The 56,514-nt window shown below is 71.4% G+C and carries 53 protein-coding genes (2 of these 53 cut by a window edge); 31 read left to right on the forward strand and 22 right to left on the reverse strand.

The genetic code is table 11. The annotated features are described in order from the left end of the window. From ACZ7L0_RS10730 to ACZ7L0_RS10745, 4 genes are all read right to left on the reverse strand, one after another. Positions 1-395 carry the 5' portion of a carbohydrate ABC transporter permease gene (locus ACZ7L0_RS10730; protein ID WP_471242073.1) on the reverse strand. 553 nt of this gene lie to the left of the window's left edge, so 395 of the gene's 948 nt are visible here — the first part of the coding sequence; its start codon is at positions 393-395; its stop codon lies off the left edge, out of view. Next, complete coding sequence (locus ACZ7L0_RS10735; RefSeq protein WP_471242074.1) at positions 392-1,762, reverse strand: ABC transporter substrate-binding protein; 1,371 nt, start codon at positions 1,760-1,762, stop codon at positions 392-394. Before ACZ7L0_RS10735 ends, ACZ7L0_RS10730 begins: the two co-directional genes overlap by 4 nt. 80 nt (positions 1,763-1,842) lie before the next feature. Then, positions 1,843-2,625 carry a DeoR/GlpR family DNA-binding transcription regulator gene (locus tag ACZ7L0_RS10740; RefSeq protein WP_471242075.1) on the reverse strand — a complete coding sequence of 261 codons (783 nt, stop codon included), beginning with the start codon at positions 2,623-2,625 and terminating at the stop codon, positions 1,843-1,845. Positions 2,626-2,966: 341 nt separating this feature from the next. After that, positions 2,967-3,776, reverse strand: coding sequence for an NAD-dependent epimerase/dehydratase family protein (locus ACZ7L0_RS10745; RefSeq protein WP_471242076.1), 810 nt, complete (start codon positions 3,774-3,776; stop codon positions 2,967-2,969). A gap of 255 nt (positions 3,777-4,031) precedes the next feature. Between ACZ7L0_RS10745 and ACZ7L0_RS10750 the strand changes: the two genes are divergently transcribed. From ACZ7L0_RS10750 to ACZ7L0_RS10840, 19 genes are all read left to right on the forward strand, one after another. Beyond that, entirely contained in the window at positions 4,032-4,973 is a 942-nt protein-coding gene (locus tag ACZ7L0_RS10750; protein ID WP_471242077.1) for a 5-dehydro-4-deoxyglucarate dehydratase, read from the forward strand. Then, positions 4,970-6,133, forward strand: coding sequence for a hypothetical protein (locus ACZ7L0_RS10755; RefSeq protein ID WP_471242078.1), 1,164 nt, complete (start codon positions 4,970-4,972; stop codon positions 6,131-6,133). The genes ACZ7L0_RS10750 and ACZ7L0_RS10755 overlap by 4 nt, the downstream gene beginning before the upstream one ends. A 136-nt stretch (positions 6,134-6,269) precedes the next feature. Next, on the forward strand, positions 6,270-6,863 hold the full coding sequence (locus ACZ7L0_RS10760) for a TIGR03086 family metal-binding protein (RefSeq protein ID WP_471242079.1): 594 nt from the start codon (positions 6,270-6,272) through the stop codon (positions 6,861-6,863). A gap of 40 nt (positions 6,864-6,903) precedes the next feature. Continuing rightward, positions 6,904-7,656, forward strand: coding sequence for an MBL fold metallo-hydrolase (locus ACZ7L0_RS10765; protein ID WP_471242080.1), 753 nt, complete (start codon positions 6,904-6,906; stop codon positions 7,654-7,656). A gap of 131 nt (positions 7,657-7,787) precedes the next feature. Next, entirely contained in the window at positions 7,788-8,444 is a 657-nt protein-coding gene (locus ACZ7L0_RS10770; protein ID WP_471242081.1) for a GntR family transcriptional regulator, read from the forward strand. Beyond that, the gene (locus ACZ7L0_RS10775; RefSeq protein ID WP_471242082.1) at positions 8,441-9,349 is read left to right on the forward strand and encodes a dihydrodipicolinate synthase family protein; all 909 of its coding nucleotides are present in this window, start codon (positions 8,441-8,443) and stop codon (positions 9,347-9,349) included. The genes ACZ7L0_RS10770 and ACZ7L0_RS10775 overlap by 4 nt, the downstream gene beginning before the upstream one ends. After that, positions 9,346-11,067 (forward strand): L-arabinonate dehydratase, encoded by a 1,722-nt coding sequence (gene araD, locus ACZ7L0_RS10780; protein ID WP_471242083.1) that lies wholly within the window; start codon positions 9,346-9,348, stop codon positions 11,065-11,067. Before ACZ7L0_RS10775 ends, araD begins: the two co-directional genes overlap by 4 nt. A 93-nt stretch (positions 11,068-11,160) precedes the next feature. Continuing rightward, complete coding sequence (locus ACZ7L0_RS10785; RefSeq protein ID WP_471242084.1) at positions 11,161-12,096, forward strand: carbohydrate ABC transporter permease; 936 nt, start codon at positions 11,161-11,163, stop codon at positions 12,094-12,096. Continuing rightward, complete coding sequence (locus ACZ7L0_RS10790) at positions 12,093-12,977, forward strand: carbohydrate ABC transporter permease (protein WP_471242085.1); 885 nt, start codon at positions 12,093-12,095, stop codon at positions 12,975-12,977. The genes ACZ7L0_RS10785 and ACZ7L0_RS10790 overlap by 4 nt, the downstream gene beginning before the upstream one ends. Next, positions 12,974-14,182: a Gfo/Idh/MocA family protein gene (locus ACZ7L0_RS10795; RefSeq protein WP_471242086.1), complete on the forward strand. Its 1,209-nt coding sequence runs from the start codon at positions 12,974-12,976 to the stop codon at positions 14,180-14,182. Before ACZ7L0_RS10790 ends, ACZ7L0_RS10795 begins: the two co-directional genes overlap by 4 nt. Continuing rightward, a complete protein-coding gene (locus tag ACZ7L0_RS10800; protein WP_471242087.1) occupies positions 14,182-15,027 on the forward strand; it encodes a DUF6807 domain-containing protein in 846 nt (281 codons plus the stop codon). The genes ACZ7L0_RS10795 and ACZ7L0_RS10800 overlap by 1 nt, the downstream gene beginning before the upstream one ends. Further along, a complete protein-coding gene (locus ACZ7L0_RS10805; RefSeq protein ID WP_471242088.1) occupies positions 15,024-16,523 on the forward strand; it encodes a glycoside hydrolase family 43 protein in 1,500 nt (499 codons plus the stop codon). Before ACZ7L0_RS10800 ends, ACZ7L0_RS10805 begins: the two co-directional genes overlap by 4 nt. A gap of 102 nt (positions 16,524-16,625) precedes the next feature. Then, positions 16,626-17,960, forward strand: a complete 1,335-nt coding sequence (locus tag ACZ7L0_RS10810; protein WP_471242089.1) for an ABC transporter substrate-binding protein — start codon at positions 16,626-16,628, stop codon at positions 17,958-17,960. A gap of 67 nt (positions 17,961-18,027) precedes the next feature. Further along, the gene (locus ACZ7L0_RS10815; RefSeq protein WP_471242090.1) at positions 18,028-18,825 is read left to right on the forward strand and encodes a rhamnogalacturonan acetylesterase; all 798 of its coding nucleotides are present in this window, start codon (positions 18,028-18,030) and stop codon (positions 18,823-18,825) included. A gap of 17 nt (positions 18,826-18,842) precedes the next feature. Continuing rightward, the gene (locus tag ACZ7L0_RS10820) at positions 18,843-20,156 is read left to right on the forward strand and encodes a pectate lyase family protein (protein ID WP_471242091.1); all 1,314 of its coding nucleotides are present in this window, start codon (positions 18,843-18,845) and stop codon (positions 20,154-20,156) included. A 76-nt stretch (positions 20,157-20,232) separates the two neighbouring features. After that, on the forward strand, positions 20,233-21,363 hold the full coding sequence (locus ACZ7L0_RS10825; RefSeq protein ID WP_471242092.1) for a pectinesterase family protein: 1,131 nt from the start codon (positions 20,233-20,235) through the stop codon (positions 21,361-21,363). A gap of 5 nt (positions 21,364-21,368) precedes the next feature. Continuing rightward, the gene (locus tag ACZ7L0_RS10830; RefSeq protein ID WP_471242093.1) at positions 21,369-22,400 is read left to right on the forward strand and encodes a pectinesterase family protein; all 1,032 of its coding nucleotides are present in this window, start codon (positions 21,369-21,371) and stop codon (positions 22,398-22,400) included. 24 nt (positions 22,401-22,424) lie between these two features. After that, positions 22,425-23,537: a right-handed parallel beta-helix repeat-containing protein gene (locus ACZ7L0_RS10835; RefSeq protein WP_471242094.1), complete on the forward strand. Its 1,113-nt coding sequence runs from the start codon at positions 22,425-22,427 to the stop codon at positions 23,535-23,537. A 171-nt stretch (positions 23,538-23,708) separates the two neighbouring features. Then, positions 23,709-24,506: an HAD family acid phosphatase gene (locus tag ACZ7L0_RS10840; protein ID WP_471242095.1), complete on the forward strand. Its 798-nt coding sequence runs from the start codon at positions 23,709-23,711 to the stop codon at positions 24,504-24,506. Here ACZ7L0_RS10840 and ACZ7L0_RS10845 read toward each other — a convergent pair. Continuing rightward, the gene (locus tag ACZ7L0_RS10845) at positions 24,503-26,710 is read right to left on the reverse strand and encodes a glycoside hydrolase family 43 protein (protein WP_471242096.1); all 2,208 of its coding nucleotides are present in this window, start codon (positions 26,708-26,710) and stop codon (positions 24,503-24,505) included. The genes ACZ7L0_RS10840 and ACZ7L0_RS10845 overlap by 4 nt on opposite strands. Before the next feature lie 199 nt (positions 26,711-26,909). On the opposite strand from ACZ7L0_RS10845, the gene ACZ7L0_RS10850 reads away from it, so the two are divergent. After that, entirely contained in the window at positions 26,910-28,064 is a 1,155-nt protein-coding gene (locus ACZ7L0_RS10850; protein ID WP_471242097.1) for a right-handed parallel beta-helix repeat-containing protein, read from the forward strand. Positions 28,065-28,335: 271 nt separating this feature from the next. Here the strand turns inward: ACZ7L0_RS10850 and ACZ7L0_RS10855 are convergent, their stop codons facing one another. Next, complete coding sequence (locus ACZ7L0_RS10855) at positions 28,336-29,190, reverse strand: hypothetical protein (protein ID WP_471242098.1); 855 nt, start codon at positions 29,188-29,190, stop codon at positions 28,336-28,338. Then, positions 29,187-29,753 carry a SigE family RNA polymerase sigma factor gene (locus ACZ7L0_RS10860; RefSeq protein WP_471242099.1) on the reverse strand — a complete coding sequence of 189 codons (567 nt, stop codon included), beginning with the start codon at positions 29,751-29,753 and terminating at the stop codon, positions 29,187-29,189. Before ACZ7L0_RS10860 ends, ACZ7L0_RS10855 begins: the two co-directional genes overlap by 4 nt. A 233-nt stretch (positions 29,754-29,986) precedes the next feature. Here ACZ7L0_RS10860 and ACZ7L0_RS10865 point away from each other — a divergent pair, with 233 nt between their 5' ends. Beyond that, on the forward strand, positions 29,987-31,438 hold the full coding sequence (locus tag ACZ7L0_RS10865; RefSeq protein ID WP_471242100.1) for an NCS2 family permease: 1,452 nt from the start codon (positions 29,987-29,989) through the stop codon (positions 31,436-31,438). A 52-nt stretch (positions 31,439-31,490) separates the two neighbouring features. Here the strand turns inward: ACZ7L0_RS10865 and ACZ7L0_RS10870 are convergent, their stop codons facing one another. Both ACZ7L0_RS10870 and ACZ7L0_RS10875 read right to left on the reverse strand, forming a co-directional pair. Then, positions 31,491-32,948, reverse strand: coding sequence for a penicillin-binding transpeptidase domain-containing protein (locus tag ACZ7L0_RS10870; RefSeq protein ID WP_471242101.1), 1,458 nt, complete (start codon positions 32,946-32,948; stop codon positions 31,491-31,493). Positions 32,949-33,022: 74 nt separating this feature from the next. Next, the gene (locus ACZ7L0_RS10875) at positions 33,023-33,796 is read right to left on the reverse strand and encodes an IclR family transcriptional regulator (RefSeq protein ID WP_471242102.1); all 774 of its coding nucleotides are present in this window, start codon (positions 33,794-33,796) and stop codon (positions 33,023-33,025) included. 171 nt (positions 33,797-33,967) lie between these two features. Here ACZ7L0_RS10875 and ACZ7L0_RS10880 point away from each other — a divergent pair, with 171 nt between their 5' ends. The 5 genes from ACZ7L0_RS10880 to ACZ7L0_RS10900 all read left to right on the forward strand — a co-directional run bounded on the left by ACZ7L0_RS10880 (position 33,968) and on the right by ACZ7L0_RS10900 (position 38,670). Then, entirely contained in the window at positions 33,968-35,497 is a 1,530-nt protein-coding gene (locus ACZ7L0_RS10880; RefSeq protein WP_471242103.1) for an aldehyde dehydrogenase (NADP(+)), read from the forward strand. A gap of 37 nt (positions 35,498-35,534) precedes the next feature. Continuing rightward, positions 35,535-36,143 (forward strand): DUF1349 domain-containing protein, encoded by a 609-nt coding sequence (locus ACZ7L0_RS10885; protein WP_471242104.1) that lies wholly within the window; start codon positions 35,535-35,537, stop codon positions 36,141-36,143. A gap of 46 nt (positions 36,144-36,189) precedes the next feature. Then, positions 36,190-36,708 carry a GNAT family N-acetyltransferase gene (locus ACZ7L0_RS10890; protein ID WP_471242105.1) on the forward strand — a complete coding sequence of 173 codons (519 nt, stop codon included), beginning with the start codon at positions 36,190-36,192 and terminating at the stop codon, positions 36,706-36,708. Positions 36,709-36,783: 75 nt separating this feature from the next. Beyond that, complete coding sequence (locus ACZ7L0_RS10895; RefSeq protein WP_471242106.1) at positions 36,784-37,512, forward strand: DsbA family oxidoreductase; 729 nt, start codon at positions 36,784-36,786, stop codon at positions 37,510-37,512. Positions 37,513-37,608: 96 nt separating this feature from the next. Next, on the forward strand, positions 37,609-38,670 hold the full coding sequence (locus tag ACZ7L0_RS10900; protein WP_471242107.1) for an aminotransferase class V-fold PLP-dependent enzyme: 1,062 nt from the start codon (positions 37,609-37,611) through the stop codon (positions 38,668-38,670). An 88-nt stretch (positions 38,671-38,758) separates the two neighbouring features. Here the strand turns inward: ACZ7L0_RS10900 and thpD are convergent, their stop codons facing one another. The 5 genes from thpD to ACZ7L0_RS10925 all read right to left on the reverse strand — a co-directional run bounded on the left by thpD (position 38,759) and on the right by ACZ7L0_RS10925 (position 43,404). Next, on the reverse strand, positions 38,759-39,664 hold the full coding sequence (gene thpD, locus ACZ7L0_RS10905) for an ectoine hydroxylase (RefSeq protein WP_471242108.1): 906 nt from the start codon (positions 39,662-39,664) through the stop codon (positions 38,759-38,761). 6 nt (positions 39,665-39,670) lie between these two features. Beyond that, entirely contained in the window at positions 39,671-40,075 is a 405-nt protein-coding gene (locus ACZ7L0_RS10910) for an ectoine synthase (RefSeq protein WP_471242109.1), read from the reverse strand. A gap of 63 nt (positions 40,076-40,138) precedes the next feature. Continuing rightward, positions 40,139-41,410: a diaminobutyrate--2-oxoglutarate transaminase gene (gene ectB / locus ACZ7L0_RS10915; RefSeq protein ID WP_471242110.1), complete on the reverse strand. Its 1,272-nt coding sequence runs from the start codon at positions 41,408-41,410 to the stop codon at positions 40,139-40,141. A 66-nt stretch (positions 41,411-41,476) separates the two neighbouring features. Beyond that, positions 41,477-41,983, reverse strand: coding sequence for a diaminobutyrate acetyltransferase (gene ectA, locus ACZ7L0_RS10920; RefSeq protein ID WP_471242111.1), 507 nt, complete (start codon positions 41,981-41,983; stop codon positions 41,477-41,479). Positions 41,984-42,303: 320 nt separating this feature from the next. Continuing rightward, on the reverse strand, positions 42,304-43,404 hold the full coding sequence (locus ACZ7L0_RS10925; RefSeq protein ID WP_471242112.1) for a pyridoxal-phosphate-dependent aminotransferase family protein: 1,101 nt from the start codon (positions 43,402-43,404) through the stop codon (positions 42,304-42,306). Positions 43,405-43,579: 175 nt separating this feature from the next. On the opposite strand from ACZ7L0_RS10925, the gene ACZ7L0_RS10930 reads away from it, so the two are divergent. The 4 genes from ACZ7L0_RS10930 to ACZ7L0_RS10945 are packed head-to-tail and all read left to right on the forward strand — an operon-like array spanning position 43,580 to position 47,182. After that, positions 43,580-44,443 carry a transporter substrate-binding domain-containing protein gene (locus ACZ7L0_RS10930; RefSeq protein WP_471242113.1) on the forward strand — a complete coding sequence of 288 codons (864 nt, stop codon included), beginning with the start codon at positions 43,580-43,582 and terminating at the stop codon, positions 44,441-44,443. Between the two features lie 4 nt (positions 44,444-44,447). Further along, positions 44,448-45,281 carry an amino acid ABC transporter permease gene (locus tag ACZ7L0_RS10935; protein ID WP_471242114.1) on the forward strand — a complete coding sequence of 278 codons (834 nt, stop codon included), beginning with the start codon at positions 44,448-44,450 and terminating at the stop codon, positions 45,279-45,281. Next, positions 45,278-46,072, forward strand: a complete 795-nt coding sequence (locus tag ACZ7L0_RS10940; RefSeq protein WP_471242115.1) for an amino acid ABC transporter ATP-binding protein — start codon at positions 45,278-45,280, stop codon at positions 46,070-46,072. The genes ACZ7L0_RS10935 and ACZ7L0_RS10940 overlap by 4 nt, the downstream gene beginning before the upstream one ends. 18 nt (positions 46,073-46,090) lie before the next feature. Then, positions 46,091-47,182 (forward strand): amidohydrolase family protein, encoded by a 1,092-nt coding sequence (locus ACZ7L0_RS10945; RefSeq protein WP_471242116.1) that lies wholly within the window; start codon positions 46,091-46,093, stop codon positions 47,180-47,182. A gap of 187 nt (positions 47,183-47,369) precedes the next feature. Here the strand turns inward: ACZ7L0_RS10945 and cobC are convergent, their stop codons facing one another. The 6 genes from cobC to cobM are packed head-to-tail and all read right to left on the reverse strand — an operon-like array spanning position 47,370 to position 53,669. Continuing rightward, positions 47,370-48,434 carry an Rv2231c family pyridoxal phosphate-dependent protein CobC gene (cobC, locus tag ACZ7L0_RS10950; protein ID WP_471242117.1) on the reverse strand — a complete coding sequence of 355 codons (1,065 nt, stop codon included), beginning with the start codon at positions 48,432-48,434 and terminating at the stop codon, positions 47,370-47,372. Next, entirely contained in the window at positions 48,424-49,359 is a 936-nt protein-coding gene (locus ACZ7L0_RS10955) for a sirohydrochlorin chelatase (RefSeq protein ID WP_471242118.1), read from the reverse strand. Before ACZ7L0_RS10955 ends, cobC begins: the two co-directional genes overlap by 11 nt. Next, positions 49,356-49,943 (reverse strand): precorrin-8X methylmutase, encoded by a 588-nt coding sequence (locus ACZ7L0_RS10960; RefSeq protein WP_471242119.1) that lies wholly within the window; start codon positions 49,941-49,943, stop codon positions 49,356-49,358. Before ACZ7L0_RS10960 ends, ACZ7L0_RS10955 begins: the two co-directional genes overlap by 4 nt. Further along, on the reverse strand, positions 49,940-51,622 hold the full coding sequence (gene cobJ / locus ACZ7L0_RS10965; RefSeq protein WP_471242120.1) for a precorrin-3B C(17)-methyltransferase: 1,683 nt from the start codon (positions 51,620-51,622) through the stop codon (positions 49,940-49,942). The genes ACZ7L0_RS10960 and cobJ overlap by 4 nt, the downstream gene beginning before the upstream one ends. After that, positions 51,619-52,854 carry a precorrin-6y C5,15-methyltransferase (decarboxylating) subunit CbiE gene (cbiE, locus tag ACZ7L0_RS10970; protein ID WP_471242121.1) on the reverse strand — a complete coding sequence of 412 codons (1,236 nt, stop codon included), beginning with the start codon at positions 52,852-52,854 and terminating at the stop codon, positions 51,619-51,621. Before cbiE ends, cobJ begins: the two co-directional genes overlap by 4 nt. Next, a complete protein-coding gene (gene cobM / locus ACZ7L0_RS10975; RefSeq protein WP_471242122.1) occupies positions 52,851-53,669 on the reverse strand; it encodes a precorrin-4 C(11)-methyltransferase in 819 nt (272 codons plus the stop codon). Before cobM ends, cbiE begins: the two co-directional genes overlap by 4 nt. 101 nt (positions 53,670-53,770) lie before the next feature. Here cobM and ACZ7L0_RS10980 point away from each other — a divergent pair, with 101 nt between their 5' ends. Continuing rightward, positions 53,771-54,502 (forward strand): ZIP family metal transporter, encoded by a 732-nt coding sequence (locus ACZ7L0_RS10980; protein ID WP_471242123.1) that lies wholly within the window; start codon positions 53,771-53,773, stop codon positions 54,500-54,502. A gap of 14 nt (positions 54,503-54,516) precedes the next feature. Here the strand turns inward: ACZ7L0_RS10980 and cobI are convergent, their stop codons facing one another. Beyond that, positions 54,517-55,266 carry a precorrin-2 C(20)-methyltransferase gene (cobI, locus tag ACZ7L0_RS10985; protein WP_471242124.1) on the reverse strand — a complete coding sequence of 250 codons (750 nt, stop codon included), beginning with the start codon at positions 55,264-55,266 and terminating at the stop codon, positions 54,517-54,519. Further along, positions 55,263-56,514 carry the 3' portion of a cobyrinate a,c-diamide synthase gene (locus ACZ7L0_RS10990; protein WP_471242125.1) on the reverse strand. The gene runs 146 nt beyond the window's last position, so the window shows 1,252 of its 1,398 coding nt (coding positions 147-1,398); the start codon falls outside the window, past its right edge — the gene reads right to left on this strand; its stop codon occupies positions 55,263-55,265. The genes cobI and ACZ7L0_RS10990 overlap by 4 nt, the downstream gene beginning before the upstream one ends.

Genomic DNA, 56,514 nt, shown 5'->3' on the forward strand with positions numbered 1-56,514 from the left:
AGGAAGGGCGCGATCAGCATCGTGCGGACGGCGGCCCGGCCGCGGAAGCGGCGGTCCAGCAAAAGCGCCAGCATCAGTCCGAGCACCAGGCTGACCAGCACCACCGTGACGGTCAGCAGGACGGTCGTCCACACCGACCTGCGCAGCTCCGGTGTGCTCAGGACCTCGGAGTAGTTGGCGAAACCGGCGAAGTGGCGGTCGTCCGGGTACAGCGCGTTCCAGTCGAAGAACGAGATGACCAGGGTCGCCACGAAGGGCAGCTGCGTCACGACGACCATGAAGATCAGCGCGGGCAGCAGGGGGGCGCGGGTGGCCCACGCGCGCACGCGGTTCGGTGGCCGGGTGGCCGGCCGCGCGGTGGCGGCGACCCGGGCGGGGGGAGTCGTGACGGTCATGATCCCTCGTACTTCTTGGCCACGGTCTCGGCGAACCGCTGCGACTTCCGCAGAGCGCTGTCCACGGACTGCCGTCCGGCGATGGCGGAGCTGATCTCCTGGGAGACCTTGGTGCCCAGGTCGGTGAACTCGGGGATGCCGACGAACTGGATGCCGGGCGCGGGCCGGGGCTGCACGCCCGGGTCGTCGGGCTTGGCGCTCGCGATGGCGTCCCGGGTGACGTCCGCGAAGGCCGCCGCCTCCTTGCGGTACTCCGGGATCTCGTAGGTCGACGCACGCTTGCCGGCCGGCACGTTGGCCCAGCCGATCTTCCCGCCGACGAGCTTCTCGTAGTCCTTGCCGGAGGCCCACGAGATGAACTTCCAGGCGTTCTCGGCGTTCTTGGACGCCTTCTGGACGCCCCACGCCCAGGTGTAGAGCCAGCCGGAACTCGCGGTCTTCTCGACCGGCGCCGGGACGTAGCCGATCTTGCCCTTGACCGGGGAGCCGTCGGCCTCCAGGGAGCCGGCACCGGCCGTGGCGTCGTACCACATGGCCGTCTTGCCCTGGGTCATGTTGTTCAGGCACTCGGCGTAGCCGGACTGCGCGGCGCCCGCCTCGCCGTGCTCCCGGACGAGGTCCACGTAGAACCGCGTGGCCTCCTCGAACTCCTTGGAGTCCAGCCGCGCCTTCCAGTCCTTGTCGAACCAGGTGCCGCCGAAGGTGTTGACGACCGTGGTGAGCGGGGCCATCACCTCGCCCCAGCCGGGCAGGCCGCGCAGGCAGATGCCCTTCATGCCGGACTCGGCGCCGTCCACCTTGCCGGCGAGGTCGGCGACCTGCTTCCAGGTGGGCTTGGCGGGCATGCTCAGACCCTTCTTCTCGAGGACGTCCTTGCGGTACATCAGGAAGGAGGACTCGCCGTAGAAGGGCTCGCCGTAGAGCTTGCCGTCCTTGGCGGTGAGGGCCTGCGTCATCGGGCGGAGGATGTCGGCCTGGTCGAAGGCGGTGTCGCCCTTGACGTACGAGTCCAGGGGGTGCAGCCACCCGTTCTTGGCGTAGATCGGGATCTCGTAGTTGCTGAGCGTGGCGACGTCGTACTGGCCCGCCTGGTTGGCGAAGTCCTGGCTGATCTTGTCTCTGACGTCGTTCTCCGGGAGGACGGTGAAGTTCACCTTGATCCCGGTGTCCTTGGTGAAGTGGCCGGCGGTGAGCTTCTGCAGCTCCACCATCTGCGGGTTGTTGACCATCAGGACGTTGATGGAGTCGCCTCCGGCGGATCCGGACCCGCCGGCGCCCGAACAGGAGGTGAGCAGCGGGGTGATCAGCGTCCCTGCGGCGGCCACGGCGATCAGGGTGCGGGGCGCCCGTCGGCTCTGGGTTCGCATGTGTTGCTCCTGGATTTATGCGGATAAAGGGGACTGTTGTGGGTGTGCGGTGCCCTCAGGAGGGCGGGCCGGCCCGGGCGTCAGACGCGGATGACCTCTGGCCCCAGGAGGGAGTAGCGGTGGGCCTCGGCCGTGGGGAGCAGTGTGCTCGTGACGATGGCTTCCAGGGCGCCGACCTCGGCGAACCGGCAGAAGCTGACCGCCCCGAACTTGGTGTGGACGCCCGCGAACACGGTGCGCCGCGCGGACCGGATCGCCTGCGCCTTCACCTCGCTGACGGCCGGATCGGGGGTGGTGAGGCCGTGTTCGCGGGAGATGCCGTTGGCGCCGATGAACGCCAGGTCGATGACGAATCCGGCGAGCATCTTCGTGGTCCAGTGGTCGACCGTCGCCAGCGTGCCGGAACGGACCCTGCCGCCGAGCAGCAGGACGGAGACGTTCTCCGCCTCGGCGAGCGTGCCCGCGACCGGCAGGGACGCGGTGACCACGGTCAGCGGCCGGTCCCTCGGCAGTGCCTCGGCGATGAGCTGCGGGGTGAAGCCCTCGTCGACGAAGACCGTCTCGGCGTCGATGAGCAGCTCGGCCGCCGCGGTGGCGATCCGGCGCTTCTCGGGGACGTGACTGGTGGCGCGGAAGGAGAGCGTCGTCTCGAAGCCGGCGCTCTCCACGGGGTAGGCGCCGCCATGGGTCCGGCGGAGCAGGCCGTGGTCCTCCAGGACCCGCAGGTCCCGCCGTACGGTCTCCTTGGCCACGCCCAGGTCGGTGGCGAGCGCGGTGACGTCGACCGAGCCGGTGGCGCGCGCGATCAGCACGATCTCACGCTGGCGTTCTTCGGCGGTCCTCGCCGTCTTCGCCGTCGTCATCGCCGACACCCGCTTCCGTGCTGTGCTTCCGATGCGTTCGCCTCCGGAGCGTTCGAGCGCGTTCGAGAGCGTTCGAGCCGGAGCTGCCCGTTCGGGCCCCGGGGGGAGGCATGGGGGAAGTTTTACAGCGAGGTTTCGGCACCGACCAGGTCTGTTGCGGGATCGATGCTGACCGTTTGTGCCCGTTCGGCTTGGCCGGTGACCGTCTCGGACCTGCGGGTCCGTGCGCCGGGGGGTGAGAGCGGGCAGCGTGGATGCCCGAATGCGGGAGCGGGCGGGCCCGTTCGGTGCCCGCCCGCTCCCGCGAAGCCTGTTTTCCGCCGTGTCGGCGGGATCGGTGATCAGTACGGCCAGAGCGGCGGGTCGCTCACGAAGTGGCCGCCGAGGTGGGTGTGGGCCGGGTTCTCCGGGTCCAGCTCGCCCTGCTCGGCGATGAGCTTCCCGGCGTACGGCTCGGAGTCGTCCCGCGGTTCGTACCCGAGCGCACGCGCGCTCCCCAGGTCCCACCACAGGCGGGTGTTGGCGGAGGAGCCGTAGACGACGGTGTGGCCGACGTCCTCGGCGGTCAGGGCCGCGTGGAAGAGGCGGGCGCCGTCGGCCGGGCTCATCCACACCGAGAGCATGCGGACGCTGGTGGGCTCCGGGAAGCAGGAGCCGATGCGCACCGAGACGGTCTCCAGGCCGTGCTTGTCCCAGTAGAACTGCGCGAGATCCTCGCCGAAGGACTTCGACAGGCCGTAGAAGGTGTCCGGGCGGCGCGGGGTGTCGATCGGGATGAGCGGGTCGCCCTCCCGGGGAGCCGGGGCGAAGCCCACCGCGTGGTTGGAGGAGGCGAAGACGATACGCGGCACGCCCTCCCGGTGGGCCGCCTCGTAGAGGTGGTAGGTGCCCTCGATGTTCGCCCTGAGGATTCTCTCGAAGGGCGCCTCCAGGGAGATGCCCGCGAGGTGGACGATCGCGTCGACGCCCCGGACCGCCTCGCGCAGCGCCTCCTTGTCGGCGAGGTCCGCGGTGATCGCCTCCGGTGCGTCCTCGATCGGGCGCACGTCGAACAGGCGCAGGTCGTAGCCGTACTCCGGGAGCAGGCCCCGCATCAGGGTGCCCAGTCCGCCTGCGGCGCCGGTGAGCAGAACGGTGCGGGGAGCGGGCATCCTGGGTCTCCTTGGCTCGGGCGGTGCGGCCATCTCTGTCCACGTCCGGATCGACGTCCGGATTCATGTCCGGCATTCACATGCGTGGACACGTTAGGAAGATCGGGCGCGCCTGGTCAAGTGTGCCGTGGGGTGCGGAAATCCGCTCGCGTGTTGCGCATTCGCGTGCTTGACCCGCCTTGAGTGGGGCCTTTAGCGTGGTCGCGTTCAGAAATATAGACGCCGATCAGAAGTATGCACCGACAGGGAGAGCCCGTGACGCCAGCCCCGCTCGCCGCTCGTCTCAGCGACCCCCGGGGGCCGCTGTTCTTCCCCGTCACCGCGTACGGCCCGGACGGCTCCGTCGACCTCGACGTCTACCGCGCCCATGTGCGCCGGGGCGTCGAGGCCGGGGCCGCCGCCGTGTTCGCCTGCTGCGGCACCGGCGAGTTCCACGCCCTGCTGCCCGAGGAGTTCGAGGCCTGCGTACGGGCGGCGGTCGAGGCGACCGAGGGGCGCGTACCGGTCGTCGCGGGCGCCGGGTACGGCACCGCGCTCGCCGTGCGGTACGCCGGGCTGGCGCGGGCGGCCGGGGCGGACGGCCTGCTCGCCATGCCGCCGTACCTCGTCGTCCCCGGCCAGCAGGGCCTGCTGCGGCACTACCGGGAGGTGGCCGCCGCCACGGAGCTGCCCGTGATCGTCTACCAGCGCGACAACGCGGTCTTCACCCCCGCGACGGTGGTCGAGCTGGCACGCACCGAGGGGATCATCGGCTTCAAGGACGGCCTCGGCGACCTGGACCTGATGCAGCGGATCGTCAGCGCCGTGCGCACCGAGGCCCCCGGCGACCTCCTCTACTTCAACGGCCTGCCCACCGCCGAACAGACCCAGCTCGCCTACCGCGGCATCGGCATCAGCCTGTACTCCTCCGCCGTGTTCTGCTTCGCGCCCGAGATCGCCCTCGCCTTCCACCTGGCCCTGGAGACGGGCGACGAGGCCACCGCCCACCGCCTGCTGGACAACTTCTACCGCCCCTTCGTCGAACTGCGCGCCCAGGGCCGCGGCTACGCCGTCGCCCTCGTCAAGGCGGGCGTACGGCTGCGCGGGCTGGACGTGGGGGAGGTCCGGCCCCCGCTGCACGAGCCGACCGAGGATCATGTCAAGCAGCTCGCTCAGCTGATCGAGCGTGGGTACGCGCTGCTCGAGGAGCACGCGTGAAGGCGTCGGCGTTCGTCTACCCCTGGGACGTCAACGGGGACCCGGAGGCCCCCGCGCGGATCGCCGCGCTCGGCGTGGCGCAGGTGACCCTCGCCGCCGCCTACCACTCCACGCGCGCGCTGACCCCCCGCCACCCCCGCCACCGCATCGTCACCGCCGAGCACGCGGCCGTGCTCTACCCGCCGGGCGACCGCTGGACGGGCCGCACCCCGCACCCGTACCGGGCCGGGGACTGGGCCCCCGGCGACGCCTACGGCGAGGCCGCCGACGCCCTCGCGGCGGCCGGACTGGAGGTGCACACCTGGGTCGTCCTCGCGCACAACTCCCGCCTCGGCGCCGAGCACCCCGGCACCTCGGTCGTCAACGCCTACGGCGACCGCTACCCGTGGGCGCCCTGCATCGCGCAGCCCGCCACGCGCGCGTACCTGGTCGACCTGGCCGCCGAGGCCGCCGTACGGCCCGGAGCACGCGGCACGGAACTGGAGTCCCTCGGCTGGTACGGCCTCCAGCACCTGCACGCCCACGACAAGACCTCCGGCGTCGGCCTCGGGGACGCCGGACAGTACCTCATGGCGCTGTGCTTCTGCCCGGACTGCCGCGCGGGCTACGCGCGGGAAGGCCTGGACGCCGACGCGCTGGCGGCCTCCGTACGGGCCGCGCTGGAGCCCCTGTGGCAGGGCGCGGGCGACGACGGGGGCTGGGCGGGCGTGGAGAAGCTCCTCGGCGAGGAGACGGCCGCCGCCACGCGCGCGTGGCGCGACCGCACCGCCCGCACGCTCCAGGAGGAGGCGGTCGCCGCCGTCCGCGCCGCAGCGCCCGAGGGCTTCCAGGTACTGCTGCACGCGGACCCGGTGCCGTACCACTGCGGCGCCAACGCGGGCGTGGACCCCGCGCACGTCCTGTCCGTCGCGGACGGTGTGGTCGTCCCGTGCGCGGGCGGTACGGGGCTGCTGACGCCGTTCGTCGAACAGGGCCGCGAGGGTGCCGTGATCGCCGCCAACTTCACCGTGGTCTCCGGCATGGGCGGCAGCCCGGACATCCTCGCGGCGGACGCGGAGCGGGCGCGGGAGCGGGGCGCGACGGAGATCCGGCTGTATCACGCCGGGCTGGCGTCGGACGGGGACCTGGCGGCGGTGCGCGAGGCGCTGTCCGCGCGCTGAGCGGGTGCGGCGGTCGTGGTGAGGAGCGCCGGGCCGAACGGGACCAGCGGCGGCCGCGAAGCGCGGCACCGATGAGTTTCCCGGTTCCGGCCGGTCCACCCTCCGTACCGGTACCGCACTCACCGAGGAGCACGCCATGACCGACACCATCCTCGACCTCGGCCCGCAGACCCGGGTCGTGGCACGGCTCGCCGAGGGCGTGAGGGACGAGCAGCTCTCGGCACCGACCCCCTGCCCGGACTGCGCCGTGCACCGCATGCTGGGCCACCTCCTCGGCCTCGCCGCCGCCTTCCGCGACGCCGGCCGCAAGGACCTGGGCGTCACCACCGACACCAGCCCGGACGCCGCCGCCCCGGACATCGGCCCCGGCTGGCGCGAGGAGCTGCCCAAGGTCCTGGACGAACTGGCCGAGGCCTGGCGCGACCCGGACGCCTGGACCGGGATGACCCGCGCGGGCGGCGTGGACCTGCCCGGCGCGGTCGCGGGCGCCGTCGCCGCCGACGAGCTGGTCATCCACGGCTGGGACCTGGCCCGCGCCACCGGCCTGCCCTACACCCCCGATCCGGCCGCGCTGGAGTCGTCGTACGGCTTCCTCCTCGCCGCGGCCGAGGACACCGACCGCGGCGGCGGCCTCTTCGGCCCGGTCGTCCCCGTCCCGGCCGGCGCACCGCTGCTGGACCGGGCGGTGGGGCTGAGCGGGCGGGATCCGGGATGGACGCCTATGGGATGAAAGTGAGTAAGGACGGCACTGCGGCACGTACTCTCCTGGCGTGCCCCTCACCCTCACCGTCCTCGGCACCGCCTCCCCGCACCCGGGGCCCGGCCGCCCCTGCTCCGGGTACCTGCTGCGCGGCGGGGGCGCCGAGGTGTGGGTGGACGCCGGTACCGGGACCTTCGCGGAGTTGCAGCGGCACACGGACCCGGCACGGCTCACGGCGATCTGGATCTCGCACCTGCACGCGGACCACAGCGCCGACCTGCTCGCCGCCGCATACGCCTTCGCGTTCGGCGGGCTCACCCCGCCCGCACCGATCCCGGTGTACGCGCCCATGGACTGCGCCCGGCGGCTGGCGGGCTTCCTCGGCCGGTCGGACCTCAGCTTCCTGAGCGGGATCCTGGACTTCCGCCCCCTGTACGACGGCCACACCGTCCAGCACTGGAACCTCCGCCTCACCAGCCGCGCCGTCGCCCACGACACCGAGGCGTACGGCCTGCGCGCCGAGTCCCAGGGGAGTGTCCTCGCGTACTCCGGGGACAGCGGCCCCTGCGCCGCGCTCGGTGAACTCGCCGTCAACGCCGACCTGTTCCTGTGCGAGGCCGACATCGACGAGCATCGCGAAGGCGAACAGGTCCATCTGACGCCGGAGGACGCCGGGCGGGTCGCCCGTGCGGCGGGGGTGCGGGAGCTGCTCATCACCCACGTCGGGCCGACCCTCACCCGCGAGTCGGCGACCGCACGCGCCGCCGTGGCCGCCGTGCGCCCCACCGACACGGCCCGCGAGGGCGACACCAGGACCTTCTGATCCTCCCGCCCCGGCAGCCTCAACTTCCTTTGCCGGAAGCATTGACGAAACACATGCCCGCTCCTACGTTCGTCGCGTCGTACTTCGTACGTCATATATGAGACGCGATATGTGAGATCCGAGAGGCGCGCATGACCTCTGTGCCCACACCGATCCCCTCCCGCACGCAGTTCGTGCTGGAGGGGATCAAACACCGCATCCTCACCGGGCAGCTGACGCCGGGTCAGGCGCTGGTCGAGACCGAGCTCGCCGCGCAGTTCGGGGTGTCCAAGACCCCGGTGCGCGAGGCGCTGAAGACGCTGGCCGGGACCGGGCTGGTGGTGATGAGCCAGTACAAGGGTGTCACGGTGCGCATGGTGGACGCGGACATGGCGCGCGAGGTCTACGACGTACGGCTGCTGCTCGAACCCGAGGCACTGAAGCGGGCGGTGCGGCGCGGAGCCTCGCTGGACGCGGCGCGCGACGCCCTGACCCGGGCCGACGCCGCCACCGACACCGCCGAACGCTCCCTGGCCAACCGGGAGTTTCACCGCGCGCTGTACCTGCCGTGCGGCAACCCGCTGCTCGGCCGGATGCTGGACGAGGTCCGCGACCAGGCCGCCCTCGTCTCCGCCGTCGCCTGGGCCGCCGACCCCTCCTGGGAGCGGGAGGCGGACGAGCACCGGGAGATCCTCCGGCTCGCCCTGGAGGGCGACGCGGACGGCGCGGCCACGGCCCTGCACGCGCACATCGCCTCGTTCGTGCGGCGCGCGTTCCCCCACGCCCAGCCAGAGGAAGGTCAGGAATGAGCGCGACGTTCGAGACCCAGCGGGCCGCCCTGGCCGACGTGGTGGCGATCCCGGTGACCCCGTTCGCCGCGGACGGCGGCGTCGACCAGGACGCCCACCGGGCCCTGCTGCGTCGCCTCCTCGACGGCGGCGTCACCACCCTCACCCCCAACGGCAACACCGGCGAGTTCTACGCCCTCAGCCCCGAAGAGCGCCGCCTCGTCACGGAGCTGACCCTGGAGGAGGCCGGGGAGCGCGCCGTCGTCCTGGTGGGCGTCGGGCACGACGTGCCGACCGCCGTCGCCTCCGCCCGGCACGCCCGCGAGCGCGGCGCCCACATGGTGATGGTCCACCAGCCCGTCCACCCGTACGTCTCGCAGTCCGGCTGGGTCGACTACCACCGCGCCATCGCCGGGGCCGTCCCCGAGCTGGGCGTCGTCCCGTACATCCGCAACGCCCAGCTCACCGGCGCCCGCCTGGCCGAACTCGCCGACGACTGCCCGAACGTGATCGGCGTGAAGTACGCGGTCCCGGACGCGGCCCGGTTCGCCGCCTTCGCCCGGGACGCGGGCCTGGACCGCTTCGTGTGGGTGGCGGGTCTGGCCGAGCCGTACGCCCCCTCGTACTTCTCCGCGGGCGCCACCGGCTTCACCTCGGGGCTGGTGAACGTCGCCCCGGCCGTTTCGCTGAACATGATCGAAGCGCTTCGATCCGGTGACTACCCGGCCGCCATGAAGGTCTGGGAGCAGATCCGCCGCTTCGAGGAGCTGCGCGCCGCGAACGGCTCCGCCAACAACGTCACCGTCGTCAAGGAGGCCCTCGCCTCCCTCGGCCTGTGCCGCCGCGACGTCCGCCCGCCCAGCAGGCCGCTGCCCGAGGACGAACGCGCCGAGGTCGCCGCCATCGCCGCCGGGTGGTCCGTATGAAGTCGCCGGAGCAGCTCAGAAGCCACCAGTGGTACGGCACCGACGGACTGCGCTCCTTCAGTCACCGGGCCCGCACCCGCCAGCTCGGCTACCTCCCCGAGGAGCACCTGGGCAAGCCGGTCATCGCGATCCTCAACACCTGGTCCGACATCAATCCCTGCCATGTGCATCTGAGGGATCGGGCGCAGGCCGTGAAGCGGGGGGTGTGGCAGGCGGGCGGCTTCCCCCTGGAGTTCCCGGTCTCCACCCTCAGCGAGACCTTCCAGAAGCCGACCCCCATGCTCTACCGCAACATGCTCTCCATGGAGACCGAGGAGCTGCTGCGGTCCTACCCGGTCGACGGCGCCGTCCTGATGGGCGGCTGCGACAAGTCCACGCCCGCCCTGCTCATGGGTGCCGCGAGCGTCGACCTGCCGACCGTCTTCGTGCCCGCCGGGCCCATGCTGCCGGGCCACTGGCGGGGCGAGGTCCTCGGCTCCGGCACCGACATGTGGAAGTACTGGGACGACAAGCGGGCCGGCCTCATCGGCGACTGCGAGATGGCCGAGCTGGAGAGCGGCCTCGCCCGCTCGCCCGGCCACTGCATGACCATGGGCACCGCCTCCACGCTGACCGCCGCCGCGGAGGCGCTCGGCGTGACCGTCCCGGGCGCGTCCAGCATCCCCGCCGTGGACTCCGGGCACGACCGGATGGCCGCCGCGTCCGGACTGCGCATCGTCGAACTGGTCCACAAGGACCGGAAGTTGTCGCACATCCTCACCCGGGAGGCCTTCGAGGACGCGGTCACCACCGTCCTCGGCCTCGGCGGCTCGACCAACGCCGTGATCCATCTGATCGCCATGGCCGGACGCGCCGGGATCCGCCTCACCCTCGACGACTTCGACCGCGTCGCCCGCACGGTCCCGGTCCTGGCCAACGTCCGCCCCGGCGGCCGGACGTACCTCATGGAGGACTTCCACTTCGCCGGCGGCCTGCCCGGATTCCTCTCCCGGATCACCGACCTGCTCCACCTCGACCGGCCGACCGTCTCCCACGATCGCCTGCGCGACCAACTGGCCACCGCGCAGGTGCACGACGACGACGTCATCCGCCCCCGGGACAACCCGGTCGCCGCCGAGGGCGGGGTCGCGGTGCTGCGCGGCAACCTCTGCCCGGACGGCGCGGTCATCAAGCACATCGCCGCCGAGCCCCGCCTGCTCAAGCACACCGGGCCCGCGGTCGTCTTCGACGACTACAAGACCATGCAGCGCACCATCAACGACCCCGGCCTGGGCATCACCGCCGACAGCGTCCTCGTGCTGCGTAACGCCGGCCCCAAGGGCGGGCCGGGCATGCCCGAGTACGGGATGCTGCCCATCCCGGACCACCTGCTCAAGCAGGGCGTACGCGACATGGTGCGGATCTCCGACGCCCGGATGAGCGGCACCAGCTACGGCGCGTGCGTGCTGCACGTGGCGCCCGAGTCGTACGTGGGCGGACCGCTGGCCCTCGTACGCACCGGGGACCCGATCACCCTGGACGTCGAGGCGCGCACGCTCCACCTCGACGTGGACGAGGCGGAGCTGGAGCGCAGGCGGGCGCGGTGGACGCCGCCGCCCGCCCGGTACGAGCGCGGCTACGGCGCGCTCTACAACGACCAGATCACCCAGGCCGACACCGGCTGTGACTTCGAGTTCCTGGCCCGCCCGGGCAAGGTCGCGGACCCGTACGCGGGCTGACCCCACGCAGGCCGTCGAAGCCCCGGCCCCTGCCCATGGAGAAAGCGCTTCACCCGCACGAGACCGCACGACGCACCAGAACGGAGAACAGTCATGGCCCAAGCCGCAGCCGTGGCGAAACCGCCCGCGCCACCCCGGCGGCGCCGTGCCTCCGCGACGCCGCGCAGGCTCCCGTACCTGCTGATCGCCCCGGCGGCCCTGCTCATGCTGGGCTTCATCGCCTACCCGGTCATCAGCGTCTTCTACTACAGCCTGCAGAACTACAACCCCACCAAACCGTGGCGGAACGGCTACGCGGGCTTCGACAACTTCGTCCACGCCTTCACCGACGACCCGCAGTTCTGGGACACGCTCACCTTCAGCGCCAAGTGGGTGGTCGTCGAGGTCGGACTCCAGCTGCTCTTCGGTCTGGCCCTCGCACTGATCGTCAACCAGACCTTCGTCGGACGGGCGGTGGGCCGCGCGCTGGTCTTCTCCCCGTGGGCCGTCTCCGGCGTGCTGACCTCCGCGATCTGGGTGCTGCTCTACAACTCCCAGACCGGCGTCACCCGTTACCTCGCCGACGTCGGCATCGGCTCCTACGGCACCAGCTGGCTGTCGGACACCTCGACCGTGTTCCCGGCGGCGGTGGTCGCCGACCTGTGGCGCGGTGTCCCCTTCTTCGCCATCCTCATCCTCGCCGACCTCCAGTCCGTCTCCAAGGACCTGTACGAGGCCGCCGAGGTCGACGGGGCGAGCCGGCTCAAGCAGTTCTGGCACATCACGCTGCCCCACCTGAAGGACGCCATCGTCCTGTCCACGCTGCTGCGCGCGGTCTGGGAGTTCAACAACGTCGACCTGCTCTACACCCTGACCGGCGGCGGCCCGGCCGGTGAGACCACGACCCTGCCGCTCTACATCGCCAACACCAGCGTCGACGCCCACAACTTCGGCTACGCGTCCGCCCTGACCACGGTGGCGTTCGTGATCCTGCTCTTCTGCTCGATCGTCTATCTGCGGCTGAGCAAGTTCGGAGGCGACCAGAAGTGATCACCGAGATCGCCCCCGCGCCCGAGCGCGCGGCGCCCGAACCGGCCCGGCCGCGCGGAAAGCGCCGCTCCTGGGACGAGGTCCCACGCCGGCAGATCTACGTCCCCCTGTCGATCTACCTCGTCTTCACCCTCATCCCCTTCTACTGGATCCTGCTCTTCGCCCTCCGCCCGGCCGGCTCGACCTCGCTGGTGCCCTGGCCGGTCACCTTCGACCACTTCCAGAAGGTGTGGACCGAGCGGAGCTTCGGCACGTACTTCACCAACAGCGTGTACGTCGGTGTCGCCACCCTCTTCCTGACCACCGTGGTCGCGCTGGCCGGCGGCTACGCCCTCGCGCGGTTCGACTTCCGCGTCAAGCGCGCGTTCATGCTGGCCCTGCTGTGCTCCCAGTTCGTACCGGGCGCGCTGCTGCTGGTGCCGCTGTTCCAGATCTTCGCCAAGCTGCAGATGATCAACTCGCTGGGCAGTGTCGTCCTCGCCGAGACCGTCTTCCAGCTGCCGCTGTCGATGATCCTGATCAGCGGCTTCATCCGGAACGTGCCGTACTCGCTGGAGGAGGCCGCCTGGGTGGACGGCTGCAACCGGTTCGCCGCGTTCCGCATCGTCGTGCTGCCGCTGCTGCGGCCCGGGCTGATCGCCGTCGGCTCCTTCGCCTTCGTGCACGCCTGGAACCACTTCCTGTTCGCCCTGATGTTCCTGTCCGACCAGAGCAAGCAGACCATCCCGGTGGGCCTCAACACCCTGATGAGCTCGGACAGCGTCGACCTGGGCGCCCTGGCCGCGGGCGGCATCATCGCGGCCGTACCGGTCGTGATCGTGTTCGCCTTCATCCAGAAGTGGCTGATCACCGGCTTCAGCGCGGGGGCGGTGAAGGGATGAGGCCCCCTCACACCACCCCGGCGGACGTCGGGCGCGGGGAGGATCCGACGAGCACGGCCGTTCCCGTCGTCCTGGCCGGCGCGCGCGGCCACGGCCACTGGCACCTCGACAACATCCGCCGCCTGCGAAGCGAAGGGCTGGTCCGGCTCGCGGGGATCTGCGAGCTCACCCCGCTGGCCGAGGACGAGATCCCCGAAGGGCTGGGCACGCCCGAGCAGTCCGCCGACTTCGGCGCGCTCCTCGACTCCACCGGCGCCCGGATCGCGGTGATCTGCACGCCGATCCCGACCCACACCGACCTGGCGCTGACGGCCGCCCGCAGGGGCGTGCACCTGCTGCTGGAGAAGCCGCCCGCCCCGTCGTACGCGGAGTTCCGCCGGATGGCCGACGGGGTCGCCGAGGCGGGCGTGGCCTGCCAGATCGGCTTCCAGTCGCTGGGCTCGCACGCCGTGCCCGCGATCCGCCGGATGATCGCCGACGGTGCGATCGGGGAGGTGATGGGCGTCGGAGGCGGCGGGGCCTGGGCACGCGACGAGGCGTACTACCGGCGGGCCCCCTGGGCGGGCAGAAGGCGCCTGAACGGCGTCGACGTGGTCGACGGGGTGCTCACCAACCCCCTCGCCCACGCCGTCGCCACCGGCCTCGCCCTGCTCGGCGCCACCCACGCCGAGGACGTCACCGGCATCGAGACCGAGCTGCTGCGGGCGAACGACATCGAGTCCGACGACACCTCCTGCGTCCGCGTCGGCACCGCGCACGGCCCGGTGACCGTCGCCGCGACCCTGTGCGCCGAGGAGCCCGGCGAGCCCTACGTCCTGGTGCACGGCTCCAGCGGCCGGATCACCTACTGGTACAAGCAGGACCGCGTGCTGCTGCAGCGCGCGGGACACGGCCCGCAGGAGACCGGGTACGGGCGTACGGACCTGCTGGAGAACCTCGTCCGGCACCTCACCACCGGGGCCGGCGTGCTGGTGCCCCCGGACGCCACGGGCGCCTTCATGAAGGTCGTCGAGGCGATCCGGCTGGCCGACGACCCCCGTCCGCTGCCCCCCGACGCCTGGCACCTGCTCCCCGGTGCGAACCGCCGGGTGGTGCACGGCATCGACGCACTCGTCGCGGCCTCGGCCGACACCCTCGCCCTCTACTCCGAGCTGGGTGCCCCCTGGGCGCTCACGACCCCGGTCCCGAAAGAGGTGAGCGGCTGATGACGAACCCCGACTCCCCGGTCCTGCGCGTCGCGGGCCGCCCGGTCGCCCGCTATGTCACCCGGCCCGAACTCCCCTCCCGGCTCTCCCCGCGCCCCTACCTGCACCCCGTCACCACCCTGGCCGGCACCGCGGTCACCGAGCTCAGCCCCGCCGACCACACCCACCACCTCGGCGTCGGTGTCGCCGTCCCCGACGTCGAGGGGCACAACTTCTGGGGCGGGCGCACCTTCCTGCGCGACCGGGGCCCGACCGAGCTGGACAACCACGGCAGCCAGCGCCACGCCTCCTTCCAGCTCCGCGACCCCGACGGCTTCGTGGAGGAACTGCGCTGGGTCGCCGCGGGCGCGGAACTACTCCGCGAGCGCCGTACCGTCGCCGCCACCGAACTCACCGGCACCGCCTGGGCGCTGGACTTCACCTTCTCCCTCACCAATGTCACCCGGGGCCCGCTGTCGATCGGCAGCCCCGCCACCAACGGGCGCCCCGGCGCGGCCTACGGCGGCTTCTTCTGGCGGGCCCGCAAGGAGGCCGGCGCCCCGGACGTGTTCACCGCCGACCGCGAGGGCGAGCCGGAGGTGCACGGCGGGCGCGCCGACTGGCTCGCCCTGTCGGGCAGGGGCTGGACGCTGGTCTTCGCCGGGGCCACGGACGCGACCCGCCGGGACCCGTGGTTCGTGCGCACCGCCGAATACCCCGGCGTCGGCTCCTGCCTGGCGCACACCGAACGGCTGCCGGTCCCGCCGGGGGAGACCGTCGTACGCCGGATCGTCACCGTCGTCGCCGACGGCCGCCTGGGCCGGGACGAGGCGGCGGCACTGGTCCGGAAGGCGGTGAGCCAGTGACGTACCGCAATCCGGTCCTGAACGCCGACTGGTCCGACCCGGACGTGGTCCGCGTCGGCGACGACTTCTACCTCACCGCCTCCAGCTTCGGCCGCGTCCCCGGTCTGCCGCTGCTGCACTCGCGCGACCTGGTCAACTGGACCCTGGTCGGCCATGCCCTCGAACGCCTGGAGCCCGCGGCGGAGTTCGCGGCGCCTCGGCACGACCGCGGAGTGTGGGCGCCGTCGCTCCGGTACCACGACGAACGCTTCTGGATCTTCTGGGGCGACCCGGACCAGGGCATCTTCCAGGTCAACGCCCCCGAGATACGCGGCCCTTGGGCCCGCCCCCATCCGGTGAAGAAGGGCAAGGGCCTCATCGACCCCTGCCCCCTCTGGGACGAGGACACCGGCGAGGCCTACCTGGTGCACGCCTGGGCCAGGTCCCGCTCCGGCGTCAAGAACCGCCTCACCGGCCACCGTATGCGCCCCGACGGCACCGAGCTCCTCGGCGAGGGCAAGGTGATCGTCGACGGTGACCGCATCCCCGGCTGGTTCACCCTCGAAGGGCCCAAGCTCTACCGGCACGACGGCTGGTTCTGGATCCTCGCGCCCGCCGGGGGAGTGGAGACCGGCTGGCAGGGCGCCTTCCGCTCGCGCGGTTTCTTCGGCCCGTACGAGGAGAAGATCGTCCTTGAGCAGAAGGACACCGAGGTCAACGGGCCGCACCAGGGCGGCTGGGTGCGCACGCCGTCCGGTGAGGACTGGTTCCTGCACTTCCAGCAGCGGGGCGCGTACGGCCGGGTGGTGCACCTCCAGCCGATGCGCTGGGGGGCGGACGGCTGGCCGGTGATCGGGGACGAGGGCGCCCCCGTCGCCGTGCACGAGCGCCCCGATCTGCCGCCGCAGCCGCCCGCCGCGCCCGCCACCGACGACGACTTCCCCGGCGGGCGGTACGACCGTCAGTGGCAGTGGACGGCCAACCCCCGGGACGGCTGGGCCACCCAGCACTCCGCCGACGGGCTGCGGCTGACCTGTGTCCGCTCGGCCGACGCCCACGACCCGCGCAGACTCCCGAACGTGCTCACGCAGCGGCTGCCCGGCACGCCCTGCGCGGTCGAGGTCGCGCTGCGGCTGGACGGTACCGAGCCGGGGGCGCGGGCCGGGCTCGCGGTGCTCGGGGACGCGTTCGGCTGGATCGGCCTGCAGCGGGCGGGCGACGGAACGGTCCGGCTCGTGCACCGGTTCGCGGAAGCCGTCGCCGAGCGGGAACGGGACGCGGAGCACCCGCGCCTCGCGCCGGAGGGGCACGCCCGGCTGCGGATCGAGATCGGCCCGAAAGCGCGCTGCCGCTTCTTCGCCGACACCGGGGACGGCTTCCGTCCCTCGGGGCCGGTCTTCTCCGCCACCCCCTGGCGCTGGGTCGGCGCCCTGCTCGGCCTGTTCGCCGTCGCACCCGCCGGACCCGGGCACGCCGGGTCGGCCACCTTCACCCAGTTCCGCGTCAACCCCTGCTGATCACCACCGAGTTCACCCGTACGCCTGTTGGGAGCCGCAATGACCCACCTCCATGGCAAGCGCTTGCCGACTCTGCTGGATCCAGAAGAAGAGGGCCGACCGATGAAGAGCAGCATCCGCAGAAGCAGACGCGCCGCCACGGCCGTCGTCCTGGGCTCCGTGCTCGCGCTGACCGCCACCGCCTGCGGCGACGACGGCAGCGGCGGCGCGGGCGACAAGGGTGACGAGGGCTCCGGCAAGGGGACGATCACCTTCTGGGACAACAACGGCGGTGTCCGGACCGACGTCTGGAAGCAGATCATCGCCGACTTCGAGAAGAAGTACCCGGACATCAAGGTCAAGTACGTCGGTGTCCCCGCCGCGAGCGTCCAGTCCAAGTACGACACCGCCATCCAGGGCGGCGGCCTGCCCGACGTCGGCGGCGTGGGCACCGCGATGCTCGCCGAGGTCGCCGCGCAGGGGGCGCTGGAGCCGCTGGACAGCCGCCTGGCGAAGAGCCCGCTGAACGGCAAGCTCAACGAGAAGTTCCTGGAGAGCGTCAAGGCGGCGGGCGGCGCCGGCAAGACGTACACCGTGCCGACCTCCGCCAACAACGGCACCCTCTGGTACCGGACCGACCTGTTCAAGGCGGCGGGGCTGGAGGCGCCGACCACCTGGACCAAGTTCTACACGGCCGCCGACAAGCTCACCGAGAAGGGCGAGAACAAGTTCGGATACACCATCCGGGGCGGCGAGGGGTCGATCGCGCAGGCCCTGGACGCGATCTACGGGCAGAGCGGGATCACCTCGTTCTGGAACGGCGACAAGACCACGGTCAACGACCCGAAGAACGTGGCCGCGCTGAAGAAGTACGTCGGCCTGTACAAGAAGGACACCCCGTCCGCCGACGTCAACAACGACTTCACCAAGATGGTCGCGCAGTGGGACTCCGGCACCATCGGGATGCTGAGCCACAACCTGGGGTCCTACGCGGACCACGAGAAGGCGCTGGCGGGGAAGTTCAAGGGCATTGCGAACCCGACGCTGGACGACGGCACCCGCGTGCAGGTGTCCAACCCCGTGGACGGACTCGCGCTGTTCAAGTCCAGCAAGAACAAGTCGGCGGCGTGGAAGTTCATCGAGTTCGCCGCGTCCCATGAGTCCAACAGCAAGTGGAACGAGACGGCGGGGCAGGTCCCGGCCAACTCGGAGGCCGCGCAGGACGCGTGGGTCCAGTCCTCCGAGCCGACGAAGCTCGCCGCCGAGGCGCTGAACGGGGCCAGCACGAAGATCGTGCAGCTGCCGTACTACCTGCCCGACTGGAACACGATCTCCAAGGCGGACAACGAGCCGAACTTCCAGAAGGTGCTGCTCGGGAAGCTGGGGGTGAAGGAGTTCCTGGACACGCTCGCCGATCAGCTGAACAAGGCGCAGGAGGACTGGAAGCAGAACCACTGACAGGCCAGTGATCCGCGCCCCCGACCGGGGGCGCGGATCCCACCCCCGGCTTGAAAGGCACATCGTCGTGTCACTCACCCGCAGACAGGTCGGCCTGGCGGCACTGGCCGCCGTTCCCGTGACCCTCGCGGCCACCGGTACCGCTCAGGCGGCGCGCCGCCACCGCACCCTCTACATCGCAGGCGACTCCACCGCCGCCCGGAAATACGCCGACGCGGCCCCCGAGACGGGGTGGGGAATGGCGCTTCCCTTCTTTCTCCGCAAGGGGCTCGCGGTCGCCAACCACGCCGTGAACGGGCGGAGTTCGAAGAGCTTCGTCGATGAAGGCCGGCTCGACGCCATTCTCTCCGAGATCCGGTCCGGGGACCTTCTCCTCATCCAGTTCGCGCACAACGACGAGAAGAGCGCCGACCCCGCCCGCTACACCGAGCCCTGGACCACGTACCAGGACTACCTGCGCCTCTACATCGACGGCGCCCGCGCGCACGGCGCCCGCCCCGTGCTGGCCACCCCCGTCGAGCGCCGCAAGTTCGACGCGGACGGCAACGCGTCGCCGACCCACGGCGACTACCCGGCGGCGATGCGCGCGCTCGCCGGGCAGGAGCGTGTGGCGTTGCTGGACATCGAGGCCCTGTCGCTCGCGCTGTGGCAGGAGCTCGGGGCCGAGGCGACGAAGACGTACTTCAACTGGACCGACACCGAGCAGGACAACACGCACTTCAATCCGCCGGGTGCGATCGCCGTGGCGCGGCTCGTGGCGCGGGAGCTGCTGCGGACGCGGGTGCTGGCGCCGCACGACGTCATCCGGCTGCACCAGGACGTTCCCACGTCCTGGATCACCTGGCCGCCCGCATCGGATTCCTGACCGAGGAGACCCGCACAGTGCGCATACAGGAATGTCATGGACGCGTCATAGCGGCGGCCGTCGGCTGCACGGCCCTCGTGCTCGCCGTCACCGGCACCGCCTCCGCCCAGCCCCGGCACCCCGGCCCGGCCCACCAGGTCCTCGCGAAGGGCGACGGCTGGGGCGCCCACGGCACGGGGACGACCGGCGGAGCCGCCGCCGACTCCGCGCACGTCTACACCGTCACCACCTGGGACGCCTTCAAGGCCGCCCTCGCCGACGGCGGCAGCGCGCCGAAGATCATCAAGGTGAAGGGCACGATCGACGCCGACGGGCCGAGCTGCGCCTCGTTCGCCGTACCGGGGTACGACTTCGACGCCTACCTCACGACGTACGACCCGGCGGTCTGGGGCCACGACAAGACCCTGGACGCCGAGCCCGACGACAGCCCCGAGGGCCTGCGCCGCGCCTCCGCCGCCCAGCAGGACGCCTACATCAAGGCGAACGTCCCGGCCAACACCACCATCGTCGGCGTCGGCAGGAACGCCGGCTTCAAGGGCGCGAGCCTGCAGATCAAAGGCGTCGACAACGTCATCGTCCGCAACCTGGCCTTCGAGAGCCCGCTCGACTGCTTCCCGCAGTGGGACCCGACCGACACCGCCGACGGCAACTGGAACTCCGAGTACGACAGCGCGGTGGTCTACGGCTCGACGCACGTCTGGATCGACCACGACACCTTCACCGACGGCGACCACCCGGACAGCACGCTGCCCACCTACTACGGACGGATCTACGAGCAGCACGACGGCGAACTCGACATCGTCAAGGGCGCCGACTACGTCACCGCCTCCTGGAACGTCTTCGCCGACCACGACAAGACGATTCTGATCGGCAACAGCGACAGCGCCGCCACCGCCGCCGTCGACCGCGGCCACCTCAAGGTCACCTTCCACCACAACCTGTTCGCGAACCTGGTCGAACGCGCCCCGCGCGTCCGCTTCGGCCAGGTCGACTCCTTCAACAACCACTTCGTCGCGGGCGAGGGCTACTCCTACAGCTACGGCATCGGCATGGAGTCCCAGCTCGTCGCCGAGCACAACGCGTTCACGCTGCCGGCCGGGACCGGCGCGGGGAAGATCCTGAAGAAGTGGAAGGAGGCGCCGGTCACCGCCGACGACAACTACGTCAACGGCTCCCCGACCGACCTGATCGCCGTCCACAACACAGAGGTCCCCGGCGAGATCCTCCAGCCGGGCGCGGGCTGGACGCCGACCCTGCGCACGAAGGTCGACCCGGCGAGGGCCGTGCCCCGCATCGTCGACCACCACGCCGGCGCCGGCCACCTGCGCTGACGTACCGCCCGACGCGGCCGGGGCCCCGGGGCCCCGGCCCCACCCCCTAAGAGCCGCACCGCGAAGGAGCATCCACATGCCCTCGCTCCATCCCGAAGTTCCCCTGACCCGACGGCGTTTCCTCGTGGCGGGCGCCGGGGCGGGCGCCGCCCTCGGCCTCACGACCGCCGCCCCCGCCCTGGCCGCCGGCGGCCCGCGCCCGTTCGGCCGGTACGGATCTCCGGCCCGCCGCCTCGACGCGCGGACCCTGTACGTCGATCCGCACGGCCGCGGCGACTTCACCACCGTCCAGGCCGCCGTGACCGCCGCGACCGGCAGCGGCCGGACCCTGGTCCTCGCGCCGGGCACCTACCGGGAGACGGTCGCCGTCGACGCCACCCGCACCGAGGCGACCTGGATCGGCGCCTCGCGGGACCCGCGCGACGTGGTGATCGTGTACGACAACGCGGCCGGCACCCCCAAGCCCGGCGGCGGCACCCACGGCACCACGGGATCGGCCACCACGACCGTGCAGGCCGACGGCTTCACCGCCCGCTGGATCACCTTCGCCAACGACTGGCTGCGCGCCGACCACCCGGACATCACCGGGACGCAGGCGGTCGCCGTCAAGGTGCAGGGCGACCGGAGCGCGTTCGCCCACTGCCGGTTCCTCGGCCACCAGGACACCCTGTACGCCGACTCGACGGCGCTCGGCGTCTTCGCCCGCCAGTACTACGCCCACTGCTACGTCGAGGGCGACGTCGACTTCGTCTTCGGCCGGGCGACGGCCGTCTTCGAGCACTGCCACTTCCGCACCCTGAACCGCACCGACCTGGCCGCCGCCCCGTACGGCTTCGTCTTCGCGCCCTCCACGGCGGGCGCCAACCCGCGCGGATACCTCGTCCGGCACGGTCGCCTCAGCAGCGAGGCCCCCGACGCCGCCTACAAACTGGCCCGCCCCTGGGTGCCCAGTTCCGACCCCACCGCCCGCCCGATGCTGACCGTGCGCGACACCTGGCTCGGCCCCGGTATCGACGCCCTCGCGCCCTACACCAACATGTCGGCCGGCTATCCCTGGCGGTCGATGCGCTTCGGCGAGTACCGCAACACCGGGCCGGGCGCCGAGATCACCGTCCCCGACAACCGGCCCCAACTTACCGCCGACCAGGCCCGGTCGGCGACCCGCGAGGCCTACCTCGGCGACTGGACCCCGTGGAAGGGGTGCTGACGGCCATGCGCAGACGCACCCTGCTCACCGGTGTCGCCGCCGGCCTGGCCGCCGTGGGCACCACCCCGGCCCACGCCCACGGCCGACGCACCCTGCACGTCCGCCCCGGCGACTGCCTTCAGGCCGCCGTGGACGCGATGGACGGGCCCGGCGGCACGATCGTCGTGCACCCGGGGACGTATCGCCAGGTCGTCGACGTCCCGGCGGACAAGGCGGAGCTGACCATCCGCGGCGCCACCCGCGACCCGCGTGACGTCGTCATCGTGTACGACCGCGCGAACGGCACGAAGAAACCGGACGGCACCACCTACGGCACCGCGGGCTCCGCCACCTTCACCTCCGCGGCGCCCGGCCTGACCGTCCGCGACCTGACGCTCGCCAACGACTGGCTGCGTGCCGACCACCCCGACATCACCGGCACACAGGCGGTGGCCGCCTGCACCTACGGCGACCGCACCCACTTCGAGAACGTCCGCCTGCTGGCCCACCAGGACACCCTCTTCGTCGACACCACCGCGCTCGACACCTTCGACCGGCAGTACTTCCACCGCTGCCACATCGAGGGCGACGTCGACTTCGTCTTCGGGCGGGCCACCGCCGTGTTCGAGGAGTGCCACTTCCACACCCTCCAGCGGGACGTGACCTTCACGCCCAAGGGCATGGTCTTCGCCCCCTCCACGGCCCGCGCCAACCCGCACGGCGTCCTCGCCGTGCGCTCGCGCATCACCTCCGGCGCCGAGGACGGGGCGTACAAGCTGGCGCGGCCCTGGGTGCCGTCGTACGAGACGACGGCCTGGCCGTCCCTCGTCGTCCGGGACACCCGGATCGGCCCCGGCATCGACGCCGCGGCGCCCTACACCAACATGCGCGACGCCTACCCCTGGCGGTCGATGCGCTTCGGCGAGTACCGCAACACCGGGCCGGGCGCGGAGATCACCGTCCCCGAGAACCGGCCCCAACTCGCCGACGCCGAGGCCGGGTCGCACACCCCGGCGGCCTACCTCGGCGACTGGAAGCCCCGCATCCAACCCCTGTGAACCGACGGAAAGGACCCGCACTCCATGTCTCGTCGTACCGCTCTCACCCTTGGCGCGACCCTCGCCCTCGGCGCCGGTCTCGCCGTCCTCCCCACCCAGGCACAGGCCGCGACGGTCGTCGTCAGCAACTCCACCGACCTGTCCAACGCCCTGAAGAACGCCACCGCCGGCACGGTCATCCAGGTGCGCGGCGGCACCTACTACCCCACGGCCACCCTCCAGTCCACGGCCAACGGCACCTCGTCCTCGCCCGTCACGCTCACCGCGTACGGCTCCGAGACCGTGAAGATCGACGGCTCGAACCTCCCCGACGGCGACTGGATCTTCAAGCTGACCGCCGACTACTGGAACGTCTCCAACATCACCTTCCAGAACTCCCCGGACAGCGCCGTCGTCTGCCAGTCCTGCACCGGCACCAACTGGAACAACATCAAGACCATCAACGGCGGCGACTCCGGCTTCACCCTCACCGGCGACGGAACGGTCAACAACACCGTCAGGAACCTCGACTCCTACGGCCACTACGACGCCGCGAACCACGGCGAGAACGCCGACGGCATCGCCATCAAGTTCGGCTCCGGCAGCGGAAACCTGGTCACCGGCGCCCGCCTCTACAACAACTCGGACGACGGGATCGACTTCTGGTCCTTCTCCACCCCCGTCACCGTCGAGCACACCTGGTCCTTCGGCAACGGCGTCAACCGCTGGGGCGACTCCGCCTTCGCCGGGGACGGCAACGGCTACAAACTGGGCGGCGACGGCGAGGTCGTCGCCCACGTCGTCAACAACTCCGCCGCCTGGGGCAACGCGGGCAACGGCTTCACCGAGAACTCCAACACCGGCGCGATCGTCATCAACCGCACCACCGCCTACGCCAACAGCAAGTGGGGCTACTACTTCGCCACCAGCTCCGCCAAGCTCGGCAAGAACCTGGCCGTCAGCAACGGCAGCGGCCTCGTCAGCAAGGGCTCCAAGGTGACCTCGGCCGGCAACAACTGGGACTCGGGCATCTCCACCCCGGCCTTCAAGTCCACGGACGCCTCGACCACGTACAACGCCCGCAAGTCGGACGGGTCCCTGCCGTCGACGACGTTCCTGACGACGGGGAGCACGACGATCGGGGCGACGATGGATTAGGGGCCGGAACGGGGGCTCGGCGAACCGTACGACCCGCCGTGCCAATGACCCGGCCATCTGGCCGAATTGGAGTGTATCGATCGGATAAACAGACTCGCGCTCCGGGTGTGATGCGCGTAGACAAAGCGTGACCTGGTGAAACCAACACCCCGAACACATCCCGGAGTTTCCATGCGGAAATCCCTCAGGGCGGCTGCCGTCGTCGCGGCCTGCACCGTCGCGGGCGGCGCCCTGTACGGCGCCGGCGCGGCCACCGCCCATCAGTCGACGGCGAACTCGACCCACGAGCCCTACAACATCGGGCTCCTGGTCAAGGACATCGACACCTACTACGGCACCACGGCGGACGCGGGAGGCGTGTACCAGGCGTCCCCGGACAGCCCCTACGCCAAGGACCTGGCGCGCCTCGACGCGGCGGCGAGGAAGTACATCGACCAGGCGGCCCGCAAGGCGCACCACCGGCACGAGAAGCCCGCGGTCGTCTTCGACATCGACGACACGCTGCTGCTCAGCCTCGACTACGAGAAGCGCTACAACTACACGTACAACTCCACGACGTGGGCCGACTACGTGAACAAGGCGGACCGCCCGGCGGTCTTCGGCAGCCCCGAGCTGGTCCGGTACGCCGAGTCCAAGGGCGTCGAGGTCTTCTACAACTCGGGCCTGAGCGAGGCGCAGCGCACGGCGGCCGTCGCGAACCTGAAGAAGATCGGCGCCGATGTGAACCTCGACGCCGACCACATGTTCCTCAAGGACAAGGCGAACCCGCCGGCCTACCTGAGCGCCTGCGCCACCCCGGGCACCTGGAACTGCACGACCGTGCAGTACAAGTCCGGCACCCGCAAGCACATCGAGGACGACCTCGGGTACGAGATCGTCGCCAACTTCGGCGACCAGTACTCGGACCTGGACGGCGGTTACGCCGACCGGACGTACAAGCTGCCGAACCCGACGTACTTCGTCAGCTAGTCCGCGGCGGCGGCCCGTACGGGCCTGATCGAGTCCAGGGTCGGCACGACCGGCTCGATCGTCCCGTCGGCCGCGAACCGCATACGGTCGATCGTCGTCTCCCGGTGCATACCGTCACCGCCCGCCCTGCCGGGGCCGTTCAGCGCGAACCGGTGGTAGACGATGTACCAGTCGTCGGTGCCGGGCGCGTTCACCACGGAGTGGTGGCCGGTGGCGAGGATGCCGTACTCGGGACGCTTGGACAGGATCGTCCCCCGCTTGGTCCACGGGCCGAGCGGGGACGGTCCCGTCGCGTACGCCACGTGGTAGTTCTCGCTGCGGGTGTCGTCCTCGGACCACATGAAGTAGTACGTGCCGTTCCGCTTGATCACAAAGGAACCCTCACGGAAGTCGCCCGTGGTGATGTCCTTCACCTTCGCGGGGTCGTACGACGTCATGTCGTCGTTCAGCGGGACCACGTACGCGTGCCCGTTGCCCCAGTAGAGGTACGCCTGCCCGTCGTCGTCCGTGAACACGGCCGGGTCGATCATCTGGCCCGCCGGCTTCCCCTTGGCGACGAGCGGTTTGCCGAGGGCGTCCTTGAACGGGCCGGCCGGTGAGTCGGCCACCGCCACGCCTATCTGCTGCTCCGCGCAGAAGTAGAAGTAGTACCTGCCGTTTCGCTCGGCGATCGCGGGCGCCCAGGCGTTCTTGTCCGCCCACGACACGTCCGGCCCGAGGTCCAGGATCACACCGTGGTCCTTCCAGTGGACCAGGTCCTTCGACGAGTACGCCTTGAAGCTCGTGCCGCTCCACCCCTGGAAGCCGTCGGTCGTCGGGTAGATCCAGTACTCGCCGTTCAGGTAGTGGACGTCCGGGTCGGCGTTCAGGCCGGGCAGGATCGGACTTCGGGTGCGGACGGCCTCGACCGTCCAGGTGCGGGTCGTGCCGTCCGCCGCCGTCACCGTGTATGTGCGCGGCTTGCGGAAGTCGCGCCGCGTGCCGGACCCCGGGGTGACCCTGGCGCCCTCGCCCACCCACAACCTCGGCGCCAGCCGGGACAGATCGGCGTCCGGCTCCATCGGCAGCACGACCTTCGACGCCGACTCGGTGACGATCGCGTACCCCTTCTGGTCCTTCGCCGTCGCGTCCACCACGGACGTCGGCGTGCTGGGATACGCGGCCAGTAGGCGGTCGTACTCCGCCTGTGTCACCGGCATCACCGTGCCGTGCCGGGGGCTCGCCGGGAGCTGGTAGTCGGTGGACATCGTCCACTTGCCCGAGTCGAGGTCGGTCGTCTCGAAGGGGACGTACCCGCGCAGGCCGTACTCGTCGATGAACAGGTACCACTTCTTCTCGGTGTTCGACTTGAACACCGTCGGGCCCTCACCGCGTTCGATGGAGCCGCTGCCGATGCAGTCGGCGACGAAGTCGTACTTGGTGCTGGTCAGGCTGGTCGACTTCTCCCCGGTGATGAACTTCGAGCAGGGGGAGCTGGAGGAGGGGTCCCGCTCGTCCTTGGTGTAGCGGTAGTAGGTGTCCTCGTACTTGACCACGGTCGAGTCGATGACCGAGTAGCCCGGGTCGTCCCAGACCTTCGGCGCGCTGAAGGCGCGGAAGTCCTTCGTCGTCGCGTAGAGCATCTTGTTGTACGTCGAGCCCGTGTGCTCGGGGTCGTCGTCGGCGTACAGCTTCGACGCCCAGAAGACGACGTACTCCCCGAGCGAGTCGTCCCAGTAGGCCTCCGGCGCCCAGGTGTTGCCCGCGGTGTCGGGCGCGACCTTCACCAGGCGCTGGTCGGTCCAGTGCACCAGGTCGGTGGACTCCCAGATCATGATGGACTTGCTGCCGTGCCGCTGCACGTCGTCCCAGCTGCCGCTGCTGTTCTGGTACATGCGCAGGTCGGTGGCGATCAGATAGAACTTGTCGCCCTCGGGGGAGCGGATCACGAACGGGTCGCGCAGGCCCTTCTCACCGATGGTGGAGGTAAGGACCGGCTTGCCCGCGTTCAGCTCCCGCCAGTGCAGGGGGTCGTTGCCCCGGCTGAGGGCGTAGCGGATCTGCTCGCCGTCGGCGGTGCCCTCGCCGGTGAAGTAGGCGAAGAGGTAGCCGGCGTACTTGGGGTGTTTCACGGGTGGGGCTCCTGAGTGCGCGGTGCCGGGTGGGGCGGCGAACAGGGTGAGGAGGAGGGTGAGACAGGTGAGGAGCGCGGCTCGTATGCGCATGGGCAATCCTGTCGGAGCGTGGGGGATTCTGTTGAGTGTTGCGCCCTCGGAGTCTCACCAGTGGGAAACAGGACGTCAATCGATGAGAGCGGGATGAGAACCGGCGAAAGTTTCGCTCGTTCTCGCTCGGCCGCGGCAACCTCTTCCGGCCACGGCGGCGACTCGTGTGCGTAGCATCCCCCTAGGAAAGGAACGCCCAGTGCGTCAGAGCACCGGACGCCACCGCAGGACGCGCACCCTCTCGATCGCGGCCACGGTGGCCGTCGCCGCGGGGTCGGGCGGCGTCTACCTCGGCCTGTCGAACGGCGGCGCCCAGGCGGCCACGACGACGGTCACCGTGTCCACCACCGCGCAGTTGGAGTCGGCCGTGAAGAACGCGACCGCCGGCACCGTCATCCAGGTGCGCGCGGGCACGTACTACCCGAGGGCCACCCTGAAGTCGACGGCCAGCGGCACCGGTTCGAACCGGATCACGCTCCAGGCGTACGGCAGCGAGAAGGTGAAGATCGACGGGTCCAAGCTGCCCGCCGGCTCCTGGCTCGCCGGGATCTACGGCAGCTACTGGACCGTCCAGAACCTCACCTTCCAGAAGTCCCCGGCCCAGGGCCTCGTCGTCACCTCCTCCACCGGCGGGTTCTTCAAGAACCTGGTCACCGCAAACAACGGCGACTCCGGCTTCACCCTGCGCGGCGACAACACGGTCGACAACCTCGTGCAGAACCTGGACAGTTACGGCAACTACGACGCCGCCGGGCACGGCCAGAACGCCGACGGCATCGCCATCAAGTTCGGCTCCGGCACGGGCAACAAGATCACCGGCGCCCGCCTGTACAACAACTCGGACGACGGGCTCGACCTCTGGCAGTTCTCCTCGCCCGTCACCATCGAGCACTCCTGGGCCTTCGGCAACGGCAAGAACCGCTGGAACGACGCGGCCTTCGAGGGCAACGGCAACGGCTTCAAGCTGGGCGGCGGGGGCGTCGCGGTCGCGCACGTCGTCAACAACGACGCGGCCTGGGACAACACCCTCAACGGTTTCACCGAGAACTCCAACACCGGCGCGGTCGTGCTGAACCGCAACACCGCGTACGCCAACACCGAGGCCGGCTTCTACTTCGCCACCGGCAAGGCCCGCCTCGCCCGCAACCTCGCGGTGAGCAACAAGGGCGGCCTGGACAAGCTGGGTTCGGCCACGGTCTCCGCCGCGAACAACTGGGACAGCGGTGTCAGCACCCCGGCGTTCAAGTCGACCGACGCCACGACCGCCTACGGCGCCCGCAAGTCGGACGGTTCGCTGCCCGCGACGACCTTCCTGACCACGGGCTCGACCGCGATCGGCTCGACCATGAACTAGCCCGTCGGCACGGAGAAGAACGCCCCGCCGGTCGTCACCGGCGGGGCGTTCTCATGGCCGGGCCGAGGGGGGCTCAGCCGGCCGTGCCGGCCGAGGGGGGCTCAGGCCGGCAGTTCGAGGCGGTACCGCGCGGGGTCGCTCTGCCACGCACTGAAAGGGACGTTGAAAACGAACACATGGTTGTTTCCGCGGTACGAACCCGTGGTCAGCGAGGGTATGGTTCCTGGTCGCCACCGGTACGCGAAAGGGTTGCCGCGTCCCGGAGATTTCTCTAGGAGTCGCCCTCGCTCGCGTCCTGGGCCGCGAAATCGCCCTTCACGGCGTACTGCCCGGTGCCCGCGGCGCCCGTGATCGTGTAGGCGTCGTCCTTCGCGTCCCGGCCGCCGCGCTCGTGGTTGTACTGCCCGGCGAAGACCCACTCGCCGACCGGGACCGTGCGGCCCTCCTTGAGCACCCACCGGTAGACGAGGAAGCCGTCCTTCTCCTCGACCGTCTGCGTGAAGTCGACCTCGGGAAGCGACCGCCAGGCGCCCGCCGTGGAGACCCCGCCGGTCTGCGCGACCTTCAACTCGACCGTGAGCGCGGTCAGCTTCCGTGTCGTCTTCAGGGTCAGGTTGCTCTGCGCCCAGAAGTCGTTGCTGTGCGGGTCGACCGAGCCGTCGGACCACAGCGGGCCGTCCTGCACCCCCTGTGCGGCGGGCGCCTTCGCGGTGGCCGAGGCCTTCGGAGCCGGGGTCGGGGTCGAACTCGGCGTGCGGGACGGCCGCGTGGCGCCGCCGGAGCCGGCCGTCGGGGTCGCCGAGCGGACCGGCGGTCGCGTCGTCGCGTCCGGCGACGGCGTGGGAGTCGGCGAGACCGCGACCGTCTGCTGCGCGGGAGTGTCGTCCTTCACCGCGGACGCCACCGCGTACCCGCCGACCGCGAGGACACCGGCCACCGCCGCCGTGGCGCTCACCACCCGGAACCAGCCGAGCACCGGCGGGCGCGTCGCCCGGTGGTCGGTGCGGCCCTGGGCGGCCATGCCCCGCTCGACCCGGGCCAGGATGCGCGCGCGGTCGGGTTCGTGCGCCTCGGCCGCCTCGTGCAGCCGGGCGCGCAGCTCGTCGTGCACGTCCTGCTGCCTCATCGGTTCCTACCTCCGGTCTCGCCGCCGCGCGCCATCGCCGCGTGCACCTTCTGCGGAGCGCGTTGGGTGCCGAGCAACCGCTGCAGTTCGGCCATCCCCTTCGACGTCTGGCTCTTAACCGTACCCACGGACACCCCCAGCGCGAGCGCGGTGTCCTTCTCCGACAGGTCGAAGGCGTGCCGCAGCACCACACACGCCCGCTTCCTGAACGGCAGCCTGCGCAGCGCCTCCTGGACGTCCACCACGCCCGCGACGTCGGGGTTCTCGGTCTTCTCCTCGCGGTGCGACCAGAACAGCGCGATCCGGCGGCGCTCGCGCACCGCGCTGCGGATGCGGGTACGGGCCAGGTTGGCGACCACGCCCCGGGCGTACGCCACCGGGTGGTCGGCCGCGCGCACCCGGTCCCAGCGGTGCCACAGCGCGAGCAGCGCGTCCGCGGCCAGGTCGTCGGCGGCGTCCGCCTCTCCGGTCAACAGGTGGGCGAGACGGGAGAGTTCGGCGTAGTGCCGTTCGAAGAAGGCATGGAACTCCACGGAGGCGGCGTCGTCGACGACTGTGCCCACGAGGGACCTCTCTGTGCGTGTCATGTAAATGACATGTGATCGTCCGGGGTGGCCGGGACGGAGATCCGGAAGCGTAGCAGTGCTGAATCACTCAATTTGTGCGGGGTCTCGAACACCGGTTGACCGGCCGACGTCTGATTCCGTAACACGGAGAAAACCTGAAAGCGGTTCAACGAGGGAACAATCCAGCCAGCATCCGCAGACCGATCATCAGGCAACAAGGAGCAGCAACCATGTCCGAGACGCAGAAGGTGGCCGACCGGCCGAGTGCCGCGCCACCCGCGGCGAGCAGTGTCGACCGCTATTTCAGAATCTCCGAACGGGGATCGACCCTCGGCCGGGAGATACGCGGCGGCTTCGCCACCTTCTTCACCATGGCGTACATCCTTGTCCTGAACCCGATCATCCTGGGCAGCGCCAAGGACAAGTTCGGTCACACCCTCGACACCGGCCAACTGGTCACCGCGACCGCCCTGGTGGCCTGTGTGATGACGGTCATCATGGGCGTCGGCGGCAACCTGCCGCTCGCCATCGCCGCCGGCCTCGGCCTCAACGCCGTCGTGGCCTTCCAGCTCGCCCCGCTGATGAGCTGGGACGACGCCATGGGCCTGGTCGTCCTCGAAGGCGTCCTGATCTGCGTGCTGGTCCTCACCGGACTGCGCAAGGCGATCATGAACGCCATCCCGCAGCAGCTCAAGCAGGCCATCGGCGTAGGCATCGGCCTGTTCATCGCGTTCATCGGCTTCGTCGACGCCGGGTTCGTCAGCCGCATCCCCGACGCCGCGAACACCACCGTGCCGGTACAGCTGGGCGCCGTCGGCCGGCTCACCGGCTGGCCGGTCCTGGTGTTCTGTCTCGGTGTGCTGCTCACCATCGCGCTGCTCGCCCGCAAGGTGAAGGGCGCGATCCTGATCAGCATCGTCACCATGACGGTCGTCGCGATCGTCATCGACGCCGTCGCCGACGTGAAGAGCTGGGGCCTGACCACCCCGAAGGTCCCGGACAAGATCGTGGCCGCCCCCGACTTCGGACTCGTCGGTCACTTCAGCCTGTTCGGCGGCTTCGCCGAGGCCGGGGTGCTCACCGCCGTCCTGCTGGTCTTCACCCTGATCCTGTCCGACTTCTTCGACGCCATGGGCACCATCGTCGGCATCAGCGCCGAGGCCGGGCTGCTCGACGAGGAGGGCCAGGTGCCGGGCATCGGCCGGGTCCTGTTCATCGACGGCGCCGCCGCAGTGGCCGGCGGGATCGGCTCCGCCTCCTCCAACACCGCCTACATCGAGTCCGCGGCCGGCGTCGGCGAGGGCGCCCGCACCGGCTTCGCCAACCTGGTCACCGGCGGCCTCTTCGGTCTCGCGCTCTTCCTCACCCCGCTGCTCACCATCGTCCCGCTCCAGGCCGCCGCGCCCGCGCTGATCGCGGTCGGCTTCCTGATGATGACCCACGTCAAGCACATCGACTGGGACAGGTACGAGATCGCCATCCCGGCCTTCCTCACCATCGCCGCGATGCCGTTCACGTACTCCATCACCGACGGCATCGGCGCCGGCTTCCTGGCGTACGTCGTCATCAAGACCGTCCTCGGCAAGGCCAAGGAGGTCAACTGGCTGCTGTGGGGCGTCTCGGCGCTGTTCCTGGTGTACTTCGCGATCGACCCGGTGGAGCAGATCCTCGGCGTCAAGTGAGGTCGGGGGCGGCTCACCGGAGCCGCCCCTTCCGATCCCCTGGTCCTGGCTCCTAGTTCCGCAGGGCGGCCTTCATCATCGCCTTGGCCACCGGCGCCGCCAGGCCGTTGCCGCTCACCTCGGAGCGGGCCGCGCCGGACTGCTCGACCACGACCGCGACGGCGACCTCCTTGCCGGACGAGTCGGACTTGCCGTACGAGGTGAACCAGGCGTACGGCGTCTTGCTGTTGTTCTCGCCGTGCTGGGCGGTACCGGTCTTGCCACCCACGGTCACACCGTCGATCTTCGCGTTCGTACCGGTGCCCTGCTCCACGACCGTGCGCATCGCCGACTGCAACTGCTCCGCGGTCGAGGAGCTGATGATCTCCTTGCTGCCCGCGCTGTCGTCGTAGTCCTTCAGCACATCGCCGCCGCTGTCGGTGATCTGCGAGACCATATGCGGCGAGACCAGCTTGCCGCCGTTGGATATGGCGGCCGACACCATGGCCATCTGGAGCGGGGTGGCGGTGACGTCGAACTGGCCGATGCCCGACAGGGCCGTCTGCGCCTTGTCCAAGTCCGATGGGTACACGCTCGCGAAGGCCCGCACCGGCACGTCGAGCCGGTCGTCGTTGAAGCCGAACTTCTCGGCCATCGCCTTCACCTTGTCCTGGCCGAGGTCGACGGCCATCTTCCCGAAGACGTTGTTGCAGGAGTACCGCAGGGCGACGCTTATCGAGGCGTTCTCGCAGGGAGCGGCGGTGTTCTCGTTCGCGAGGGGCTTGGTGGTGCCCGGCAGGGTGTACGGGTCCGGGCTGACGGTGTGCTCGTCCACGTTCTGGTACAGCCCGTCCTCCAGCGCGGCGGCCGCCACCACCAGCTTGAACGTCGAGCCCGGCGGCAGCGGCTGGCGCAGCGCGCGGTTGATCAGCGGCTTGTCCGCGTCCTCGGTGAGCTTCTTCCAGGCCGTGCCCGCGCTACCGGCGCCGGCCAGTGACGAGGGGTCGTACGACGGCGTCGACACCGTCGCGAGGATCTTGCCGGTTTTCGGGTCGATCGCGACGGCCGCGCCCTTGTTGCCGCCGAGCGCGTCGTACGCCGCCTTCTGCACGTCGGGGTCGATCGTGGTGAGCACGTTGCCCGGTTCGGCGCGCTTGCCGGTGACCGTGTCCATGGCGCTCTTGAGACGGTTGTCGGTGCCGTTCAGGACATCGGCGTAGATCCCCTCCAACTGGGTCGGCGTCAGTGTCTGCGACGCGTAGCCCGTCACCGCCGCGTACAGCTCGCCGTCCTTGTACGTGCGTTTGTACGCGAGGTCGCTGCCCTTGGTCCGGGCCGAGCCGGTGATCGACTCGCCGGCCACGATGATGTTCCCCAGCGGCTCCGCGTAGGTCTGGATCGCGTTGCGCCGGTTGTCGTTGTCGTCCGCGAGGGCCTTGCCGTCGTAGAACTGCACCCATGTCGCCCTGACCAGCAGGGTCAGCACGAGCAGCAGCGCGAAGACGGACGCCCGCCTGATCGTCTTGTTCATCCCGCACAGAAGACGAGTGGCGGGGCGGCGGTCGTTCCCGTTCGCCCGCTTTTCTCATCGCGGGTTCATGAAACTCAGAGCCTGCGCGTCGCCAGCGTCAGCCGGTCCCGGGCGTCGAACAGGGCGTCCTTGATCATCTGCTCGTGGGCGGGGGTCAGCCGCGCCACCGGCACCGAGCAGCTGATCGCGTCGCGGGCGGGGGTGCGGTACGGGACCGCCACGCCGAAGCAGCGCAGGCCCAGCGTGTTCTCCTCGCGGTCCACGGCGAAGCCCTGCTCCCGCACCAGGTGCAGCTCCTCGATGAGCTTCTCCCGGTCGGTGATGGTGTGCTCGGTCAACGCGGGCAGCGTCTGCGGCAGCAGCTTGCGCACCTGCTCGTCGGTGTGGGTGGCCAGCAGCGCCTTGCCCAGCGAGGTCGAGTGCGCGGGGAGGCGGCGGCCGACCCGGGTGAAGGGCCGCAGGTAGTGCTGCGACTGGCGGGTGGCCAGGTACACCACGTTCGTGCCGTCCAGACGGGCCAGGTGGATGGTCTCCGTGGTGTCGTCGGAGAGCCGGTCCAGCGTCGGCCGGGCCGCCGCCACCACCTCGTCGCCGTCGATGTACGACGTGCCGACGAGCAGCGCCCGCACCCCGATGCCGTACCGCGTGCCCGTCGCGTCCGTCTCCACCCAGCCCAGCTCCACGAGCGTGCGGAGCAGCATGTACAGGCTGGACTTGGGATAGCCGACGGCCTCCTGGACCGCCGCGAGGGAGTGCATACCGGGCCGGCCGGCGAAGTACTCGAGCAATTCCACGGTCCGCACCGCGGACTTGACCTGCGCCCCGCCGCCTGTCTCGCCTGCCGACATCGCCCTTGACCCCTTCGTTGGACGGGAAATAGTCTCCAACAGCATATTCATCATCAGAGACAGTGTTCAGTATATCGAACGCCCCTGGTCGATGGCCCGGCTGAGCAATACATGGCTGAGCAACACATGGCTGAGCAACACATGGCTGAGCAACACATGGAGGGACCCGCGGTGGCAGCAGCACCAGTCTGGAGTGTCGACCCGCGCAACGGGAAGCAGCGTGAACAGGTTGCGGTGGAGGCCACAGCCCAGGAGGTGGACGCCACCGTCGAGGCGGCGCACGCCGCGCGCGGCGCCCTGACCGATCGCGCGGTCCGCTCCGCGTTCCTGCGCTCCGCCGCCGCCGGTCTGCAGGCGGCCAAGGACGCCCTGGTGGAGACCGCCGACGCCGAGACCGCCCTCGGCCCGGTCCGGCTGACCGGCGAACTCGCCCGCACCTGCTATCAGTTGCGGGCCTTCGCGGACATCGTCGACGAGGGCGCCTTCCTCGATGTCATCATCAACCACCCCGACGACACCGCCACTCCGCCGATTCCGGACCTGCGCCGCTACAAGGTGCCCCTGGGCGTGGTGGCCGTCTACTCGGCGTCCAACTTCCCCTTCGCCTTCTCGGTCGCCGGCGGTGACACCGCGAGCGCGCTGGCCGCCGGCTGCCCGGTGGTCGTCAAGGCCCACCCCGACCACCCGGCCCTGTCCGAACTGGTCGCCAAGGTACTGCGCCGGGCCGCCGCCGAGCACGGCATCCCCGAGGGCGTCGTCGGCCTGGTCCACGGCTTCGAGGCGGGCATCGAGCTGATCAAGCACCCGCGGATCACCGCCGCCGGCTTCACCGGGTCCATCCGCGGCGGGCGCGCGCTCTTCGACGCCGCGGCCGCGCGTCCGGTTCCGATCCCCTTCCACGGTGAGCTGGGCTCGCTGAACCCCGTGGTCGTCACCGAGGCCGCCGCCGCCGAGCGCGCGGAGGCCATCGGCACCGGTCTCGCCGGGTCGATGACCCTGGGCGCCGGCCAGTTCTGCGTCAAGCCCGGCCTGGTCCTCGTGCCGTCCGGCGCGGCGGGCGACGGCCTGGTCAAGTCGCTCACCGACGCGGTCAGCGACACCGACGCGGGTGTCCTCCTCGACCACCGCATGCGGGACAACTTCATCGCCGGGGTCGCCGAGCGCGCGGAGCTTCCCGACGTGGAGTCCCCGGTGACCCCGGGCGCGGGCGGCGAGCACACGGTCAGCGCGGGCTTCCTGACGGTGCCGGCGAGCAGGCTGGCCGAGGAGGGCGCGTACGACCTGCTGCTGGAGGAGTGCTTCGGGCCGGTGACGGTGGTCGTCCGGTACGACGACGAGGGCGAGGCGACGGCCGTCCTGTCCCGGCTGCCCGGCAACCTCACCGCCACGGTCCACCTGTCGGCGGACGAGGCGGCGGGCGAGGGCCGGGGCGCGGAGATCCTGGCGGAGCTCACGCCGCTGGCCGGCCGGGTGCTGGTGAACGGGTGGCCGACGGGTGTGGCGGTCGCTCCGGCCCAGCATCACGGTGGGCCGTACCCGGCGACGACCTCGACCTCGACGTCTGTCGGCGGTACGGCGATCGAGCGGTGGCTGCGGCCGGTCGTCTATCAGGGCGCGCCTGCCGCGCTGCTGCCGCGGGAACTCCGGGACGAGAATCCGCTGGGGCTTCCCCGGCGGTTCAACGGGGTTCTGGAGCGGTAACGCCGTACGGACGCAGTTGACCGGCGACTCTTGGGTGATGGACGTGAACCTTCCCGAACTGCCCTTTCCCCTCCGTACCTACGGTCCCGAGGGCAACTGGTCCTACGAGGACGGTGTGCTCACCGGGTGGGCCGGGCCCCGGCAGGACCGGTTCGTGACGCCGACCGGGGAGGCGTTGGAGCCCGCCTCCGACGCGCCCCGGCTGCTGGGGGAGCCCGAGGGGGACTTCCAGCTGATCGCGCGGGTCACCGTCGGGTTCGCCGGTGCCTTCGACGCGGGGGTGCTCTACGTCCACGTCGGGGAGCGGGCCTGGGCCAAACTGTGCCTGGAGTACTCCCCGGACGTGCCCACCGTCTGCACGGTGGTCACCCGGGGACACTCCGACGACGCCAACTCCTTCACCGTGGACGGCAGTTCGGTGTGGCTCCGGATCAGCCGCACCGGCCGCGCGTTCGCCTTCCACGCCTCCCGGGACGGCGTGCGCTGGACCTTCGTACGGCTCTTCACGCTGGGCGAGGAGAAGGAGACGGGCGCGGCGCTGGTCGGCTTCATGACGCAGTCGCCGATGGGGGAGGGGTGCGTGGTGACGTACGACCACATCGAGTTCAGGCCCGGCTGGCCGGACGACCTGCGGGACGGGAGCTGAGCAGCCGTCCGGGAACCACGGCCGCGGCGGACGCGTCCTGTGTTGCATGATCAAACCGCATGGGACCATCGACGCTCTGGTGATCAGGACCGCTCTGCCCGCCGACGCCCCGGCCGTCGCCGAGCTGCATGTGCGCGCCCGGTCCACGTACTACCCGGAGGGCCTCCCGGACGACGGCTTCGACTGGGCGGCGCTGTGGCGGGAGGCCATCGAGCGGCCCGAGGGCCATGTGCTGTGCGCGGTCCAGGACGCCCGGCTGGTGGGCATCGCCTCCTTCCGCACCCCCGAGGACACCCCCGCCGAAACCGTGAAGCTGTACCAGTTCCACGTCGACCCCGGTCACTGGCGCGCGGGCATCGGCACGGCGCTGCACGCCGCCTGCGTCGACCAGTGGCGGGCCGACGGCAAGCGGACGGCCGTGCTCGACGTGCACGTGGACAACGCGCGCGCCCAGGCCTTCTACGCCCGCCAGGGCTGGATCCCGGACCCGGAGAACCCGCCCGCCGAGGGGGATCACCACCTTGACCTGCGCTACGCGGTGCCCGGAACGCGGGACGGGGAATGAAAGAAGCTGCTTGAAGGTTCATGCACTCGGCGGAGGGAGTCTCCGTACCCGTGCGACCTGGAGAGAGCCGAAGACATGCGCGTCGAGATCTGGAGCGACATCGCCTGCCCCTGGTGCTATGTGGGCAAGGCCCGCTTCGAGAAGGCGCTGGCGGCCTTCCCGCACCGCGATCAGGTCGAGGTCGTGCACCGCTCCTTCGAGTTGGACCCGGGCCGTGCCAAGGGTGACGTCCAGCCGGTGATCGCCATGCTGACCAAGAAGTACGGCATGAGCGCGGCACAGGCCGAGGCCGGCGAGGACAACCTGGGCGCGCAGGCCGCCGCCGAGGGCCTGGACTACCGCACCCGGGGCCGCGACCACGGCAACACCTTCGACCTGCACCGCCTGCTGCACTTCGCCAAGGAGCAGGGACGGCAGGACGAGCTGATCCAGATCCTGTACCGGGCCAACTTCGCCGAGGAGCGGTCCCTCTTCACCGAGGGCGACGAGCGGCTGGTGGAGCTGGCGGTCGAGGCCGGTCTGGACGCCGACGCCGCCCGTGCGGTGCTCGCCGACCCGGCCGCCTACGCCGACGAGGTCCGCGCCGACGAGCGCGAGGCCGCCCAGCTCGGCGCGAACGGCGTGCCCTTCTTCGTCCTCGACCGCACGTACGGCGTCTCCGGCGCCCAGCCCGCCGAGGTCTTCACCCAGGCGCTGACCCAGGCCTGGGGCGAGCGCTCGCCGCTGAAGCTCGTCGACCAGGGTGACCGGGGGGACGCGGCGGCCTGCGGTCCGGACGGGTGCGCGGTGCCGCAGCAGGGATGAAAACCGCAGCTCAGGCGGCACTTATAAGCCCTGCTTAGCGGATCCACGTAAAAATCCGCGATGGACGGTGACTTCCCCGGGCCGCAGAGTGGACCCATGGAGACCTTGGAGAGCCTCGAGAATCTCGTCCGCGCCGAGTTCACCCCGAAGAGCACCCATCTGAACACCGCGAGCAACGGCCTGCTGCCCGCCCGCACCGTCGCCGCCCTGCACGAGGCGGCGGTGCTGCGGGCCGAGGGCAGGCCGCTGACCCCGCTGTACGAGGACGTGGAGGCCTGCCGGGCCGCGTACGCCCGGCTGGCCGGTGTCCCCGTCACTCGGGTGGCGGCCGGAGCCTCGGTCGCCGCGCACACCGGTGTGATCGCCGCCTCGCTGCCCGCGGGCGCCGAAGTCCTCACCGCCGAGGACGACTTCACCTCCGTGCTGAACCCGTTCCACGTGCGCGGCGACCTCAAGGTCCGCACGGTCCCGCTGGAGCGGATCGCCGAGTCCGTCCGCCCGGACACCGCACTGGTCGCGGTCAGCGCCGCGCAGTCCGCCGACGGGCGGATCGCCGACCTGCCCGCCCTGCGGGAGGCCGCCCGCAGCCACGGGGCACGCACCTACGTCGACTTCTCCCAGGCGGCGGGCTGGCTGCCGATGGACGCCGACGCCTACGACTTCACCGCCGCCGTCTCCTTCAAGTGGCTGCTCGGCCCGCACGGCGCGGCCTTCCTCGTGGTCCCGGAGGACTTCGGCGGACTGACGCCGGTGCTCGCGGGCTGGGTCGCGGCCGAGACGCCGTGGGACAGCTGTTACGGCCCGGTCGCCGAACTCGCCCACTCGGCACGGCGGTTCGACCTGACCCACGCGCTGTTCACCTTCGCGGGGCTGCGCCGCTCCCTCGACCTGATCGAGGAACTCGGCGTGGCCGCCGTCCACCAGCACGACCTGGCCCTCGCCGACCGGTTCCGGGACGGCCTCGCGACGCTCGGCCACGAGCCCGTGCCCGCCCCCGGCTCGGCGATCGTGTCGGTACCCGGACTCGGCGAGCGGCAGCCGGAGCTGAGCCGCGCGGGGATCGAGGTCTCCAACCGCGCGGGCAACCTGCGCGCGTCCTTCCACCTGTACAACACACCCACGGACGTCGACCGCCTGCTGAACGCACTGTCGAACTGAGCCCACCCCCGGCCCCGGCCGGGCTGGGCTCACCGCAGGGGGCGCAACCTGTCGCCCCCTGAAGTGGCCAGCCCCGGCCGGGCGCGCCTCAGCGCACCGGGGTGAAGTCCCGGGCGCCGATGAATTCCGGTCGGCGTACCGGGGCCGCGAACGGCTCGACCGCCTGGTTCTCCACGCTGTTGAACACGATGAAGACGTTGCTGCGGGGGAACGGCGTGATGTTGTCGCCGGACCCGTGCATGCAGTTGCAGTCGAACCAGGTCGCCGAGCCGGCCCGGCCGGTGAACAGCTTGATGCCGTACTCGCCCGCCAGCTTGGTCAGCGCCTCGTCGGAGGGCGTGCCCGCGTCCTGCATCTGCAGCGACTTCTTGTAGTTGTCCTTGGGTGTGGCGCCGGCACACGCCAGGAACGTCCGGTGCGAGCCCGGCATGATCATGAGCCCGCCGTTGGTGTCGTAGTTCTCGGTCAGCGCGATCGAGACGGACACCGTCCGCATGTTCGGCAGACCGTCCTCGGCGTGCCAGGTCTCGAAGTCCGAGTGCCAGTAGAAGCCGCTGGCCCCGAAGCCCGGCTTGACGTTGATCCGGGACTGGTGGACGTAGACGTCCGAGCCGAGGATCTGCCGGGCCCGCCCGACGACCCGCTCGTCGCGCACCAGGTTCGCGAACACCTCGCTGATCCGGTGCACCTCGAAGACGGACCGGATCTCCTGCGACCGCGGCTCGACGATCGACCGCTCGTCGGCCCGGATCCCCGGATCGGCGACGAGCCGCTCCAGCTCCTGGCGGTAGACGGCGACTTCGTCGTCGGTGATCAGCTGGTCGACGGCGAGGAAGCCGTCACGCTCGTACGACTGGAGGTCGGTGGCCGAGACCGGGCCGGGGGTGTCGGGGGAGCCCCAGACGACCGGGTCCTGGCGGGGGACCGACACCTCGGTGGCGCCGCGGCTGGGGTACAGGTCGGTGACGGTGGTCGTGGTGGTCGTGGTGGTCACTGCTCGTCACACCTCCTCGGGCTCGGTGAGCAGCGGGTAGACGCCGTTCTCGTCGTGGTCCTCCCGTCCCGTCACGGGCGGGTTGAACACGCAGAGGCAGCGGAAGTCCTCCTTGACGCGCAGCGTGTGCCGCTCGTGGCCGTCGAGGAGGTACATGGTGCCGGGAGTGATCGTGTGCGTCTCCCCGGTCTCGTGGTCGGAGAGCTCGGCCTCGCCCTCGACGCAGACGACGGCCTCGATGTGGTTGGCGTACCACATCGACGTCTCCGTACCGGCGTACAGAATCGTTTCGTGCAGGGAGAAGCCGACCCTTTCCTTGGCCAGGACGATGCGCTTGCTCTCCCAGGTGCCGGACGCGGCCCTCACATGGCGGTCGGTGCCTTCGATGTCCTTGAACGATCGGACGATCACGGTGGTGCGATGCCTCCTTGCTAGGTGTTTCAGATTTCCGGTGATTCAGGTCTTTCCGGTGCCTCAGGCTGTCTCGCGGACGGCGCGGGCGAGGACACGCAGGCCCGCGTCGAGCTCGTCCGGCGTGATGGTGAGAGCCGGGAGCAGCTTGACGACCTCGCTCTCCGGGCCCGAGGTCTCGATCAGCAGCCCGAGTTCGAAGGCGCGGTGCGCCACGCGTCCGGCCCGGCCCTTGTCGTGGAACTCCAGGCCCCACACGAGCCCGCGTCCCCGGTACTCCTTCACATCCGCGAGGTTCTCCTCGGTGATGGAGATCAGGGCCTGCTCGACCTGCTCACCCCGTGCCCGGGTCTGCTTCTCCATCGCCGAGCCGTCCGCCCAGTAGGCCTCCAGGGCGGCGGTGGCCGTGACGAACGCCGGGTTGTTGCCGCGGAAGGTGCCGTTGTGCTCGCCCGGCTCCCAGATGTCGAGCTCGGGCTTGAACAGGCACAGCGACATCGGCAGCCCGTAGCCGCTGATGGACTTCGAGACGGTGACGATGTCCGGCACGATCCCGGCCTCTTCGAAGGAGAAGAAGGCGCCGGTACGGCCGCAGCCCATCTGGATGTCGTCGACGATCAGCAGCATGTCCTGGCGCTCGCACAGACCGGCGAGCGCGCGCAGCCACTCCGGGCGGGCGACGTTGATGCCGCCCTCGCCCTGCACCGTCTCCACGATCACGGCGGCGGGCTTGTTGAGTCCGGACCCCTGGTCCTCCAGCAGCCGCTCGAACCAGAGGAAGTCCGGGACCTTGCCGTCGAAGTAGTTGTCGAAGGGCATCGGGGTCCCGTGCACGAGCGGTATGCCCGCGCCGGCCCGCTTGAAGGCGTTGCCGGTGACGGCCAGCGAACCCAGGGACATCCCGTGGAAGGCGTTGGTGAAGGACACGATCGCCTCGCGCCCCTTCACCTTCCGCGCCAGCTTCAGCGCGGACTCCACCGCGTTGGTGCCGGTCGGCCCCGGGAACATGACCTTGTACGGCAGGTCGCGCGGCCGGAGCACCAGGTTCTGGAAGGACTCCAGGAAGGCGCGCTTGGCGGTGGTCGACATGTCGAGCCCGTGGGTGACGCCGTCCCGCTCCAGGTAGTCGATCAACGCCCGTTTCAGTACGGGGTTGTTGTGCCCGTAGTTGAGGGACCCGGCGCCGGCGAAGAAGTCCAGGTACGCGTGGCCGTCCTCGTCGTACATGCGGCTGCCCTGCGCGCGGTCGAAGACGGTGGGCCAGCCGCGGCAGTAGCTGCGCACCTCGGACTCGACGGTCTCGAAGACACTGAGGTCCGGCTGGGTGATGGTCACGACGAATCGCTCCTCGTTGCGTGGGGGGGAGTGCGTGGGGAGTACGTGGGGGGCTGTGCGTGGAGGTCAGGCGGAGAGGGGCCCGATGCGGTACAGGACCTCGGGCTCGTGGGGTCCGTCGGGGAACAGGCCCGTGTCGAAGAGGACCTCGCGGGAGACCGATGCGCCGTGCCGGTCGGCGTACGAGGTGAACAGGCGCTCGGACGCGGTGTTGCCCGGGGTGATCGTGGTCTCCACGGAGGTGATCCCGTGCTCGGTGGCGAGCCGTGCGGTCAGTCCGTCGAGCAGTGCGGCCGCGATCCCGCGGCCCCGGTGGGTCGCGTCCACCGCCACCTGCCAGACGAACAGGGTGTGCGGCTGCTCCGGCCGTACGTACCCGGTGACGAAGCCGACCGGTTCTCCGTCGGCCCCGCGCGCCACCGCCGTCGTACCGGCGAAGTCACGACACCACAGCAGATAGCTGTAGGAGGAGTTCAGGTCGAGGTTTCCGGAGTCCTTGGCAATACGCCAGAGCGCGGCTCCGTCCGCGACCGCCGGGCGGTCGATGAGCAAGTCTGCTTGTGCGGCAGTCATGCGGATTGAATTTACCGATGGAAATTCAAAAATGCATGGCCGATCTGGGTTACTTCGGTGGGGGTCCTGTGTTATCGCGCGGGCGCGGGCAGGTGCGCGACGAGGTGGCGATATGTACTGGTTTGGTCGGCCCAAAAGGTGCAAAAGGGTGCACCTGTGTAATGCGTCACAGGCATGTAACCCGCTCGAAAACTCGTGGTGTTTACGCCTCGGAAAAACGGGCAGAAGCACTTGGGAAAGCTACCCGTTAATAAGAATTAGCAAATCACCTTGAATTCATGCTCCGGCCACCGTCAATACGCCCGGGGCGCGCCCGGCCGCTATCCCCGGAAATCCGCCGCGGTCTGCCGTGCCCCCTCGATGTCCACGGTCAGCCCCTGTTCCGCCAGCGCCGCGCCCAGCGCCGCCAGGGAGGCCTGGACCGTGCCCACCGTCGCGTCCACCCCGTAGTGGTTGACCCGGATCATCTCCTTGGCCAGCGCGCCGCCACCCGCGGCCAGCGGCAGCGCGGGGTCGTGCGCCAGCGCCCGGGCCACCACCTCGGACGCGACCACGTCCGACGGCACCCGCAGGGTCGTGGCGACCGGCGCCGCGTCCCGCTCCTCGTACACATAGGGCTCCAGCCCCCCGCCCAGAGCCACCGCCCCCGCGCGGGTGGCCAGCGCGGCGCGGCGGTGGCGTGCCATCACGGCCTCCGGTCCCACCGTCTCGATCCGCTCCAGACACGCCTCCAGCGCGAGCATCTCCAGCTGCGCGGGAGCGTGCAGCAGCGTCTCGCGGCCGCCGTCGATCCAGCGCTCCTTCCAGTCGAGCAGCGACAGGTACGAGCGGCGCGGCGCCCGCGGGTTCGCCGCCATCCGCGCCCAGGCCCGCTCGCTCACCGACACCGCCGACACGCCCGCCGGACCGCCCATCGCCTTCTGCGCCCCGATCACGCACAGGTCCACGCCCCACGCGTCCGGCAGCACCGGCTCGGCCCCGACGGAGGCGACCGCGTCCAGATAGAAGAGGGCGCCCTGCTCCCGTACCGCCTCGCCGATCTCCGCGACCGGGTTGGTGTTGCCGGTCGCCGCCTCCGCGTGCACCAGCGACACGAAGTCGATCTCCGGGTGCTCGGCGAAGGCCTCCCGGATCCGCGCCGCCGTGACCGCCGTGTGGAAGGGCACCGCCAGGTCGTGCACCGTGGCGCCGCAGTCCCGCAGCCAGCTCCCGAAGGTCTGCCCGTACGGACCGGTGATGACGTTCAGCGCGGTCGTGCCCGGCCCGGCCGTCGCCCGGATCGCCCCCTCCAGCGGCAGCAGCGCCTCACCCTGTGTGATCACGACGTCCTGCCGGGTGCCGAGCAGCTTGGCCACCCGGTCCTCGATCGAGGCGAACCGCGCGGCGCTCAGCGGGGGAAGGTCGAGAAAGGCGTGGGTCACTGCGTGCTCTCCTCGCACACGGGGAACAGGTGATGTCGAGCGTAACCGGCCGGAGTCAGCCGCCTCCGACCGGCGACTTCTTAGGCCGGACGGCCTTGCGGCCATCGGTTTGGTTTGAGACACCCAAACATCTCCTTATAATCGGAACCCACAGTTCCCCCACAGGAGGCCCCCCGTGAACACCCTCTCCGGGCGCCGGACCCGCATCCTGGCCGCCACCACCGCGACGGCCGGGCTGGTGCTCGTGGCTGTCGGTACCTCCGGCTGCACCTCCACCGACAGCGGCGGCAGCGGTTCGAAGACCGCCGCCGGCGGGGTCCGGCTCGCCAAGGCGGGGCAGCTCACCACCTGCACCCACCTGCCCTACCCGCCCTTCCAGTCGGAGATCGGCGGCAAGGTCCAGGGCTTCGACGTCTCCCTCGTCGACCTGGTCGCCAAGGACCTCGGCGTGAAGCAGGCCATCGTCGACACGCCCTTCGAGAACTTCAAGACCGGCGCCTTCCTCAATTCCGGCCAGTGCGACCTCGCCGCGGCCGGCATGACCATCACCGCCGAGCGCAAGAAGCACGTCGACTTCTCCGACCCCTACTTCAACGCCACCCAGGCCGTCCTCGTCGACAAGAAGAGCGGCGTCAACTCCCTGGCCGACATCAAGGCCAAGGGCAAGAAGCTCGGCGCCCAGGCGCAGACCACCGGCGAGGACTACTCCAAGAAGCAGGGCTTCGACCCGGTCTCCTTCGAGTCCTCCGACGCGGTGCTCAACGGCCTGCGCACCGGCCAGGTCCAGGCCGTCATCATCGACTACCCGGTGGTCCAGGGCTGGCTGAAGGACAAGGCCAACGCCGGCGCCTTCAAGGTGGTGGACAACCTCAACACCGGTGAGCAGTACGGCTTCACGGTCAAGAAGGGCAACACCAAGCTCCTCGCCGCCGTCAACAAGGCGATCGCCGACGCCAAGGCCGACGGCACGTACAAGAAGCTGTACGAGAAGTGGATCGGCCCCTACGACGCGTCCGCCGCCTCCCCCTCGGCCTCCTGACCTCATGACCGACACCGACGTACCGGTCCGGCCCGTGAAGAAGGGACTGACCCGGACCCAGAAGCGCAGGCTGTCGCGCGGCGTCCAGTACGCCGTCTTCGTCGCCGCCGTGATCGCCTTCGCGGTCACGGCCGACTGGGGACAGCTGCAGAACCAGTTCGCGCAGCTCGACATCGCGCGCCAGATGTTCCCGGACGTCATCACGCTGGCGCTGAAGAACACCGTGCTCTACACCGTGTCCGGCTTCGTCGTCGGACTGGTGCTGGGCATGCTCCTCGCGCTGATGCGGCTGTCGTCCGTGGGCCCGTACCGCTGGCTCGCGGGCGTCTACATCGAGATCTTCCGCGGCCTTCCCGCCCTGCTGATCTTCATCTTCATCGGTGTGGCCGTCCCCCTGGCCTTCCCCGGAACCGAGATCATCGGCGGCACCTACGGCAAGGTCGCCCTGGCGCTCGGCCTGGTGGCGGCCGCGTACATGGCGGAGACGATCCGCGCCGGCATCCAGGCCGTCCCCAAGGGGCAGATGGAGGCGGCGCGTTCGCTGGGCTTCTCGCCCGCCCGGGCCATGGCCTCGATCATCGTCCCGCAGGCGTTCCGGATCATCCTCCCGCCGCTCACCAACGAACTCGTCCTGCTCTTCAAGGACTCCTCGCTGGTGCTGTTCCTGGGCGTCACCCTGGAGGAGCGCGAACTGTCCAAGTACGGACGCGACCTCGCCAGCACGACCGCCAACTCCACGCCGATCCTCGTCGCCGGCCTGTGCTACCTGCTGGTCACGATCCCGCTCGGCTTCCTCGTCCGCCGTATGGAGGCCAAGGCCCAGGAGGCCGTCAAGTGACCACTCCCGAGGTCCGGATCCAGGACCTGCACAAGTCCTTCGGCGACAACGAGGTGCTGCGCGGCATCGACCTGGAGATCGGCCAGGGCGAGGTGGCCTGCGTCATCGGCCCCTCCGGCTCAGGCAAGTCGACGCTGCTGCGCTGTGTGAACCTGCTGGAGGAGCCCACCAAGGGCCGGGTCTTCGTCGGCGGCACCGAACTGACCGACCCCGACGTCGACATCGACGCCGTGCGCCGTCGCATCGGCATGGTCTTCCAGCAGTTCAACCTCTTCCCGCACCTCACGGTGACCGAGAACCTCACCCTCCCGCAGCGCCGGGTGCTGAGGCGGGACAAGGCGACGGCCGCGAAGGTGGCCGCCGAGAACCTCCGGCGCGTGGGCCTGTCCGACAAGGCGGACGCCTACCCCTCCTCCCTCTCCGGCGGCCAGCAGCAGCGCGTCGCCATCGCCCGCGCGCTGGCGATGGACCCCCAGGTGATGCTGTTCGACGAGCCGACCTCGGCGCTCGACCCGGAGCTGGTCGGGGACGTCCTCGCGGTGATGCGGGTGCTGGCGAGGGAGGGCATGACGATGATCGTCGTCACCCATGAGATGAGCTTCGCCCGCGAGGTCGCCGACCGGGTCGTCTTCATGGACGGCGGCGTGATCGTCGAGGACGGCTCCCCGGACCAGGTCATCGGCGCCCCCGCCCACGAGCGCACCCGCCACTTCCTCTCCCGCCTCCTCGACCCGGCGATGGCGGAGGTGGAGGAGGAGACCTCGGACCAGGTGGGCAAGGCCGAGCGGTAGCTCACTAAGGTGCGGTACATGAGCGATCACGCCGTGCTGCACGTGAAGGGCCGGATCCTCGTCGGTCCGGACGAGGTCCGGGACGAGCTGTGGGTGGTCGGCGGGCGGATCTCGTACGACCGCCCCGTCGGCGCCCGCGAGGTGACGACCGTCGAGGGGTGGGCGCTGCCCGGCCTGGTCGACGCCCACTGCCACGTCGGCCTGGGCCCGCACGGTCCGGTCGACAAGGACGTCGCCGAGCAGCAGGCGCTGACCGACCGGGGGGCGGGCACCCTGCTGATCCGGGACGCGGGCTCGCCCTCCGACACCCACTGGACCGACGACCGCCCCGACCTCCCGAAGATCATCCGGGCCGGCCGGCACATCGCCCGCACCCGCCGCTACATCCGCGACTTCGCCCACGAGATCGAACCGGACGACCTCGTCGCCTACGTCGCCCAGGAGGCCCGGCGCGGCGACGGCTGGGTGAAACTCGTCGGCGACTGGATCGACCGCGACCTCGGCGACCTGTCCGCCTGCTGGCCCCGGGACGCCGTGGAGGCGGCCATCGGGGAGGCCCACCGCCTCGGCGCCCGCGTGACCGCCCACTGCTTCGCCGAGGACTCCCTGCGCGACCTGGTCGAGGCCGGCATCGACTGCATCGAACACGCGACGGGCCTGACGGAGGACCTGATCCCCCTGTTCGCCTCCCGGGGCGTCGCCGTCGTCCCCACCCTCGTCAACATCGCCACCTTCCCCAAGCTCGCCGACGGCGGCGAGTCCAGGTTCCCCCGCTGGTCCGCCCATATGCGCCGCCTCCACGAGCGCCGCTACGACACCGTCCGCGCCGCCTACGACGCCGGCATCCCCGTGTACGTCGGCACCGACGCCGGCGGCTCCCTGGCCCACGGCCTGGTCGCGGCCGAGGTCGCCGAACTGGTCACCGCCGGCATCCCACCCCTCGACGCCCTGTCCGCGACCAGCTGGCGAGCCCGCAAGTGGCTGGGCCGCCCCGGCCTCCAGGAGGGCGCACCGGCGGACCTGGTGGTGTACGAGGCGGACCCACGCGCGGACGTACGCGTCCTGGCGGCCCCGGGACGGGTGGTGCTGAACGGGCTGGTGGTCGAGTAGCGCCGAGGCGCCTCGGCCGGGGCGCCTGCCGGGGCAGCCCACAACGCGGTGGAGGAAAGTCTCCCCTGGGTGCAGGGGACGCAGTCCCCGCCGGGGTCCGGGGCGGAGCCCCGGGGGGCCACTTCTTGTCCTACCGAGTCGGGTGGGCGGGCGGGCGAAGCGGGGGCCAGGGGCGCAGCCCCGGTGATCACCTCAGCGCGGCGTCCAGCGCGCGCAGCAACCCGTCCGCCGTGCCCCGGTCCCGCACAGCGATCCGTACCCACTCCTCGCCCAGCCCGGGAAACGTGTCCCCCCGCCGCACCGCGTACCCGAGCTCCCGCAGCCGCCCCCGCACGCCGTCGGCCCCCGGCATGCGGACCAGGACGAACGGCCCCTCCGCAGGGGAGACCACCCGTACTCCCCGTCCCGCGAACGCGGACAGACCCGCCACCAGGTGGGCCCGGTCCGCCGCGACGCGGTGGGCCGCGTGGGCCGCCTCGGCCAGCGCGCGGGGGGCCACGCAGGCCCGTGCCGCCACGAGGGCGGGCGTGGAAACCGGCCACAGCGGCTGGGCCCGCTCCAGCTCCGCGATGATCTCCGGCGCGGCCAGGACGTAGCCGATCCGCAGCCCGGCGAGACCCCAGGTCTTGGTCAGGCTGCGCAGCACCACGAGCCCGGGTACGTCGGTCCGCCCGGCCAGCGCCTCCCGCTCGCCCGGCACCGCGTCCATGAACGCCTCGTCGACCACCAGCACCCGCCCGGGACGGGCGAGGGAGGCGATCGCCGCGGCCGGATGCAGCACCGAGGTGGGATTGGTCGGGTTGCCGATCACCACCAGGTCGGCATCCTCCGGCACCGCCCCCGGATCCAGCCGGAAGCCGTCCGCCTCCCGCAGCAGCACCCGGTCCACGGTGTGCCCGGCGTCGCGCAGGGCGGCCTCCGGCTCGGTGAACTGCGGATGCACCACCACCGGACGGCGCACCTTCAACGCCCGGGCGAGCAGCACGAACGCCTCCGCCGCGCCCGCCGTCAGCAGCACCCGCTCCGCCGGAACCCCGTGCCGAGCGGCCACCGCCGCCCGGGCATCCCGCCCGTCCGGGTAGGCCGCGAGGGAGTCCAGCGACCCGGCGATGTGCTCCCGCAGCCAGGCGGGCGGTGTGTCCGCGCGGACGTTGACCGCGAGGTCGACCAGCGCGGCCCCGTCGTCCCGGACCTCGGCGTCCCCGTGATGGCGCAGATCGTGCCCGCCCGTGGCGGTGTCCTCAGTGCGCATGGGTGTGTGCGTGCCCCCCGTGATGGTGGTGCCCGTGCCCGTGGTGGTGGTCGTCGTCGTCCGGGTGGAAGTGCGGCTGCTGCGGCATCCCCACCTTGTCCTCGAAGCCGGGCAGCGCGATGCGGTACACGCACGAGTCGCAGTTCATCCGCAGATCGCCCTTGACGGCCTCCTCGTACCGCTCCATCACCAGATCGAGCAGCTCCGGCTCGGGCCCGATGACATCGGCCGACCGCACCTCGACCTCCGGGTGCGCCGCCGCCCAGCCCTCGGTCTGCTGCCGCACCCGGTCCGGCAGGATGCCGGTGAAGAGGAAGTAGGGGAGTACGACGACGCGCCGCGCCCCGAGCTTCGCGCACCGGTCGAGCCCGCTCGGCACGTCCGGCGCCGCCAGCGACACGAACGCCGTCTCCACGCCCGCGTACCCGCGTCCCTCCCACAGCAGCCGGGCCGCCTTGTGCACCTCGGCGTTGGCGTCCGGGTCGGTCGAGCCGCGCCCGACGAGCAGCACGGTCACGTCGGCCCGGTCCGCGGGCTTGCGCGCGGAAGAGCCCAGCGCCTCGTCCAGCCGCCGCTCCAGCACGTTCAGCAGCGCCGGGTGCGGGCCGAGCGGACGGCCGTAGGTGTAGGTGATCCCGGGGTGCCGCTCCTTCTCGCGGGCCAGCGCGGCCGGGATGTCGCCCTTGGCGTGCCCGGCGGAGACCAGCATCAGCGGCACGGCGGCGAACCGGCGTACGCCCTTGTCCACCAGTTCGCTCACCGCGTCGCCCAGCGGCGGCGGGGACAGCTCGATGAAGCCGCCCGCGACGGGCAGTTCGGGGTGGCGGCGGCCCAGTTCCCGGACGAAGTCGCGGAACGCCTCGGCTCCGGCGTCGTCCCGGGTGCCATGGCCGGCGATGAGCAGGGCGGGCGGCGGGGTGGTCACGGCTTCTCCTCAGCGGAAACGGGGTGGTACAGCAGGGCGTTGAGCGCGGCGGCGGCGACCGCCGAACCGCCCTTCTCGGACACGTTGCTCACGGCGGGCAGCCCGCTCTCGCGCAACGCGGCCTTGGACTCGGCCGCGCCTACGAAACCGACGGGCAGACCGATGACGAGCGCGGGATCGGCATTCAGCGTCAGCAGCTCCTCCAGGGCGGTCGGCGCACAGCCGATCACCCACAGGGCTCCAGGGCCGACCTCCTCGTAGGCCAGCCGGATCGCATGGGCGGACCGCGTCAGTCCCGGCCCGGCCGCGGCGTCCTTGAGGCGGCAGACGGTCTCCCGCCGGGTGATCCCGGCCGCGACCATCTCGACGTCCACGACCACCGGCGCCCCGGCGTGCAGCGCGGCGTGCGCCTTGACCAGCGCGCCCTCGTCCATGACCAGGTCGCTCGCGTACTCCAGGTCGGCGGCGGAGTGGATGACTCGCTCCACCACCGCCCGGGTCAGCTCCGGGAAGTGCGAGGTGTCCAGCCGGGCGCGCAGCCGCCGGAAGGACTCCTGCTCGATCGGATGAACCACACGATTCACCTGGTCTCCTCCTGCCAGCGGTAGCCGCGCGGCGTCACCATGCGGCCCGCGATCTCACGGGTCGCCGTGTTGCCCACGGTGACGACCGTCATCATGTCGACCGTCGCCGGATCCAGCGCGGCCAGGGTGGTCAGCCGGCTGGACTCGTCCGGCCGGGAGGCGTTGCGCACGACACCGACGGGCGTCGTGGGCTCCCGGTGTCCGGCGAGGATGGCGAGCGCCTTCGGCAGCTGCCAGTCGCGGCCCCGGGAGCGCGGGTTGTAGAAGGTCACCACGATGTCCGCCTCGGCCGCGGCCCGTACCCGCCGCTCGATGACCTCCCACGGCGTGTGCAGGTCGGACAGGCTGATCGACACATGGTCGTGGCCGAGCGGCGCGCCCAGGATCGCCCCGGCCGCCAGTGCCGCCGTGACGCCGGGCACCCCGACCACCTCGATGTCGTCGGACGCCTCGGCGAGCGCCGGGGACGCCATCGCGTACACGCCCGCGTCACCGCTGCCGATCAGCGCGACCGCGTGCCCCGCGCGGGCCTCGGCGACCGCCGTGCGCGCCCGCTCCTCCTCCGCGCCCAGTCCGGACTCCAGGATCCGGGTGCCGGGCCGCAGCAGGTCGCGGATCTGGTCGACGTACTGGTCGAGCCCGACCAGCACGGACGCCCGCCGCAGCTCCGCCTCGGCGCGCGGGGTGAGCAGGTCGCGGGCGCCGGGCCCGAGCCCGACCACCGCGAGCCGCCCCCGCGCCGGCCGCCGTACGACGGCACAGGTCGCCATCGCCGGGGTCGCGGCCGACTTCCGCTTGGGGACGAGGAGTTCACCGCCGCCCACGAGAGCCGCGGCCTCGGCGACGGACGGGGTGCCGACGGCGGCGAGCGGGGCGTCGGATGGGTTGGGCACCTCGACGCCCGCCAGCTCCTCGGCGGAGTGGGTGACCAGGGGCACGCCGAGGTGCCGGGCGGCCTCCACGATGCCGGGCTCCGCCGCCTTGGCGTCGACGGTGGCGAGCTCGGCGACGGACCGCGCCGAGAGACCGGCGTCCCGCAGCGCCCCCTCGATCAGCTCCAGCACCTCCGCCACGGGTGCGCCCCTGGACGCGCCGACCCCGACGACCAGGGACGGCGGGCGCAGCAGCACCTCGCGCTCGCCCGCCTCGACGGCCCGGTCGGTCAGCCGGATGGTGTACGCCCCCTGCTCCGCCGTCGGCAGGGCGGGCAGCGGCCACGCCAACTCGGCTTCCAGGGCGACCGGTTCACCGTCCAGCAGTGCCCGCGAGACCGCCGCGACCGACCCCTCCGCCGGGAATCCGAGCGTGTCGAGGCCGGCCAGCCCGACGGAGTCCGTCGCGGTCGTCACCACCGGCTCGGCGCCCAGTACGGCGCCGACCTCGCGGGCGAGTTCGTTGGCGCCGCCGCCGTGCCCGCCGACCAGCGACACCGCGAACCGTCCGCCCTCGTCGACGCACACCACGCCGGGGTCGGCCGTCTTGTCGCCGAGCAGCGGCGCGACCAGCCGGACCACCGCCCCCGTGGCCAGGAAGCACACCAGCTGCTCGCACTCCGCGAACGCCCGCCGTACGGCGTCCCCGACGGCACCCTCGTACACCCGCGTGCGGTCCGGCCACGCCGCGGCCAGCCGGTCCCGCGCCGCCGCCCCCGCCGCGGTGGCGGAAATGAGGCCGATCACTGAGCAACTCCTTCTGTATGTGCCCGAGGCCTGACGCCCCACAGCAGGAAAACGGGGTTCGTCGCCGCGAGCCGGGTCACATCACCCGGCAGCGGCGCGAGACGGGACGACTGCAGCAGCACGCCGTCGCAGGAGAACCCGGCGGCGACGAGCGCCTCGCGGGCGGCCGGTACGCGGTCCAGGGCGGCCATGGCGACGATGACCGTCCGCCGGGCGCGCCGCGCGCACGCGGTCACGATGGCGGGCAGCTCGGCGCCCCCGCCGCCGACGAACACGGCGTCGGGATCGTCGAGTCCCATCAGCGCGTCCGGCGCCGTGCCGTGCACGACGCGCACGTCCACGCCGTGCGCGACGGCGTTGGCGCGGACCCGCTCGACCCCGTCCGCGGTCTTCTCCACGGCGACGGCGGCGGCGCCCAGCCGCGCGCACTCCACGGCCACCGACCCGGAGCCCGCGCCTACGTCCCAGACCAGGTCGCCCGGGCGCGGCCCGAGCCGGGCCAGGGCCAGCGCCCGCACCTCGAACTTGGTGATCATCGAGTCCCGGTGGGCGAAGTCGGCCTCGTCCAGGGCCCATCCCGCGGGCGGCGCGGGCATCCCCGCCACCGTCCGTACGCCGCCGAGCGCGCGCCCCTCGTCCAGGCACAGCACCACGCTCACCGCCGTACCCCAGTCCCGGGAGGCGGCCTCGGCGGGGGAGACCCGCTCGACGCGCTCGCGCTCCGGATCGCCCAGGGCGGAGGCGACGACGAGGACACGGTCGTACGACACGAGCGCGGCCCCCAGTTCGGCGGGCCCGGCGCCCGGCCCGGTCAGCACGGCGACCTTGGGCCGCGCCCGGCAGAGGTTGACCGCAGTCCGCGGGTCACGCCCGTGCGCGCTGACCACGACCGCGTCGTCCCAGGGCAGCCCGAGCCGCGCGAACGCGCTGGCCACGGACGACACCCCGGGCCGCACGTCCAGCCGCCCGGCCCCGAACCGTTCGGCCAGCGCCCGCACGATCCCGAAGAACCCAGGGTCCCCCGAGGCCAGCACCACGACAGGCCGGTCCTTGACGACGTACTCCTCCATGGCGTCGAGCGCCGGCCCGAGCGGCCCGAGGACGATCCGCCCGGCCCGCTCCGGCAGCGGCACGGCGTCCAGGTGCCGCCGCCCGCCCACCACCAGCTCGGCCCCGGCGAGGACGTCCGCGGGCACCGGCGCCCCGGTGCCCGTGCCGACGACCGTGATCACGTGCTCGCACCCCGCTCGCGCAGGGCCCGGCGGGCCTGGGGGTCGGCCTTGCGGTAGCCGTGGAAGTGACCGGGGTGGTAGAGGTGCGAGCGGGTGCCCTGCGCGTCGAGGGCCGGGCCGACCAGGAACAGGGTGTGCTTCCAGAGCTTGTGCTCCTTGACGGTCTCCTCCAGCGTGCTGATCGTGCACCTCACGATCAGCTCCTCCGGCCAGGTCGCCTGGTACGCGACGACCACCGGCGTGCTCGTCGGGTAGCCGCCCTCCAGCAGCTCCCGCACCAGCTGGCCGCTGCGCGCGGCGGACAGGAAGATCGCCATGGTGGTGCCGTGGCGCGCGAACTCGCGCACCTCCTCGCCGGGCGGCATCGGCGTCTTGCCGCCACCGAGCCGGGTGAGGACGACGGACTGCGCGACCTCGGGGATGGTCAGCTCCCGCCCGGCCAGGGCGGCCACCGCGGAGAAGGCGGAGACACCGGGCACCACCTCGGTCGCGATGCCGATCCGCGCACAGCGGTCGAGCTGCTCCTGCGTTCCGCCCCACAAGGCCGGGTCGCCGGAGTGGATGCGGGCCACCTTCAGGCCCTCCCGGTGGGCCCGCTCGTACACGGCGACGACGTCCTCCAGGGACATGGTGGCCGAGTCCAGGATCTCCGCGTCCTCCCGGGCGTGTTCGAGGACCTCCGCCTGGACCAGGCTGGCCGCCCAGATCACCACGTCCGCCTCGGCGATGGCGCGCGCGGCACGGAACGTCAACAGGTCGGCGGCGCCGGGGCCGGCACCGACGAAGGTCACCTTGCCGGTGGGGGCATCGGCCATGAGAATCTGTCCTCTCCTACAAGTCCTACGAGCAAGTCCTGTGTGCACGGCGGCTACGGCCGCACGTGCGTGAGCGCGGGTCGATCGGATAGCAACGGCACATGGCGGTCTTCGTCGCGCTCGGCGCGTTCCTGATGACGCTGGCGGGCGGCTGGACGGCACAGCGTGTGACCGACCGCCGCCACCTGGTCCTCGGCCTGGCAGGCGGCCTGATGCTGGGCGTGGTCGGCCTCGACCTGCTGCCGGAGGCGCTGCACGCGGCCGGCCGCGAGGTGTTCGGCGTACCGGCGGCCCTGCTGCTGTTCGTGACCGGTTTCCTGCTGGCCCACCTGGTGGAACGCTCGCTGGCCGCACGGCAGGCCGCGCACGGCGGCGCCGAGAACCACCACCACCGCGCGCCCGAGGTGGGCCTGACGGCCGCCGCCGCGATGGTCGGCCACAGCGCCATGGACGGTGTGGCGATCGGCGCCGCCTTCCAGGTGGGCGGCGGCATGGGCACGGCGGTCGCGCTCGCCGTCATCGCCCACGACTTCGCGGACGGCTTCAACACCTTCACCATCACGAGCCTGTACGGCAACGCGCGCCGCAAGGCCGTGGCGATGCTGGTCGCCGACGCGTGCGCGCCCGTGCTGGGCGCCGCCTCGACCGCCTTCCTCACCATCCCGGAGACGCTCCTCGGCGCCTACCTCGGCCTCTTCGGCGGCGCGCTGCTCTACCTGGCCGCCGCGGAGATCCTGCCCGAGGCCCATCACGAACACCCCGCCCACTCCACCCTGCTGTGCACGGTGGCCGGAGTGGCGTTCATCTGGCTCGTGGTGGGCCTCTCCGGCTGACCGCGCCGGCGGGATCACAGCTTGCCGCCCCGCCCGCCGTCGCGCCGCGCGGGCGCGATCAGCGTCGAGAGGTACGGCAGCGGACCCCCCTCGAGCTCGGCGGCCGGCCGGATGAACTCCTCCGCCAGCCCCAGCGCCGACCCCCACACGGCGTCCCCGAGCCGCCCGGTCTCCCGCAGCGCCTCAGCGACCTCCGCCGCCTGCCGCCCGAACTTGTACGCGACCACCGTCCCGGGCCCGTCGAGCGCCTCCTTGAGCACCGCCGAACCCGCGGTGACCGGCACCAGCGTCAGCGGCTCGGTCCCTTCCGTCAGCACGGCACCCGACCGCGCCGCCAGATCCTGCATCGCGGTGATCCCGGGCACGGTCTCCACGACGACCCCCGGCACCAGCTCCGCGATCGTCTGCGCCAGATACGTGAACGTCGAGTACACGTTGGGGTCCCCGATGGTCGCGAACGCCACCGAGCCATGCCCCCGCAGCAACTCGGCGACCCGCTCCCCGGCCGCGTCCCAGGCCGCCTCCCGGCGCGCCCGGTCGGTCCGCTCGTTCAGCGCGAACACCACCCGGACGACCTTCTCTTCCGGCACGTAGTGCAGCACGGTCGCCTCCGCCCGCCCCCGCTCGCCGCCGTCCTTTCCGTCGGACGCGGCCATCACGGGTACGACCACGACATCGGCCGCGCGCAGGGCGTTGACCCCCTTGACGGTCACCAGCTCCGGATCACCGGGACCCACCCCGACTCCGACCAGTCTGCTGCTCATGACGTCCGGCACCTCTCCACGAACCGACGGGCCACACCGGGCACGGACGCCCAGTGCGTGTGCAGATAACTCGCGTGCACGCCCTGCTGTACGAAACCTTCGACACGCCTGCGCGGGGCGCGCACCCCCCATGCGGGCGCCTCCCCGGCGCCGGGCTCCACCACCGTCCGGTGGAACTCGTGCCCCCGCATCCGGGTACCGGCCACGGCGAGCACACTGTCGCCGACGGCCACGGCGTCCCGGTAGCCGAGGGTCAGCCGCTCGCCCATCCGCGCGGTGGCGTCCAGCACCCCGCACATCGGCTGCCCGTCGAGCTCGCGGCAGAGATAGAGCAGCCCGGCGCACTCGGCGGCGACCGGAGCACCGGTCTCCGCGAGCGCCGCGACGGCCTTGCGGAGGGGTTCGTTGGCGGACAGCTCCGAGGCGTAGACCTCCGGGAAACCGCCGCCGATCACCAAGCCCGCCGTGCCGTCCGGGAGCCGCTCGTCCCGCAGGGGGTCGAAGGGGACGACGTCGGCACCGGCGGCGGTGAGAAGCTCGGCATGCTCGGCGTACGAGAAGGTGAAGGCGGGGCCACCGGCGATGGCAACCTTCACCCGTGCGCCCTCCAGCGGCGGCGGGGGCGCCGCGTCCATCAGCGGCTCCGCCGCGGGCGCCAGAGCCTCAGCCGCATCCCAAGCCGCGCACGACAACGCCCCCGCACCACGCGCCAGCGCGACCAACGCCTCCAGATCACACCCGCCGGAGACCTGCGCGGCCATGGCGGCAACGGCCTCCGCCGCCGAAGCCCGCCGCTCGGCGACCGGCACCAGCCCCAGATGCCGCGACGGCGTCTCCACCTGCGCCACCCGCCGCAGCACCCCCAACACGGGCACCCCGGCCGAGTCCAGCGCCTCCCGCAGCAACTCCTCGTGCCGGTCCGACGCCACCTTGTTCAGGATCACGCCCCCGACCCGCACCTCCGGATCCCAGGAGGCGAACCCGTGCACCAGCGCCGCCACGGACCGCGACTGCGACGACGCGTCCACGACCAGCACCACCGGCGCCCGCAGCAGCTTCGCCACCTGCGCGGTGGACGCCAGTTCACCCTCCCCGGCGGCCCCGTCGTACATGCCCATCACGCCCTCGACGACGGCGATGTCGCACCCGCGCGCCCCGTGCAGGAACAGCGGCCCGACCAGCTCGGGCCCGCACAGGTACGCGTCGAGGTTGCGCCCCGCCCGCCCGGTGGCGAGCGCGTGATACCCG

The sequence above is a fragment of the Streptomyces sp. NPDC039424 genome, from assembly GCF_055639495.1.

What these genes read in the sequence shown, in the direction of transcription:
- ACZ7L0_RS10735 (WP_471242074.1), bottom strand. Translation starts at nt 1,762, where the DNA reads ATGCGAACCCAGAGCCGACGGGCGCCCCGCACCCTGATCGCCGTGGCC.
- ACZ7L0_RS10740 (WP_471242075.1), bottom strand. Translation starts at nt 2,625, where the DNA reads ATGACGACGGCGAAGACGGCGAGGACCGCCGAAGAACGCCAGCGTGAG.
- ACZ7L0_RS10745 (WP_471242076.1), bottom strand. Translation starts at nt 3,776, where the DNA reads ATGCCCGCTCCCCGCACCGTTCTGCTCACCGGCGCCGCAGGCGGACTG.
- ACZ7L0_RS10760 (WP_471242079.1), top strand. Translation starts at nt 6,270, where the DNA reads ATGACCGACACCATCCTCGACCTCGGCCCGCAGACCCGGGTCGTGGCA.
- ACZ7L0_RS10770 (WP_471242081.1), top strand. Translation starts at nt 7,788, where the DNA reads ATGACCTCTGTGCCCACACCGATCCCCTCCCGCACGCAGTTCGTGCTG.
- ACZ7L0_RS10775 (WP_471242082.1), top strand. Translation starts at nt 8,441, where the DNA reads ATGAGCGCGACGTTCGAGACCCAGCGGGCCGCCCTGGCCGACGTGGTG.
- araD (WP_471242083.1), top strand. Translation starts at nt 9,346, where the DNA reads ATGAAGTCGCCGGAGCAGCTCAGAAGCCACCAGTGGTACGGCACCGAC.
- ACZ7L0_RS10785 (WP_471242084.1), top strand. Translation starts at nt 11,161, where the DNA reads ATGGCCCAAGCCGCAGCCGTGGCGAAACCGCCCGCGCCACCCCGGCGG.
- ACZ7L0_RS10795 (WP_471242086.1), top strand. Translation starts at nt 12,974, where the DNA reads ATGAGGCCCCCTCACACCACCCCGGCGGACGTCGGGCGCGGGGAGGAT.
- ACZ7L0_RS10800 (WP_471242087.1), top strand. Translation starts at nt 14,182, where the DNA reads ATGACGAACCCCGACTCCCCGGTCCTGCGCGTCGCGGGCCGCCCGGTC.
- ACZ7L0_RS10810 (WP_471242089.1), top strand. Translation starts at nt 16,626, where the DNA reads ATGAAGAGCAGCATCCGCAGAAGCAGACGCGCCGCCACGGCCGTCGTC.
- ACZ7L0_RS10825 (WP_471242092.1), top strand. Translation starts at nt 20,233, where the DNA reads ATGCCCTCGCTCCATCCCGAAGTTCCCCTGACCCGACGGCGTTTCCTC.
- ACZ7L0_RS10830 (WP_471242093.1), top strand. Translation starts at nt 21,369, where the DNA reads ATGCGCAGACGCACCCTGCTCACCGGTGTCGCCGCCGGCCTGGCCGCC.
- ACZ7L0_RS10835 (WP_471242094.1), top strand. Translation starts at nt 22,425, where the DNA reads ATGTCTCGTCGTACCGCTCTCACCCTTGGCGCGACCCTCGCCCTCGGC.
- ACZ7L0_RS10840 (WP_471242095.1), top strand. Translation starts at nt 23,709, where the DNA reads ATGCGGAAATCCCTCAGGGCGGCTGCCGTCGTCGCGGCCTGCACCGTC.
- ACZ7L0_RS10845 (WP_471242096.1), bottom strand. Translation starts at nt 26,710, where the DNA reads ATGCGCATACGAGCCGCGCTCCTCACCTGTCTCACCCTCCTCCTCACC.
- ACZ7L0_RS10855 (WP_471242098.1), bottom strand. Translation starts at nt 29,190, where the DNA reads ATGAGGCAGCAGGACGTGCACGACGAGCTGCGCGCCCGGCTGCACGAG.
- ACZ7L0_RS10865 (WP_471242100.1), top strand. Translation starts at nt 29,987, where the DNA reads ATGTCCGAGACGCAGAAGGTGGCCGACCGGCCGAGTGCCGCGCCACCC.
- ACZ7L0_RS10870 (WP_471242101.1), bottom strand. Translation starts at nt 32,948, where the DNA reads ATGAACAAGACGATCAGGCGGGCGTCCGTCTTCGCGCTGCTGCTCGTG.
- ACZ7L0_RS10875 (WP_471242102.1), bottom strand. Translation starts at nt 33,796, where the DNA reads ATGTCGGCAGGCGAGACAGGCGGCGGGGCGCAGGTCAAGTCCGCGGTG.
- ACZ7L0_RS10885 (WP_471242104.1), top strand. Translation starts at nt 35,535, where the DNA reads ATGGACGTGAACCTTCCCGAACTGCCCTTTCCCCTCCGTACCTACGGT.
- ACZ7L0_RS10890 (WP_471242105.1), top strand. Translation starts at nt 36,190, where the DNA reads ATGATCAAACCGCATGGGACCATCGACGCTCTGGTGATCAGGACCGCT.
- ACZ7L0_RS10895 (WP_471242106.1), top strand. Translation starts at nt 36,784, where the DNA reads ATGCGCGTCGAGATCTGGAGCGACATCGCCTGCCCCTGGTGCTATGTG.
- ACZ7L0_RS10900 (WP_471242107.1), top strand. Translation starts at nt 37,609, where the DNA reads ATGGAGACCTTGGAGAGCCTCGAGAATCTCGTCCGCGCCGAGTTCACC.
- ectA (WP_471242111.1), bottom strand. Translation starts at nt 41,983, where the DNA reads ATGACTGCCGCACAAGCAGACTTGCTCATCGACCGCCCGGCGGTCGCG.
- ACZ7L0_RS10935 (WP_471242114.1), top strand. Translation starts at nt 44,448, where the DNA reads ATGACCGACACCGACGTACCGGTCCGGCCCGTGAAGAAGGGACTGACC.
- ACZ7L0_RS10945 (WP_471242116.1), top strand. Translation starts at nt 46,091, where the DNA reads ATGAGCGATCACGCCGTGCTGCACGTGAAGGGCCGGATCCTCGTCGGT.
- cobC (WP_471242117.1), bottom strand. Translation starts at nt 48,434, where the DNA reads ATGCGCACTGAGGACACCGCCACGGGCGGGCACGATCTGCGCCATCAC.
- cobM (WP_471242122.1), bottom strand. Translation starts at nt 53,669, where the DNA reads ATGGCCGATGCCCCCACCGGCAAGGTGACCTTCGTCGGTGCCGGCCCC.
- ACZ7L0_RS10980 (WP_471242123.1), top strand. Translation starts at nt 53,771, where the DNA reads ATGGCGGTCTTCGTCGCGCTCGGCGCGTTCCTGATGACGCTGGCGGGC.
- cobI (WP_471242124.1), bottom strand. Translation starts at nt 55,266, where the DNA reads ATGAGCAGCAGACTGGTCGGAGTCGGGGTGGGTCCCGGTGATCCGGAG.